We start from the raw sequence: 56169 nt of genomic DNA on the forward strand, positions 1-56169 counted from the left end.
CCGGAACTCTCCTGACGCGGGGAGACCACTGCAAGGAGGTAATCCGGCCGCCGCTGAGGACGTTCACCGGGATCTGCTCCCTGATATCGACAATCCAGAGCTGACTTGCGCTTCCGGTACCTGCACACCCCGATAAATAGGCGATTTTGTCAGCGTCCGGCGACCAGCTAACAGGAGTGGCGAAACAGTCGGAGGCCACCAGCGTTCTTTGGTTCTGACCGGTACGGCTGTCGGTCTGGATGAGAGAATAGTAATTCGGCTCCATATAGGCGGTTGCGCTGTAGGCGATGCTCCGGGAGTCAGGGGACCATGCCGGGAAATAGTTTTTGGCGAGCGGTCCGCCATCCAGCGTATATAGGGTGCCTGTAGCCAAATCCACCGTCGAAATAATAGAGATGCTGGCACCGGGGAACGTATAAAGTGCGAAGGTTCCGTCCGGGGAAATCCGAACGTTATGGAGTGGACCGTCCGTATTATGTGTGATCTGTCTCCGGTCTGTGTTATCGGCCCGAATGCGGAAGAGCTGAGTATTGCCGGTGGAATCCGGAGCCGCATATAGAAGCTCCGTACCCGAAGGGAACCACTGGACATCGCTGGCACCCGGCTCCGGAATGGCATAACTGTGATGGGAGAGCGTATCATAGGCGATGATTCGCGCGTTTTTGACATACGTGAGGGAGCGACTGTCCGGGGACCAGTCCAGCAGTGTGTAGAGCTCGATTTGGTCGATCCTGGCTACGGAGAGTGTGATTGTATCCAGAAGGTGGACCACGTTGCCAATGCCGATGAATGCGATTCTTCTACTGTCTGGCGACCAATAGGGAACCGTAAATTCCGCACCAAGCCCCTTGGTAAGTTGATAATGAAGACCATCCTGCGGTCGGTACAGCCAAATGTCGTACGTTCCACCGCGGTCCGAAGTGTAGGCAATCCATCCTTGAATGGGATCATGAGGAACAGCTTGCACGGCCAACATCCTTTCCTGAATCATCTAATACTCCAGATATATTCAGGTGGGGAGGGTTAGGCGACAGCCCAGGCAAGCCTATCTATGCCAGGATAAGTTGAAGCCTTTTACAATTAGCCATACGGCAAGGATCATTTCATTTGCGGCTACTGGCAAAGACAAGAGGGCCCCCCACACAGAGAGTTGAGGAAAAACTCCGAACATTTCTAAGATCCCTGCACTTAACACCAGTATGGATCCGGTAATCCCTAAGATCGAAATGAACCTGGGTACCAGCTTGGTTTGATAAAAAATGTAGCTGTATATCAGCGTATTAATACCCAGCATGACATTTGGCCCCAGCATAAAAGTCCACTCGTGGATTGCTTTTAATAGTGTACCTGAAGCTTCAAAAGAAGATATATCCACAGCTGCAGAAGTTGTGAATTCCCGGCTTAAGGTCAATAAGGACAACACACTGATGATGCCCACAGTGATGATTACAGCCTCAAGAAACCTGAAGCATACATGTCCAAGAGCTAATGTCTCATTGTATTTTCTCAAAAGCGGGAACATAGTAATCGAAGTGCCGACAGCTGAGACGACAAGAATCAACTCCATAACCGCCCCCAGTATCACCTGGTTGGCATGTTCAGAACCTTTTAATAAATAATCGGGGCCGTTCAGGATCGGATCATATAAAAGAAGACCAGCTATCGATGAAACCGCTGCTAGAATAAACAAGACACCCGTTATTTTCGCTGCTGTGTGGTTTGAATTCATTCTGTCATCTCCTCATTCATTATTCCTTCGTGCCGTCTCCATAAAAGAATACCTCTTCCAGAGATAAGTTGAAGGCGAGGGCAATACGGAAGGCCAGTTCCAGGGATGGCGAGTAATTGCCCTTTTCCAGAGCTACGATGGTCTGTCGCGTTACGCCCACCTTGTCAGCCAATTGCTGCTGTGTCATTTCATCGTGGTCGAACCGTAATCTGCGGATGTGATTGCCAACAAGATTCTTACTCATCCTAGACTCCTTTCCGATAATGATAAAGTTTCGTGATAGAGCCGGTAACATCAGAAATGAATCCGCCGGCGATCAGGATCACGAACATCACCTGTGATGACTGATCGTTGACCAGCGCCCCCATTGCAGCAAGAAAGCCAAGGACAAAGACAAAGAAAGAATTCCGTGTGGCCTTCAAGTTAATGAGCTTATCCAGTTCATCTGCAAATGCCGGTTCCTTTTCTCCGGTCGTTATCCTAAAGGCAATATTGAAAATAATGCTGATCAGGATATGCGCTGCGATTGAAACCAAAGTCAAAATGATCACGAACGAACCCCAATAATGAAAGCTTTCCGTTGAGTCAGCCCCCTCCGGTGCCTTTGGAAACATGTAAGCACAATAAGATCCGAAAATAAGTATTGCCGTGATCAGAGATACAATGCTCTTCTTTTCTTGATACGTCATACGCTACACCGCCTACACTTTATTTTGATAACAAGTTAAGTTTGATGTACATAATGTATTATAAACCATTCATGGTGTCAAGTTTATTATACATTACGGGCTAACTCCTTAACTACTGATCACTCTTCCCCTTTTATATCCACCTATAAATAACAATTTCACAAAAAAAACACAAGTTGGCTTCACTTTTTTTCTGCCCAATACAGTTATATAGATATAGAGAGGGGGAGACGAAGTTGGATGAGGGGGAATGGATTCGTCGAATCCAGGAGGGGGATGCCGGGTATCTCACACCGCTGATTGAGCGGTATTACGCTGGAATCCAGAAGTATTGCTACTACCGGGTCCGGAGTGAAGAAGAGTCTAAGGATCTGACTCAGGAAACCTTCTACCGTTTTTGCAGGAACATAGAAGGTTACACGAATACAGGGAAATGCAGTGCATACTTGTACACGATCGCTCGTCACTTGTGCAATGACCACCTCAAGAAATGGTCGCAGTTACCCAGGATGGAAACAGAGGAGGCAGCTGACAGAGGAGTGATTTGGCAGGGCGGATCTGTTGAGGAACAGGTTGAACGGCAGGCGCTCGTAGATGAGCTGCTTCAATGCCTTCCTGAAGAGCAGCGGGAGCTAGTATTCATGCGGTTTTGTCTGGATCTGACCTTTCGCGATATTGCGCGGATCACGGGAGTTAATGTATGTATGGTGCAATATCGGGTGAAGCGCGGGTTGATTCTGTTAAGACGCCACTTGGAGAGGAGGGATTCAGTTGAGCAAGAAGCAGCAGACTATCATCGCAACCCTAAGGAACTACCCCTCGTTCCCCGTTGACCAGATGCAGCTGGAGAAGACCATCAAGGGGGCAGCAGCAGAGCTAAGTCAAGCACAAGCGAAGCGGAAAACAAGTATAGGAGAATTTTATAAGGTCCAGCTTCGCTTCATGAGCTGGAAAGTGTGGGCGTTACAATTACTGATTGTTCTGGGAATGGCGCTCCTTCTGCATAACTCTATTCAAGAGCGAAATGGAAATATTCAGCTTATCATGTTGACTTCTATCGCTGCACCATTACTGGTAATAGCGGGCATACAGACTATGACCCAATCAATAAGCTTCAATATGCAGGAGATTGAACTCAGTACATATCATCGTCTTGAAAAGCTGACACTCGTTCGGATGAGTCTGCTGGGATTGGCGGATCTGATTGGATTAATACTGCTGGGGGGCTTATTAAGTGCGTGGACAGAGACGGGAATCCTGGATTTGGTATTGTATCTGCTGGTGCCCTTCAATCTGGCGTGTTTTGGCTGCCTGTGGTTGCTGAATCGGGTTCGTACCCGGAACTGCGGATATTATTGTCTTTTATATTGCGGTCTGGTGGTGATCGGACAGATGTTTTTGACATGTAATCCTTCTCTCGGGTTGTTTGAATCATCGGCTAAAGTGATATGGTTGGTATTACTGCTGCTGACTACCATTGGTGTAGTCGTGCAGGTAAATGGCTTACGAAAGACTTGCCGTAGTCATGAGGCCGCTTCAAGTATACAGATGTGATATTCGGGGAAAGCCTGCCGAAGATATGGGGATTACAAGGAGGAACACGGGATGCTGGAACTGATTTTGAACCAGGTGCATAAACAATTTTCTGCAAAAAAAGCAGTTAATGGAATCTCAATTCGGTTCAACCATGGTGTATACGGTCTGCTGGGATCTAACGGTGCGGGGAAAACAACACTGATGCGGATGATCTGTGGCATTCTGAACCCGTCATCGGGAACGATTCAAATGAATGGTGAGGAAATCAGCCATATGGGGGAAAGGTATCGCGATATGTTGGGCTATTTGCCCCAGGATTTCGGTTACTATCCGGATTTCAGCGCAGAGGAATTTCTCTGGTATGTGGGGTCATTGAAAGGCTTAAGCCTGCACGCGGCAAAAGGAAAAGCCAGGGAGCTTTTGCAGAGGGTAGCCCTGTCGGAGGTAGCACGAAGCAAAATCCGTACCTTTTCCGGGGGGATGAAACAGCGTCTTGGTATTGCCCAAGCGATGTTAAATAATCCCAGCATGCTGGTGTTGGACGAGCCAACGGCGGGTCTTGATCCCAAAGAGCGGGTGCGCTTTCGCAATCTCATCGCTGATCTTGCCAAAGACAAGATTATTATCCTATCGACTCATATTGTGGCGGATGTAGAATACATAGCGGACCAGATTCTGGTGATGAAGCAAGGGGCCCTATTGATGACAGGTACGGTGGAACAACTAACGGCTGCGATGGAAGGCTTGGTTTGGACATGCCATATTTCTTCGCGGGAGGTTGAGGAGTGGAATGACCGCTATTGTATCAGTAATTTGCGGCACGAAGGGGATCAGGTGGAGCTGCGCATTGTGTCAAAGGTGAAACCGGCAGATCGATCAACAACATCAGTTGTGCCGACGCTGGAGGATTTCTATCTGTACCATTTTCAAGATGAACAGGCTGCAATAGCTGGTGAAGGGAAATAGGGGGAATCGATGGATACTTTAACCCGGTTTGAGTTGCGGAAGATTATGCGAAAGAAGTCTTTTTATGCAGGGGTAGCAATAATAGTAACCATGGCCATATTGATGTCAACTGTTCTGGTTGCAAATGCGCAGATCACAGGCAAGGACGGCAATTTCTTAAATGGTATACCCGCCATCCAGTTGGAAAGAGCGTACAATCGGCAGCTTGCCGGTCCGTTAACTTCGGAAAAACTGGGAAATACAATAAGACGGCATCAGAATCTGCTTCATGACCCAAAGAATCTGGATGAGAAAGGGGAGGTGACTGTTGAAGTTAACGCCAAGTTTGATGTCAAGTATGAACAAATGTATTCATTGATTAACTATGCTTTTTCACCGGTGAATGATTACGATTATTTTATCGATAAATTAAAACCATGTGACGCATCAGTATTTTATCAGAAACGCCTGGAGAGGGTACACGAATATTTGAATGCAGATTATGCGTATGGCAATTATTCGGCGGAAGCGAAAGACTACTTTATCAAGATGAATGAGAGGATCCCCGTTCCTTTTCAAATGGATTATGTTACAGGCTGGGCAAATGTGTTTGAGAATCTGCAGTTTATTTTTTTATTCACTGCTTTTGTTATTGCAGTTTGTCTGGCCCCCGTCTTTGCCGGTGAATATCAGAGCGGAGCTGACGCTATCCTCCGATCTTCCCGCTATGGGCGCAGCAAGGTCATATCCGCGAAAATAAAAGCGAGCCTAATCGTGTCTGTGGGACTGCTTGTCTTGGGGCTGACCACCTACACTCTGCTGCTGCTCGGGATATGCGGATTTGATGGCGGAAATGCCAGTGTGCAGATGATTCGATTTATGGCACCGGTTCCCTATACCGTTTTTCAAACCTATTTATGGGCAGTCCTCATTGGCAGTCTGGCCTGTCTTCTTGTGGGAGCGGTAACGCTGTGGCTATCCAGCCGTATGCGCAGTCCTTTTCCCGTTATCATAGCCATCGGAATTTTACTTTTCGTCCCGATGGCTATTCCGGTAAGCCAAACCAGCCGTCTGTTTAACCATCTGATGGCTCTGCTTCCAAGCAATATGTTTGACAGTTCCAGAAAAATAACCGATTACGAAGTATTCCATATTTTTGGACAGTTGATTCCGGAGTACAAGGTGATTACAGGTTTTGCAATCATCAGTATAGCACTGCTGCTGCCTTTTACTTATCGGGCATATAAAAAGCATCAGGTTGCCTGATTTCGGGCCTCTACCAGGTGGCTGCGATTATTTATGCAGGACATCTCCAAGTTCGGGGCGTTGCTGGAACCTGCCTTTTGCAAAAGGGCATAGGGGTACAATCTTTATTTCGTTCTCCCTTGCGTACTCCACCATGGCTTCGACAAGCAGGTCTCCAAGGCCCTGCCCACGGTAAGTGGTGTCTACGAAGGTATGATCAATAATAAATAGACTGGCTGTTGAGGTTACATATGTCATTTCAGCAGCCATGGAGTCCTGATCTGAGATCCAAAATCGTTTGTTGTCTTTATCGTGAACTACATTATGCATCATGATACCTCTTTCTATTTGTTATTTTTCTTCCTCAAGAAGCTCGTATTTCAGCGCACCGCTCGGGCATTGGTCAATATGCCGGCTGATCGCTTCAGCGGCAGCGGCATCGGGGTCTACCCAGGGGCGTTTGTTTAGATTAAATACGGCGGGGAAACCTTTGACACAAACACCGGAATGAATGCATTTCTCAGGCTGAAACATAACCGTAATATTTTTCCCGTAATAGAGTTTCTGATCCTTCATCATACATTCACACTCCATTTTGATATATTAGCCATAACTTTGATATGACTATACCATATTTATTTGATTGATTTCCCTGAAATTTGATATAAAAATGTAGAACAGTACGGGCTGCAAGCTCGTCATCACCCGCCGTAAAATGGTAAACTAGAAAGTATAGTATTTTACGGGGAGTGAACTTCTTATGAAAAAGCTTGCTGCCGGCTTTCTTGCCGGTGCGGTACTGATGATTAGTACTCAGGCGATTGGAGCCTCTACAAGTCTAGTAGGCAAGACCATTCAAGCAGAATACACCGTAAACGTATACGGCAAGAAGCTGGCCGACAAGGCCATTGTTATTGACGGGAAAAGCTATGCACCAGTGCGGGCCATCGGAGAGCTGGCAGGCTATAAGGTCTCCATGTCCGGCAAGATTATAAGTCTGGACGAGAAAGAGAGTGTATCCTCTCCATTGCTGGACGACAGGACCGAGAGCATCACTATTGGACCGCTGCCCACGCCGACACCGGATTCTGCAACAGCAATGACCAAAAGCAAAATCAAGGCGATTGACAGCCAAATCGATAATGTAGTCGATAACATTTTATCCACCAGTGGCAAGTTGAAACTAGATCCGTCCAATACAGAACTGAAGGACAAGCTGGAGGAGTACAAGGCGGAATATGGCGACCTGCTGAAGCAAAAGGATGCGGAGTTGCAGAAATAGAACATAATATCTCATAAAAGATGCCGCCCCGTCATTTCTTCTTTACGATGACACGAGGCGGCTTTTTTATTGTATAGGAAATTATACTGTGAAAAAACGGTGGATCACACCGATTGAAAAGTAAGAGGGATAAACGTCAAGAAACAGACCGGAGAAACGAAATAAACTAAACGGGCCTAAGAGGAAATACCTCTGATCTCGCCGTAAACGGGTTAGCGGGCAGAATGGGAGGTAGAAATACCTCTGATCTCGCCGTAAACGGGCTAGCTGGTAGAATGAGAGGTAGAAATACCTTTGATCTCACTGTAAACGGGCTAGCGGGCAGAATGAGAGGTAGAAATACCTCTGATCTCACCGTGAACGGGCTAGCGGGCAGAATGAGAGGTAGAAATACCTCTGATCTCACTGTAGACGGGCTAGCTGGTAGAATGAGAGGTAGAAATACCTTTGATTTGGGAGTATTGCCGTTAGCTGCGGCAATGAGCTGCTGGATCCACCCGTTAGGGTGAGTTTGTTCCTTGCGGCAACACCCCTTGTTTTCTCAGAGCAACAACCAGTCCTATAATCAAATGTTTTCAGTAGGTCCCTGCTGTTATCCTGTATATCCGCTGGGATTAGCGTCATAGGCGGCTTCAATCGCCTGCGGTTGCTGCTCCGGCGCTTGCCGCCTCCTGCCGGTATCCGCCGGGGGTTTTGCCAATGATCCGTTTGAAGACCAGGTTGAACGTTTTGGTATCGTGGTAGCCGACCTGCTCGGCAATGAGCGGAATGGGGGAGTGTAGCTGCTGGATCAGCAGAACGCAGCTCTTTTGAATCCGGACATTTTGCAGGAAATGATGGAAGGTCTGGCCGGTGTGCGTTTTGAACAGCCGCTGAAGATGCCGCTCGCTCCAGTCAAACGTCCGGGCAAGATGGGACAAGGTAAGGTCTTGGGCATACTCCTGCTGGATATAGTGGAGAATTTGCAGGAATTGCGTCGGTCTGGTTACCGGAAAGTGCAGCTCATCATGCTGTAACCTGTACAGGGTGACAACCAGCTGAATGAACAGGGTCAGCAGATAACTGCCGGAGCCGGTCTGCGGGAGATTGTACTCCCGGTGCAGCGAGAGGAAGAGGTTCTCGATGGAACCATTTTGGTCGGTAATGGAGAATGCGGGTACCTGCTGATTCCTAATCTGTTCCAGGTACGCTGCAATCGGCGCATCCGGAATCACGGAAGCAAGGTCATCCAGAAGCGCTGTTGTAAATAAACAATTATAGACGACGACCGGTTCTTTAAGCGCATGGGGCGACGAAGGCCGGAAAACATGGGAGACGCCGACAGGAATGAAATATAGCTGCCCCCTGCAGGCTTTCTGAACCTCTTGTTCTGTATAATGAAACCCCTTTCCTTCCGCGACGAAGGCCAGCTCGATGAAATCATGGGAATGAAGCGGAAGCTGGTAAGTCTCCGTAGCACGGTTAACATAGAGCAGCAGATTCTTTTGGAAAAAAGTTTCGCCTTTAAGCATATGCTCTGCAGAATTCATCCGTCCATCCCTTTCTTAACGGAACTAAAAGTCCTTATTACGCAGGTGAAATGTCCATTTCACGGATCATGCGAAGTCATTTAATTTCTATAATTGTAATAGAAAGCGCTTCGAAATTATAGGGTGAATCCAAGAAAAGACGGGGTGGCTGTGGATGTTAAAGGTACAAAAATTACGTGTGGAGTATAAGGAGAATCCGGTCGGGCTTGATGTGCGCCATCCAAGAATCAGCTGGCAGCTTCAAGCGGAGGAGCGGAACGTGATGCAGCAGTCCTATGACATTCAGATTTCCGCGGAGCCGGATTTCGGCACTCTCCTGTGGACCTCCGGCAGAGTGTATTCGGATCAATGTACACATGTGGAGCTGGTGGAACCGGAACTCCGTTCACGGCAGCGGTATTATTACCGCGTGAAGGTGTGGGACCGGGAGAACCGGCATACGGAATGGTCGGAAGCCGCGTTTTGGGAAATGGGGCTGCTGAAAGCGGAGGAATGGCAGGCCGGATGGATCAGCGCACCACTTTCTCTGTTGGGTGCAGAGGCGGAGCAATGTCCGCTTGTACGCCATACTTTTCACATCGATGGCACTCCGCTTCAGGCCAGAATGTACGTGACCGCCCTGGGTCTGTATGAAATGGAATTGAACGGCTCACGGGTGGGCGACGGTTATCTGACTCCGGGCTGGACCAGCTACAATCACCGGCTGCAGGTGCAGACCTATGATATTACGGGGCAGATTGAAGCGGGGGACAATGCGGTGGGTGCCTGGCTCGGGAACGGCTGGTACAAAGGGAACCTGGCCTGGGATAACCGCAAGCATCTGTACGGTGACCGCCCGGCATTGCTGATGCAGATACATCTGACTTTTGAGGATGGGGACGAACAGATCATCTCCACCAGTGAACACTGGACGGCTGCCGCCGGTCCGATTCTAATGTCGGAGCTTTATCACGGTGAGACCTATGACGCCCGTCTGGAGCAGAGCGGATTCAGCAGGGCCGGTTATGATGACAGCGGCTGGTCCCGTGTAGAACTTCTCACCCACCCCAAGGAGATTTTGGTGGCACAGGAGAATGTTCCGGTAAGAAAAATAGAAGAGATTAAGCCAGTTCAGCTACTTAAGACGCCAGCAGGTGAAACCGTACTCGATATGGGGCAGAATATGGTCGGCTGGATGCATTTTACCCTGGAGGCCCCTGGAGGAACTCAGGTACAGCTGCTCCATTTTGAGGTCCTGGATCAAGAAGGAAATGTATATACGGATAACCTGAGACGAGCCAAGCAGACCGTGACGTACATTGCAAAAGGCGGAGGCCCGGAAAGCTACGAGCCGCGTTTTACCTTCCAGGGATTTCGTTATGTGCAGCTGCTCGGATTTGGCGCGAACGTAGCTCTGCAGGATTTCACAGGCATTGTGCTTCATTCGGATATGGAACCTACCGGCTCCTTCACCTGCTCCAATCCGTTGCTGAACCAGCTGCAGCATAATATCCGGTGGGGTCAGAAGGGCAACTTTGTCGATGTGCCGACCGATTGCCCGCAGCGGGATGAACGGCTCGGCTGGACCGGAGATGCGCAAATGTTCATCCGTACTTCCGCATATCTGATGAATGTGGCGCCTTTCTTCACCAAATGGCTTAAGGATCTGGCTGCCGACCAGCTGGACCATGGGGGTGTTCCGTTCGTGATCCCGAATGTGCTGGGTGAAAAGGAGCATTCCTCTGCGGCATGGGGGGATGCTGCGGTCATCTGTCCCTGGACGCTATACCAATGCTACGGAGATAAGCGTATCCTGGAACAGCAATACCCAAGCATGCAGGGCTGGGTAGAATATATCCGACAGCAGGGAAGTGACGAATTTCTGTGGAATACTGGCTTTCATTTCGGCGACTGGCTGGGCCTGGATGCCAAACCGGACAGCTACAGCGGCGCTACGGATACCGATTATATCGCAACGGCGTTCTACGCGTATTCCGTTCAGTTGATGCAGAAGACAGCCCATGTTCTCGGGAAAACAGACGACGCCCAGCGATATTCAGAGCTGTACAGCCGTATTGTGACAGCCTTTAACCGGGAATTCATCACTCCCTCCGGTCGATTATCCGTGTCCACACAAACGGCCTGTGTGCTGGCATTAATGTTCGGGCTGGTGGAAGGAACGGCAAAAGAACGTACCGTTGACAAACTCCTGAAGCTCCTGGAGGAGAGCCACTATCATCTCACTACCGGTTTTGTCGGTACACCGTATCTGAATCTTGTGTTGAGTGAGGTAGGACACACAGATGTGGCTTATCAACTGCTGCTGCAAACGGATTATCCCTCCTGGCTGTATCAGGTGACCAAGGGAGCGACGACCATATGGGAGCACTGGGACGGGATTAAGGAGGACGGCAGCTTTTGGAGCAAGGACATGAATTCCTTCAATCATTATGCGTATGGGGCCATCGGGGACTTTCTGTACCGCCATGTCGCCGGTATTGAGCTGGATGAAGATTTCCCCGGCTACAAAAAATTTGTGATTCAGCCGCAGCCGGGCGGAGATTTAACCTGGGCCGCAGCCGAGCTTGAAACGCTGTACGGGCGTATCCGCTCGGAATGGAGAACGGCAGCGAATCAGCTGGAGGTTTCTGTTTCAGTGCCGCCGAACACTGCCGCTGTGCTGTATCTCCCGAATTCCGTGCTTGCCCAGGTGCGGGAAAGTGATGGATTGCTGGAGCTGGTGGCTGGTGTACATTCGGCAGAACAACTGGGGGATAAAGTGAAGCTAGAGCTGGGCTCGGGCGACTATAGTTTCACTTATGCGGTGGAGCCGCAGCTGTAAGGAGCTGGAACCACAACCGCAATTAGCCTAGTGGGGATAATGTTATGGGAGTACTGGGATTTCTGCAGCGGGAGGCTGTGGAAATCCTTTGTTTGCTTTTTGCTTATATAAGCGCTATTATAGACTAATAAAGTCTTTGATTGAGGTGGTACGATGAAATATTCAAAGGCAACCAATTACGCGCTGCACACCATGCTCTTTCTGGTGGCTGCCGCACCGAATAAGCCCATAGGAGTTCAGCAGCTTGCGGAGCGGCAGGGGGTATCTCCCACGTATCTGTCAAAGATCCTGACCAAGCTGGTGAAGGCAGATCTCATTGAGTCCGCATCCGGCGCGAACGGCGGATACCGGCTGAAGCGCAAGCAGGAAGAGATTTCTTTTCTGGATATCATTCATGCGATTGAAGGCACGGCTTCGTTGTTCGAGTGCACGCTTAATCACTCCAGCATGTGTCCGATTCAGCAGGAGATGATCGCAGCAGAGCAGCAAATGGAGCGGTATCTGCAGAATAAGAAAATGTCCGAGCTTGCCGTGAAAATAACGGTGGACTAATCATCCGCCGTTATTTTGCGGCATGATTATAGATATAGTAAGTCTTTTAAATCTACGAAGTAAAAATGAGCATTTAGAGAGGGATGAGCTGATATGACAACCGATTTATTCAATGCCAGCGTATGGGAGAAGGCCTGGAAAGAGGACCCGGAAGCGATGGGCAATAAATTCAGAATGGCCGGGACGGATCTGGCACGCTCTTTTGACCACAAGGCGAAGACATTTAACGAAGAAGTGTTCAGTGAAGGGGGAAGACGCAGAAGCGAGCGGATTATCGGCTGGCTGGAAGGCCAGGGGGTATCCTTTGAAGGGCAGTCCGTATTGGATGTGGGCGCGGCTTCAGGCGGGTTCACGGTTCCTTTTGCCGATAGAGGGGCGAAGGTCACAGCGGTAGAGCCGAACATTCCATTAGGCGAGCTGTTCATGGAGAATACAGCCAGGTTCCCTCAGGGTCAGGTGGAACTGGTACGTGACTTGTTCGAAAATGTGGATCTTAACGCAAGGGGCTGGAAGGGTGCTTTTGATCTCGTGTTTGTATCCATGTCTCCGGCGGTTGTTGATTGGGAAAGTGTGGAGAGTGTGCTCGGCTGCGCGCGCAAGTATTGCTACATCAGTCTCAATGCAGGGGGCAGGGAGCACAGTCTTCTGAATGATGTTCTTCCTCTGCTGTCCGGACAGGAAGTGCATGCGAAAAGCTCGGATATGGCTTATTTAACCCATTTGCTCTATCTAAAGGGCTATTCGTTCGAGTCACTGATCACGCGGGAGATGAAGAGCATGGAGCTGCCACGCGAAGAGGCAATTGAAGAGACCATGCAGATGCTGAAGCATCATGGGCTACCGGCAGATGGGTCTGCGAGGAGAACCGTTACGGAGTATGTACACCGTACTTATCCAGACGGCAAGGTATCGATTAAGCAGGGAGGACGTTATGGCAAGGTGCTCATCCGGCTGCAGGAGCAGAATATGTATAGCCGGGCTGAAGCTGGCAAGAGCTGAGAGCTGAGAGCTGAGAGCTAAGAGCTGAGAGCTGAGAGCTGAGAGCTGAGAGCTGAGAGCTGAGAGCTGAGAGCTGAGAGCTAAGTGCCAAGTGCCAAGTGCCAAGCGCTAAGTGCTAAGTGCTACACGAGTGGAAGTAAGATGTATGCATGGTGGAAACAGAGTTAATAACCAGTGACCCATGGAGCGGTGAGCATCGCGGCCAGCCGGGCATTGTCTTTCTGACAAAAGATGTTATCCTAATAGATAGATCCCCACCGAGGGATCTATTTTACTATGTGGAAGGATTGATGGAAATGAGAGGGCAAGTACAGATTTTTGAGCAAGAACTGATGAAGAGAGCGGGTGAAATCTACTATGAGCCATAGTTTAGTTACGGATTCACTGCGTGAAGAACTGGTACGGCAGCTAGTATATTTGGATGAGAATACCTTTGGCATCCTGGATCGGGTAGCATTGGAATCACCTGCGGACAGGGCGGAGATCCGTGCATTGATTCAGACGTATCAAGAGCGTGTACAGGGCATATTGACTGGGACGGGTGATGAGCTTAGGTGCTCTGCAGTGCTTATCGGCTCCTGGGTTTCTCTAAAAATCGGTCCGGAAACGCTGAAGGATGCGTATCGCATTGTTATCCCCGGTGAATCGGATCTGGATGAGTACTGTATTTCACTGTGGTCCCCGATGGGTAGAGGGCTGCTCTTGGCAGAACCCGGTCAGACGGTAACGGTCCATACCCCCCTCGGCAGCGACCAGGTGCTTGTACTGAATAACGTCTATGACTATGCATCAGCGGATGAAAAGTTGGGATGATGAGAGTGAACTCTGTAGAGTTTTTTTGCAGGGATATTGTTGAGGTGCTGGGACGGTTGCCGCTGAAAAGCTAAGAGCTGGTTACCGATCGATAATTGCTGGTGAACGTAAGCGAAGTGCTGGTGACCGAAAACGATGTGGAATTTGTACAACTAAATCAGCTGAAAACCGTCCCGATGCGCCGTTAGTGGGATTTTGTCCACTTATTTTATACGGAATGACCAGTTTTGGAGCAAATTGGCCAGATTAGGTTTACTTTTTCCCACTTGCGGTCGTTTGGAAGATGGCAGGCTGGGATTAGGTTTACCTATTCCACTTGGGTTCGCCTTATAGTCCATGCAACTTAAGATTAGCTGACAACCAAGGTCCCCTGGCGGCATGAAAAATGTATTTTACACTAAAACGGCTGCGCTGTCCTTATAGGACGGTGCAGCCGTTGCCGGTTATATGCAAGGAATGTCAGAAAGTCTGCTGTTAAGCGGCTGCCGCCTAGAGTTCTTCCACTTCACGCAGCCAGAGAGCGGCAGAAGCATCGCTTGGCATACGCCAGTCGCCGCGCGGTGAGAGGCTGACCGTTCCCACCTTCGGTCCGTCCGGGAGGCAGGAGCGCTTGAACTGCTGGGTGAAAAAGCGGGTGACGAATACCCGGAGCCAGCTTACCAGCTGCTCCTTGGGATAGGTATCGCCAAAAGCATGCTGGGCAAGATAGAACATTTTGGCGGGGGAAGCGCCGGTCCGCAGCATGTAATACAGGAAGAAGTCATGCACTACATAAGGCCCGAGAATATTCTCCGTGAGCTGGACAATCTCTCCAGTAGCGGATGGCGGCAGAAGCTCAGGGCTGATGCCCGTGTCGATGATGTCGTAGAGCAGCTTGTTCACGGTTTCGTCCGCCTCGTGATCCGCATACCAGGCGACGACATATTGAATGAGCGTCTTCGGAATGCCTGAATTGACGCCGTACATGGACATATGATCTCCGTTATAGGTGCACCATCCGAGGGCAAGCTCTGACAAATCCCCAGTGCCGATCACAATGCCGCCGTTCTTGTTGGCCAGATCCATCAGGATCTGTGTACGTTCCCGGGCCTGAACATTCTCATAGGTCAGGTCGTGAACATCCTTGTCATGGCCGATATCCTCGAAGTGCTGCAGGCAGGCGTCTTTGATATCCACTACTTTGAGCGAAGCTCCGAGCGCCTTAATAAGGCCGACGGCGTTGTCGTAGGTGCGGTTCGTCGTGCCGAAGCCCGGCATCGTAACAGCCAGTACATCGCTGGCCGGACGGCCGAGCAGCTCCATTGCCCGAACGGCGACGAGCAGCGCCAGCGTGGAGTCCAGACCGCCGGAGATGCCGATCACCGCCTGCTTGGTGCCGATGTGGCGGATGCGCTTCATCAGGCCGGAGGTCTGGATCGAGAGAATCTCCCGGCAACGGTCGTCCCGCTGCTGCGGATTGCCGGGTACAAACGGATTGACGGCGATGCTGCGGACCAGCTTTCGTCCCTCATGATGGACGTCCGGTGCGGCATAGAACACCTCGCGGTAATTGCGTCCGCCCTTGCCGGCACGGAAGGTTCCCATCACCGTACGGGAATACTGGATTCTCGGCACGTCGATATCGGCAATGATGATCCGGCTCTCATGGGTAAAGCGCTCGGATTCAGCGAGCATCTGCCCGTTCTCAGCGATCAGCGAGTGGCCGCCGAATACGACATCCGTAGTCGATTCGCCGGTGTTGCAGCCAGCGTAGACGTAGCCTGCGACGCAGGAGGCAGATTGGCTGGTGACCAGCTGGCGGCGGTAGTCGGCTTTGCCCACCAGTTCATTGCTGGCCGAGGGGTTGAACAACAGCGTGGCTCCGGCCTGGGCGAGCAGGCTGCTCGGAGGAACCGGAACCCAGAGATCCTCGCAGATTTCCACGCCGAAGGATATCCCGCCGCTGCCTTCACAGGTGAAGATCAGATCATTGCCGATGGGGACAACCGCTGCACCAACCCGCAGCTCGGAGACCTCGAGATCCTCGGCCCCGGCAAACCAACGGGGCTCATAGAATTCACTGTAGCCGGGGATGCAGGTCTTCACCACAAGTCCCAGGATTTTTCCTTGCTGCAGCACGGCAGCACAGTTGAACAATCTGCTCTTTACAGCAATGGGCAGACCGGCAATGATGATCAGATTCCGCCCCTCAGTAGCTGCGGTGATCTTCTGCAGGGCTTCCAGTGCAGCCTGCTGGAGCATCGGCTGCAGGAATAAATCCGCACAGGTATAGCCGGTAATAGACAGCTCCGGCAGCACCAGATATTCGACCTGATTCTCATCCGCCTGCCGGATGACATCTATAATTTGCGCTGCATTAAACTCGCAGTCGGCAACCCGCAATTCAGGGGAAGCGGCAGCGACTCTTGCGAATCCGAAATTCTGCATTTGTTTCACCTATCCTTTGTATGAATGACACGTACTAATAATTAATTGTACCCATGATGAGGTGCGCATAACAAGTAGGAATGGCCGGATGGGGCGTAATCCTGCTATTTTTCGCTATGGGCAAAGGAGAATCCTTTGCGGAATGGGCAGGAGAAGTCACAGCATTTTATTGCAAATGAGAACGATTATCATCTATAATCACGGTATGAAAGAATGGGAGTTGATAGAGGGCCATGAATCTGAAGGACCACATTTTACTGTGGAATCACTCGTTTATAGAAGTTATAGATATCCGCCGCAGTTCCTTCAGCGGCAGCGCTTCGGATATGAGGTACAAGCTGCCGGCCAGCGCTTTTCTATATGTCATCCGCGGTAGTGGCAAGGTGCTTGTGGACGATTATATCTATGAATTCCAGAGCGCAACAATCATTCATGGCGGCAAGGGCATGGTGATAGAGATATTGCGGATAGCGGAGGCGTTGGAGTACTACTTAGTTCTATATAAATCTGTCCCAATACTTCCTGATCGCAAAAATCTGCTTCCACTTTTGGAGCGCAGCAATCCTTTTAATCACCAGTACACTTTCGTTCCAGGCAATCCACTGACATTATTCGATAAGCTGAACACCATGTACCAGGAGTGGCAAAAGGGCGGAGTGTTTGAGCACTTGCAGGTCAAAGCCCTGTTCTATCAATGGGTACACGAGCTGCTCTGGCAGCTGCATGCCCAGAACCTTGAGCCGCTGAGACCAGATCCGCTGGATCAAGCCATCCGTTATATGCAGAATCACTATAGTGAGCCCTTCACACTGGAAAAGCTGGCTGAATCCGTAGGCAGCAGCCCCAGAACGTTGTCCAGACTGTACAGAATCCGCCTTCAGACCAGTCCAGCACAATACTTAATTCGCATCCGCATGGAAAAAGCGCTGGATTTACTGTTGAACACAGAAGCCAGCCTGCATGATATTGCAATCGCTGTGGGGTATCCGGACGGATACTATTTTGGGCGGATGTTCAAGAAATTTTATGGAGCCTCACCTGTAAAATACAAAAATTCTCTCCAGAGTACGGCGCGTTGGCCGGAAATGTCATCCGAAGTTGCCAGATATGACATTGCCGATGATGTTCACCTTCGTTATATTGATTATGATAATCATTATCAATATAATTCAGAAGGAGTATTATCCATGTTCAGAAATGCAAAACCCTCTCTTTTACTCACACTGTTGTTATGCTTCACGATAGTATTAGGCGCGTGCTCTTCAGGAACCTCCAATACATCTGCTTCCGGTAACAATGCCCCGCCTGCTTCCCCGTCTGCATCTTCAAGTGCCACCGCTGCCCCGGAAAGCCCTGCTGCTGATGTTGCTGAGACCCGCACGATTTCCACTGTAAAAGGAGATATTGAGGTCCCGGCGAATCCGCAGCGTGTAGTCGTGCTCTATCTGCTGGGCGATGTGCTGGCACTGGGCGTGAAACCCATAGGCGTATCCGACGTGTACGAAGGAGCCGCATTCGAGGCGGAGCTGAAGGATGTGCAGAAGCTGGGAAGCTGGTTCGAAGCGAGCCCTGAAGCCATTCTCTCGCTGAATCCTGATCTGATTATCGTTCCATCTGAGGATACTTATGAAGCGCTTCATGACATTGCTCCAACCGTGGTGGTACCTTTTGAGACGATGACCGCTGAAGAACGGGTCTCCTTTATTGGACAAGTGCTTGGTAAAGAGGAAGAGGGCAAGAAGCTGTTCGAAGGGTTCCACGCCAAAGTGGAGGAAAGCAAGCAGAAGCTCAAGGAAGCCGGCATTCTTGAACATACTATTTCGATTATGGAAGGCGGCAATAACCGCAGCATGGCCGTGGTCACACGCAAACAGTTCGGCCGCGGCTCGCAGGTGATCTATGAATACCTGGGAATGAAGGCGCCGGAAATGGTTCAGCAAAAGATCGATTCCGCCGCCGGTGGAGACGGCGAACCCGTATCCTTTGAAGTGCTCGCGAAATACAGCGGGGATTATATTTTCAGATCTTCCTATGAAGGCATGGCAGATTTGACCCAGGATCCGATATGGAATAGCATTCCTGCGGTCAAAGAAGGCCGGCTGATGGAGATTGATTTTGGACTGGCGTACTACAGTGATATTTATTCGCTCAATGCCCAGCTCGATTATATTGTGGGGAGTTTGCTTGCAGCTCCGAGAGTGAAATAATGAACCGGGCTAATATTTAGAATAGGGGACAGCAGAAGCCGTAAAAGGCTGTTGCTGGTCCCTTTTTGCTGCATTCTGATTGTCTGACGTTGTTGAAAGGATACCCGTTCAGCCTTTTTCCATATGGAGGGTATACAATGAATATAACACGTGTTATACTCTTGCCGAGGTGCTGATATGGGCAAAAAAAGAGTGACCAGCCACGACGTTGCGAAGCTGGCCGGAGTATCCCGCAGCGTAGTTTCTGCGGTGCTGAATGATACACCGGGCATCGGCGTCAGCGCGGAGACCCGCGAGAATGTGCTGGCGGCAATCCGCGAATTGAACTATCATGTGGACGCCCAGGCGCGGAGTATGAAGACGGGCCGCAGCATGAGTCTGGCTGCGTTCGGCGATACACGGCATCCGCTGTTCATGCGGCTGCTGGAGGGTATGCAGCAGGAATGTGAGGCGCATGGCTATCACATTCTGCTCTGCTCGCCGGGCCACCGGCCGGACGGAGAAGCGAGAGATGAGCTGGTGGATCTCTACCGCCAGCGGAAGATCGATGGCATCGTGACGCTGGATGATACCAGCTATCACGATGAGGAATGGGCCGCCAAGATTAGCGAAGCGGGCGTTCCGTATGTTTCCGTGGAAGGCTATGCCGAGGCGGAAGGAGTATGCTCTGTGCTGGCCGATTACAAGGGTAGTGTGGAACTGGCTCTGGAGTATTTACTGCGGCCGGGAACTCCACAACTGCTGGCTCCGGTGTATGCCGAGGTGTACCATAACGGCGTCCGCAGCTGGGCGGAGCGGACCCGCAGGGAAGCCTATACAAGCTGGTGTAGCGAACGGGGCATGAGCCCTTTTTGGTTCCGGCTTCCCGAGCTGGAAGGGCGGGTGGATTGGGAGGAATGGCTGCTCAAGCTGTCGGAGATCGGGAAGCCAATGCAGCCGCTGCTGGTGAATTGGTCGAGCGGCATTCCTGATTTGTACCGGGCAGCGAGTAAGCTGGGTCTGCATATCGGTGAAGAGCTGCGGGTGATGGCGGCAGACAACACAATCCAGGGCCACCGTCTAAGCCTGCCGGCCTTAAGCTGTGTGGAAATCCCCTACGTAGGCATGGGGCAAGAAGCGGTCCGCCGTGTGCTCAAGCTTATTGAAGCCGGAGCTGCCCCAGAGAAGGCCGGAAAGATATGGCTGCCAGCGGTGTTAAGGGCAGGCGAAAGTGCGTAAACGGTTAGCTGTCCTTTGACAAGGGCGGCGCAGCCGTTTCCATTAAATATAACACGTGTTATAAGAGGAGGATGGGCAAATGTTTTGGACAGAGGAGAAGCTGGCTGCCCGGCTGCGGGAGCTGGAAGGATACCGTTACCGTGAGATTGCCAAGCTGAATGATTGGCTGGCGGTGGAGGATAAGGATGGGGCGAATGGGATGTACCCTCCGCAGCTCGAAGGAGACAGTAAGCTTCAGCACGGGGATTACTGGACCGGACGGGATGTGTACATCTGGCTCCAGCGGTCAGTGGAAGTGCCTGCCGGGTGGAAGGGGAAACGCGTGGTCGGAATTTTTGACTTCGGCCGGACCGGAGGGGGCAACAATAGCGGCTTCGAGTCGCTGCTATATATTGACGGCAAGCCTTATCAGGGCGTGGATTCCAACCATAAGGAGGTCTTTCTGGAGGAGAATGCCGCAGGGCAGACGCTGGACTTCACTTTCCGCTTATGGTCGGGGCTGGAAGGCGGAGGGCGTCCCGTTCCCCAGGAGCACCGGATCGTGCGCGCAGAGCTGGCTTGGCTGGATGAGGCGGCGGATAATTTGTACTATACAGGCCGGGCGGCTCTCTCCACATACAAGCAGCTTGCGGATAATCAGCCGGAGAAGCAGGATCTGCTGATGGTACTTAACCGGGCATTCAACAAGCTGGACTGGTCCAAACCGGGCAGCGAAGACTTTTATATTTCCGTCCAGGAGGCAGAGTCGCTTCTTCTGGAGCAGCTGGCACTGATTGAGCATAAGCATCCTGTAACCGTAACCGCAATCGGCCACACCCATATCGACGTGGCGTGGTTATGGCGGCTAACCCATACCCGGGAAAAGGCGGCACGTTCCTTCTCCACCGTACTCCGGCTGATGAAGGAGTACCCGGAATATATATTTTTGCAGACCCAGCCTCAGCTATACGCCTACATCAAGGAGGATTACCCGGAGATTTATGCCGAAATCCGCAAGCGGGTTGAAGAAGGGCGCTGGGAAGCCGGCGGCGCAATGTGGCTGGAGGCGGATTGCAACCTAACCAGCGGAGAGTCACTGGTGCGCCAGATTCTGTACGGGACGAAGTTTTTCCGGGAGGAATTCGGTGTAGACTGCAAATATTTGTGGCTGCCGGATGTCTTTGGGTACAGTTGGGCCTTGCCGCAGATTTTACGGAAATCGGGAATAGATACATTCATGACCACCAAAATTAGCTGGAGCCAATATAACCGGATGCCCCATGATACGTTTCACTGGAGAGGGATTGACGGCAGTGAAGTGCTCACTCATTTCATTACCACACCTGAAGGGCCAGACTCCGGCGCCTGGTATTACACTTATAACGGGCTGATTGAACCTTTTTCCGTTCAGGGGATCTGGGATCAGTACCGGGACAAGAATCTGAACCGCGAATTGCTGCTCTCTTATGGTTACGGCGATGGGGGCGGAGGGGTTAACCGGGAAATGCTTGAAATGCGCCGTCGGCTTGATAAAATGCCGGGGATTCCCGCAGTCCAGACGGGCCGGGCAGATGAGTATTTTGAACGCCTGAATGAAACGGTCCGCAGTACCGACCAGTATGTTCATACCTGGGACGGGGAGCTGTACCTGGAATATCACCGGGGAACCTATACGAGCCAGGCCTATAACAAACGGATGAACCGGAAGCTGGAGCTGCTGTACCGCGAAGCGGAATGGCTGCAGGTACTGCTTGCTGCGGAAAAGGGCAGCTTCGGCAGCTATCCTGCGAAGCCGCTGCTGGAAGGCTGGCATACCATCCTTCGCAATCAGTTCCACGATATTATTCCCGGCTCCTCCATCCGTGAGGTGTACGAGGACTCCAGGCTGGAATATGCAGAAGCGGAGCAGATTGGCCGCGCGGCGGCTGATGCTGCAGCAGAAGGGCTGACCGGGTTATCCGGTTCACGGCAGGCAGCGCAGTACACGGTATTTAATGGAGCCTTCTTCGAGCGGACAGAGCTGGCTGCCATTCCTTATGAAGCAGCAGCAGGGGAGCTGGTGTGGAGCACTGCGGACGGTCAGCAGCTTGCTTCCCAGCGCGCAGGGGATGAATGGCTGGTGGAGGTTCCATCCGTTCCGATGCTGGGCAGCACGGTGATCACTTCACGGTCTGTGGCAGACCCCGCGCAACTGCCTTATGCAGCAGATTCTGCTATTACTGCTGGAGGAAAGATTGGCGCTCCGGAAGGTGCAGCCTTAATGCCAGACCGTCCGGTTCCGTTCGAATGGGAGGATTCGCAGCTTACAACGCCGTTTTATGTGTTGGAGTGGAACGAAGCCGGGCAGTTGAGCCGGATCTATGACCGGCGGGAACAGCGGGAGGTGCTGGCTCCAGGTGAGAACGGCAATGTGCTTCAGGTCTTTGAGGATAAGCCGAAGATGTTCGATGCCTGGGATATTGACCTGTTTTATCAGGAGAAAATGCGCGTAATCACCGACCTCCGCTCCGTAGAACTGATGGAATGCGGCATGCTTGCCGCGGTACTGGAATTCACGTGGAAGTATATGGACTCCACCATCATTCAGAGGGTTAAAGTGTACAGCAGAAGCGCACGGATAGATTTCGAGACCAGTGTTGACTGGCATGAGCAGCATCAGCTGTTGAAGACTGCTTTTCCGGTTGCGGTGCGGGCTACGGAAGCTACCTACGACATCCAGTTCGGCAATGTCAAGCGGCCGACACACTGGAATACCAGCTGGGATTATGCGCGGTTTGAAAGTGTGGGCCATCAGTGGGCCGATTTGTCGGAGCGGGGTTATGGTGTCAGTCTGCTGAACGACTGCAAATATGGCTATGACATCAAGGATCATGTAATGCGGCTGTCATTGATCAAGTCGGCAACCGAGCCCGACTGGCAGGCGGATCAGGGGGAGCACCACTTCACGTATGCTTTGCTGCCGCATAAGGGGGACTGGGCAGCGGCAACCACAGTGCAGGAGGCCTGGTCACTGAACAATCCGCTGCATGTGGTTAAGGGCGGTTATTCTTCCGGGGCCGGCAAATCGCTGATTAAGACAGACACCGCCGGCATTGCCGTCGATGCCGTCAAAATGGCGGAGAATGGCGATGGCTTCATCGTCCGCCTGCATGAGTATACAGGCACCCGAATCACCGTAACACTTAACAGTGATTATTCGCTTCATTCCTGGCAGGAATGCGACTTGATGGAGCGGCCGCTCGGCGAAGCTAACATTGGCCAAGCGGTTACCCATGAAATGAAGCCGTATGAGATCAGTACTTTTATCGTAAGATTCTTAGGTTAGACTTCATCATACAGCTTCCGTAGATAATCTGCGCTTTCCTGCACATACTCTTCGGGCGTACTCTCCAGAATGCCTTGAATATGTGGCCGCTTATATTTCATGTAATGGAGCAGTGGAGCAAAGTTCAGCAGGCCTTGGCCTACAGGAACAATCACGATCTGACCGTCTCTGATTGTGAAATCCTTCAGGTGTATGATGGCAATACGGTCGCCGAGCAGCTCCAGCGCTTCCGCAATCACGGCATCCTGCTGCCGGTAATTATCCACGGTCATCAGATTGGCACAATCGAGAATGATCTGCAGATTATTGGAGGGAACCTGTGTGAGCAGACGCCGCGCATGCTGTGCGGTATGGATCGGGTGATTGATCCCCGCTTCAATGCCTACGTTACGCCGAAGCGTTCGGCTTCCGCAACCATAGCCTGCACGGAAACGACTGCCTGCTGGAAGGCTTCCTCTGTAAAATTAGCGGTTGTGTATCCTTTACCCACACTGCCTGTTTCTGTACCTACCAGGCTGGCACCGAAATCCCGGGCCAAACGGAGGTGGGTGCTAAATGCATCCAGGGCCAGTATTCTTCGGGCGGGATCAGAATCGACGATATTCACATAGCAGCCGAGCACGGCAATTCGGATTCCGGCTTGCCGGAAGGATTCGCCATAAAAAGCAGCGGTACCGGGACTTAGACTGGATATCGCGGGGACACTCTCCGGAAAAGACTTATGTACAGCGAACTGAATGTGTGTTAAATGGTACCGGCAGAGCTTGGCGGTCAGCTCCGTCAGAGGGTTCTGGCCAAAATCATGGGCGCGTATACCCAGGTGAAGCGGTGCAGTCATGATATACCCTCCAGTTTATTAAAAATAGAATCTATATTGAAGCACACAAGCCGCAAGCGGGTCCGCTTGCGGCTTGTGGTCTATGGTCCCATGCGATCAGATCCATCTATTTCCCGGTCAGCGGCAAGTCTTACGGCTTGGAGACGACCTCTTCTGCCCTAAGCCCTGGCTGCCGCAAATATGCACTCAAGGCAATCAGCTCTGTGGACTGCCGGATCGCCTCGGCGACCAGGTTAGCCACACGGGCAGCGCCTTCCTTGGAGAAGTGCGTATCATCCGTGACACCCTCCGGATAGTTGGGGTGCCCGTTTGCGGGCAGATGCATGAACAGCTGCCGCGAGCCTTCTTCTCCCAGCACGCGATATAGCTGCTGGGAGGAAGCAAAGATATCGAGCAGCGGCGTACCGGTCTGTGCCGCGACCTCGCGCACCGCTGCCGGATACGGCCCGATGGCGAGTGGATCGGGTTCGCCGCCTGCAGTAAACCGGCGGCGGCTGACCGAAGTCAGCAGAACAGGATATCCGCCGCAGCTGCGGGCGAAATCAATGAACGTGAGCAGATTCCGGCGGTACTCTGTAGCGGGATCGGTATAACGGGCAGGGTCCTCTACCTTCTGGTCATTGTGTCCGAACTGGATCAGCAGGTAGTCGCCGGACCGGAAATCTTTGCCGATATCCTCAAGCCGGCCTTCTGTCAGATAAGAGCGGGTACTGCGCCCGTTAACTGCCCGGTTGTCTACGGTAATCTCAGGGCCAAAATGCTCCTGAAAGAATTCACCCCAGCCGGTCATCGGCTTCTCGCCCCCGCCTTTCTGAGCGGCAGTAGAGTCACCGGCAATATATAGCGTAGGCATAATAGGCTTCCTTTCCCGATTCAAGAGTGTACAGCGCTGCGGGCTTCGAAGCCGAAGTATCCTGCGGCATTCCTGTAGGATATTCCTTCCACCAGTTGTCCCAGCAGTGTCTGGTCGTCCGGTGCTTCACCGCGTTCTGCCAGCTCACCCAGGAGTTCGCAGAGCACACGCCGGAAATACTCGTGGCGTGTGTAGGACAGAAAGCTGCGCGAATCGGTCAGCATGCCGACGAAATTACCCAAGAGGCTGTTGTCGGCAAGTAAGGTCAATTGGCGGCGCATGCCGTCGCGGGTATCGTTGTACCACCAGCCGGAGCCAAGCTGAAGCTTGCCTGCGGTATCTTTTTGATAACAGCCCATCAGAGCCAGCAGGGCAGGATAGTCTCCCGGGTTCAGCGAATAGAGGATGGTCTTCGGCAATCCCTTGCCGCATTCGGCCCGGTCCAGCAACCGCGAGAGTGCCTCAGCCAAAGACAGATCGTTAATTCCATCGTAACCCGTATCCGGTCCAAGGCGCTGGAACATCGGTGTATTATTGTTGCGGAAGGCATGCAGGTGCAGCTGCATGGTCCAATTGTGATCATGGTACATTCCGATCAGCGCCGACAGTAGCTCTGTCCGGTAGACAGTGATCTCTTCCGGTGTCAGCACCTCACCTTCCAGCCTTTTGGCGAAAATCCGCTCCACCTGTGAGATATCACCAGCCGCCTGATAACGCAGTACGTCGAGTGCATGGTCAGACAGCCGACAGCCGTTCGCGTGGAAAAATTCCACACGGCTCCGCAAGACTTCGACCAACGATTCATAATTGGCTACAGGTACTCCTGCTGCTTCCTCCAGCCGGGCCAGCCAAGCCGGGAATCCTTCGGCGTCGATATTCAGCGCTTTGTCGGGACGGAAAGTCGGGAAGACCTGAAAGTCATGCTCCGACTCCTTCAGCAGCCGGTGATATTCCAGCGAATCTGCCGGGTCATCCGTGGTGCAGATGATTTTGACATTCGAATTCCGGATCAGGCTCCGCCGGGTATAGGCAGGTTCAGCCAGCTTGCGGTTCACTTCCTCCCAGATGGCAGGAGCGGAGGTTTCGTTCAGCAGTTCATGAATTCCGAAGAATCGGCGCAATTCCAGATGGGTCCAGCTGTACAGCGGGTTGCCGATTGCCTTTGGAAGCGTACGGGCCCAGGCCAGAAACTTGTCATAATCGGAAGCATCACCGGTAATATGGGATTCAGGAATGCCATTGGCCCGCATAAGCCGCCATTTGTAATGGTCTCCGGCCAGCCAGGCTTCGGTCAGGTTGCGGAATGCCTTGTCTTCATAGATTTCCTTCGGGTCGAGATGGCAGTGATAATCGATAATCGGCATGGTTTTGGCATGATCATGGAAAAGCTTGCGCGCCGTTTCGCTGGTCAGCAGAAAATCGTCATTTAAAAACATCGTGATTCTCCCTTTACTTGGATTAGATAAGGATTAGAGCGTAACTCCGGTTTTGAAAATCGCCAGCTCGCGCACTTCATTCTGCTCGTTGCGCGTTTTTTGTCCGCTCGCTACATCGATGATATAGGTGATGAATTCCTCCAGCACATCGGCCATCGGGCGCTCCAGCAGCGGTCCGGCATTGAAGTCCATCCAATGGCCTTTTTTGGCAAAAAGATCATTGTTAGTCGCCACCTTGACCGTTGGCACAAAGCTGCCGAACGGTGTTCCCCGGCCGGTTGTAAAGAGCACGAGCTGGCAGTCCGATGCGGCAAGGGCGGAGGCCGCCACCAGATCGTTGCCCGGGGCCTGCAGGAGACTTAAGCCTTTGCGGCGCAGCTTTACGCCATAATCCAGCACGTCCACAACGGGCGAGCTGCCAGCCTTCTGGGTGCAGCCCAGTGATTTGTCTTCCAGCGTGCTGATCCCGCCAGCCTTGTTGCCGGGAGAGGGATTCTCATAGACCGGTTCCCCATAGGAGAGAAAATACTGCTTGAAATTATTTATCAGAGAGACGATGTCTTCATAGACCTCACGGTTCTCCGCACGTGCCATAAGCATTTTCTCGGCACCGAACATCTCGGGGACCTCAGTCAGCACAGAGGTTCCGCCCTGGGAAATAATGAAATCCGAGAAGGCACCCAGCAGCGGATTGGCGGTAATGCCGGAGAATCCGTCGGAGCCGCCGCATTTCAGTCCGACGTTCAGCTCGCTGAGCGGAACCGGCTCGCGGGCATCATTTTTCGCTGCCTCGTATAGTTCTTCGAGCAGAGTGAGGCCCGCCTCTACCTCGTTACCTACCTCTTGGGCAACGAGGAATTTGACCCGGCTCTCGTCATAGTCACCCAGCATGCTGCGGAACTCGGAGACGATATTATTCTCGCACCCGAGGCCGAAGACCAGCACGCCGCCAGCGTTCGGATGATTCACGGCATCCAGCAGAATGCTGCGGGTCATGCGGTGATCATCGCCAAGCTGCGAGCAGCCGTAAGGATGCTTGAGCACGGTAAAGTTATCGAAGCCGCCCAGATCCGGGTGTTCTGCCTTGAATTCCTGCAGCATCTGCTCGGCAATGCCGTTCACACAGCCAACCGTGGGAATGATGAACAGATCGTTGCGGATACCCACCTTACCGCTTGCGCGGCGGTAGCCCTGAAAAGTCAAATCACGTTTCGGATAAATGACCGGATGAAGCTCGGGAAGATATTCATATTCTTCTTCTCCTGCCAGATTGGTCTTGATGTTATGCGTATGAATCCAGTCACCTGCCCGGATCGCTTCGACCGCATGCCCGATGGGGTATCCGTATTTAGTAATAACGTCGTTCACAGCGAAGTCGGTTAAGGCGATTTTGTGGCCCTGCGGAATATCCTGGGCAGCCTCCAGAGTGAGTCCTTCAAAAGAGATCTTTTCACCAGAAGCAATCGGGCGCAGCGCAACAGCTACCGTATCGCGGGGATTCATTTTCATTAATCGTTTCATGCTGTCCCTCCTAATAGGAAATGATGGATTAGGCTTCCGAACTGACTAGCTGCTGCAGCGCCGCACGGGTGTCTGAGCTTTGAAGCTGGTGCAACTGGGCGTCAAGCGCTTCGGTCAGACCCGGCACTCTGGTTAGATCCTGGCCCCACAGGCTATCTTCCTTCAGGATCGCTGCAGCGAATGTGGAGGGATTACTCCAGGCTTGATCGAAGACCGCCAGGACTTCAGCGCTGTCCTGACGCTTCACGCGGTCTCCCCGGTAGCTGAGCAGCAGTGCGGCGAAGGCCAGCGTAATCAGCGGCGGCAGCTGGCTGCGTTCCTGCTGATACCGGAGTAGCACAGGGAGGAGGCGGGTTTTGAATTTGGAGATGCTGTTCAGGGAAATCGACGCCAGCTCATGGCGGATGAACGGGTTTTTGAACCGCTCAAGCACAGCGTCTGCGTAAGAGAGCAGCTCCTCCTGGGGAAGATCCAGCATCGGAATGAGCTCTTCATCCAAAAGCTCGCGCACATAGCGGTAGAATGTTTCATCATTCATCACATCCTCCACCGTTTCGAGCCCTGCCATCATGGCTAGGGGAACCATGGCCGTATGCGGGCCGTTCAACAGATGAACCTTCCGCTCACGGTAATGGGTCATGTCATCTGTGACGACAACGTTCAGCCCGGCTTTGGCCAATGGCAGCCGTTCAGACAGCCAGGACGGGCCTTCAATGACCCAGAACAGAAACGGCTCTGCGGTTACCATCAGCTTGTCGAGGTAGCCCAGCTCGCTTTCCAGTTCAGCGGCCTTGTCACGCGGATATCCCGGAACGATCCGGTCAACCAGGCTGCAGCAGAAGGTGTTCTCATCACTGAGCCACTGCAGGAAGCCTTCACCCAGATTCCACTCATTAGCGTACTGCCGCACAATTTCCTCCAGCTTCTCACCATTGCGGTCAATCAGCTCGCAGGGGATGATCACGAAGCCTTTTTTGCCCAGCTCAAACCGTCTGTGTAGAAGGGCAGTCAGCTTGGCGGGGAAGCTTGCAGGAGGCGCATCCTCCAGCTTGTCTCCGGGGTGATAGGCGATGCCTGCCTCTGTCGTATTGGAGGTGATGAACTCCAGTTCGTCATTCTCGGCCAAAGCCAGATAAGTCTCATAATCGCTGTAGGGATTGATCACCCGGCTAACGCTGGTGATGATCTCGCGCGAATTGACAGGCTGCTGCTGCATGATTCCGTTCAACAGCACCGTGTAAAGATTATCCTGCTCGGCCATCAGTCCGCAGAGTCCCTGGCCGATAGGTACAACAACTGCCGCGCTTCCGTTAAACAGGCCTTTCTGGTTCATCTGCTGCAGCTGCCAGTCAACAAAAGCACGCATGAAATTCCCTTCCCCAAATTGGATCATCCGTTCCGGATATTGCGGCAGGCCGGGCTGAGTGGTTCTGGATAAACGCTGTGTCATAAGTGTTCAATAATCTCCTTTATAAGGTATTGTAAAAATGCACACGTGAACATTTTATATAAAAAAAGAGAGGCTCTTTTTTTAACCGGATGGAGCTGGAAATTGCCCGCTTTTCACAATTGCCCATAACAGCGATTTGTGAAGTCAGATCATGCTGACCCGCAAGTTTATATGGAAAAAGGAGAACTAATCCGCAGGAAAACACTCGATTTCAGAGATTAGTGGGAATATGTACATCTAAATCGCTCAAAATCCTCATAAATGAGCAGATTTGACCGAAATATGTTTACTTTTTCCACTATTACATCCCGGATCCTCTGCCATAGCTGATTTTGTTTTACTTTTTCCACTTTAATAGAGTAACTTATGCTTTCAGAGTGGGGTCCGGGGAGAACTGCGTCCCAAACTGCGTCCCGAACTGTTGCTGCTCCGCACCTTCAGCCGTTCCTGATCTACTCTGCGGATTGCTTCAGATCTGCTCGCGAGCACTCTTTACCCGCTCGTCATTCACTTTTGCTCCGCTCGCCAGCACTCTTTACTCACAAGTCAATCACTCTTGATCCGCTTTGGCAGCCGGCTGCACATGGGGTTCTGTTTGCTTCAGCCCCCGCATACCGGCTCATTACTTCTGTAGCTCGGCAACAGTCTGGCGGGTGATTAACGCAGTATTCACGAACAACTGCTGGGGTTTGGTCTCCGGCTGCTGAAGCAGCTGTACCAGCATTTTGGTGCCGAGCTCACTGATCTCTGTAATGGGCTTGCGGACTGTGGTCAGGGCTGGATTCGTGTACCGGGCAAACATAATATCATCGAATCCAATCAGGGAAATCTGCCCCGGAACATCGGCCTTGTGAGCGTAGCAGGCGTTCATCGCGCCAATCGCCATATCGTCATTGGAGCAGAACACCGCTGTCGGCGGATCTTCCAGCAGGAGGAGGGCAGCCATTGCCGTGTATCCGCTCTCAATGCTGTAGTCTCCGGCCGCAAAGTAATCGGAGTTCAGCGGAAGACGATGGGCGATCAAGCTGTCCATGAAGCCTTGTTTGCGCTCGCTCGATGACTTGAAGCCAGGCTTGCCCTCGATCATAGCGAATTTCTGGTGTCCCAGCCGGACAGCATAATCAATGGCTGCTTTCACGCCTTCACGGTCATTTGCCACCACGTTCATAATGCCGGGATCTTCAAGCTGGCGGTTCAGCACCACCAGGGGAATCCCCATCTTCTTCACATGATAGATGAAGGCATTATCCTCGTCGCTCTGGCTCATGACCAGAATGCCGTCAAAACGCTGCGGCTGAATATTGCCGAAGTTGTGAACACCGTCAATACCATTGACCGTCAGGTTGAAGTTCTCATCCAGGATGTGGCTGATTCCTTTGATCGCATCGACCAGGAAGCTGGCCGAGGTCCCCTGTTCAATACTGGAGAAGAACAGACCGATGGTGAAGGATCTTTTGGTCACCAGGCTCTTGGCGCTGTAATTGGGCACATAGTTCATTTCAGCGGCGATTTTTTCGATTTTGTCCCGGGTTACTTTTTTGATCAGCGGGCTGCCGTTCAGCGCTCGGGAAACGGTCGTATGGGAGACGCCGGCGACACGTGCAATATCTTTGATGGTGATCATAATATCTCTCCGGGAAAATAGAATTGTTAACGATTTCAGTTTACGGTCTCTACACTGTCAAGTCAAGGAATTATTAAAATGCACACGTTAAAATTCTTATGGCAGAATAACATCTCTGGCGCTATAATTTATTTGCTTGCCTAAGACAAATGAGGGCCTGCTGCAACTGAACAAAACGTGTCAGGTAGCCGATTCGGGACGTCCGGACCGAAGTGACGGAAGTTTTGCTTAATATATCAACCCGTAATCACCAATGACCTAAAAAGCTTAGGCGCATTCCTGCAGGCCTGCGGAGAATATAAGAACATGCCTACCTGATACGCCGGGCCTGTACGTGAAGCCGATTGATGATAAGGAGGAAGAACCGATGCTGGTGGGAAAAGAAGCCTTCTGCGATTTTCATACCATACAGGAGGCTGTAAATGCGCTGGAATCTCAGCCGGAGGATGAGGAACGCACGCTGTATATTTTGTCAGGCGTATACGAGGAAACGGTAAGGATATACCGTTCCCATCTGCGGATTATCGGCATTGGCCACGTGGAGATTACCATGAACCGGTATGCCAGGGAGCTGGACGCCACAGGTGAAGAGATCACCACCTGTGCTACCCCAACGCTCTTCCTCGGGGGACACCGTCTGGTTGTGGAGAATCTGACGGTTGCCAATACGGCCGGACAGGGAACAGATATCGGGCAGGCCGTGGCAGTATATGCTCATTGTGACGAGACGGTCTTCTTCAACTGTACCTTCAAGGGATATCAGGATACCCTGTTGACGGGACCGCTGCCTCCTGCGACTAAGGAGGGTAAGCCCTTCGGCGGCATCCCGCTCAAAAAGCGGCATGACCGCTGCCGCCAGCTCTATACCCATTGTTATATTGAGGGAACAGTGGACTTTATTTTTGGAGGGGCGGCAGCCTATTTCGAGCATTGTGAAATCCGCAGTCTGCCGCATTACAGCCAGGGTGAGGGATACATAACAGCAGCGTCCACGCCTGAGGGTCAGGAATACGGGTATATGTTCAGCGGGTGCTTCTTAACGGCTGATCCAGGCGTAACCGGTGTCTATCTGGGACGGCCCTGGCGCAGATTCGCCCGGACCGAACTGGTGAATTGCCGCTACGGCAGACATATTGCCCCCCGGGGCTGGGATCATTGGGATGATCCGCACAATGAGCTGACCGTGAGATACTGCGAATACGGTGTGATGGGCGATGATCCCTTGCGGGGACAGCGTGCGGCTTGGGCGCTGTTGCCTGATGTGTCTGAGGAGGCACCAGGCAAAGCACAGATTTTTGCTGGTACGGATTTTTGGAAGAGGGAGGGTACCCAAGGCTAGGCAGCAGAGACCATACCCGACTTCGAGTTCCTGTTCATGGGCGGCAGCATACAGGAGGAGCGGCCTTACCATATGCTGCTGAAGCTGTGCAGGGGGATGCGGCTGAATCTGCTGGTCTCCTTGCTGTTCTATCTTCTCAATCATGCAATAATCCGGCTTGCCGCCGCCGTGGCAAACCCCAAAAAAGCGGGCACATAATCCTCTCATGTGTCCGCTTTTTCATAAGATTTACTTGTCCGTGGCTTGGTCCTTCTTGCCGGAATCCTCAGGAGAATCTCCTGTAAGAGTTTCCTGTACATTGTCCATAATGCCTCCGACGATATCATCCAGCTTGTCTGTAGATGCCGTCTGTCCAGGTCTGCTCGCATCAGGAATCTGATTAAAACCCGGGCTCCGTTTGTCTTGGAATTTCTCTTTGTCACTCATGCTTCTCATTCCTTTCCATGCTGCCGAAGTTAGAATATGTCCAAAACGCCTATCTTATGTAACGAGTACACCATATAGACGGATCTGAACCAGTGTGCATCGGGAAGCTGCATTTGGCAAAGGCGAAAGCTATAGGCTGGAGGTCCTTCAATTGGAGAAAGCAGGGAATTCATGCTTAAGGCGGAATGTATTAAAATGGAGGTTAGGCTTTGTTATGCTGAAATTTCGTGATTTCCCGGTCATAGTGGGATATACTGCCGTCGAATCTTTTGAGGCGCACGTAGTCTTCGGCAAACTTCTCCACGATTCCGATCCCCACCTGGGAATACATTCCGTCAGGATCAAGCTGCAACGCGGACACAAAGGTCTGCGACAGTGCGGCGACAAAAAAATCAACATTTTTAACAAGGGTCTGCGGCATGGCTGATAATCCTCCGTTCATTCGCTTTAGCGCGTTTAGCTACAAAAGCTTTTTATCTATAATACGACAGCCTTTGCATTTTGAAAATAGGATATAATTTGCAGGATTTGTGAAAATAACGCTTTGTATTTCAAATAGGGGAGGAATAAATGCTATGAGCGCTGCAAAAAAGGCGCTTGTTATTACACTGACGGTCCTCGGACTGCTCATCGTGCTGACTCCCATCGTTTATGCAAGGGTTGGCACCATAGTCTATGCTCACAGGGTCAAAGTCTACCTGATAGAAGAAATGGGCTATACCCGGGCGGAAATTGCTTCGGTTAAAGGGAAATGGACCATTAAGGCCCCTCCGTTTGTTGTACATGTCAAGTTTAGAGACGAACCCGAGGTGGAGTATACTTATTTTGCACACGCCGGAGTGATACAATTCAGCCACGAGATTTCCCGGAAAGGCTTGGACCAGGGGGTCACGGAGAAGAACTTGAAGCATTACGTTCCTCTGGATTAAATACAAGATTAAGGCGGTCGGCAGCATGGAAAATAACACTGAGCAAGCCAGGGAACTGTTCACCCGCTATCTGGGCAACCCCATACAGATGCACCGTGAAGGTGTGCTGCAGCAGTATAAGCAGTACGAGATCGACAAAGAAACAGAAAAACAGTGGGCAGAGGATATGATTGCGGAATATCTGAAGCAGCTGTCGATCCGTGACTGGGAGGCTGTGGACACGCTAGAGACGCTTTCCAGGCAATATCCGAATCCTGAAATGGCGGAAAAGATAGTTTCGTTTGCTTCACGCAACCTCATGAGCGCCGACAGCATCGTCAGACTGAGGTTCTCCGAAAGTCTGGTAGGCATCATTCGCTCACATAAAAAAGTGTTGCCCCGCGAGCAGTTATTCAGTGCCTGCCGGGCCGCCGCAGAGCTGCTGCAATCTGTCGCCGGCCAGCCTCTTGTGGTCGATCCGGGCCATGAGCTGGAGCAGCTGGGCCTCAAAGACAAACGGGGGTTGAACAGCAGGGCCAAGAAGAGCATGGATGAAGTCGAAGCGTTATTGAACTGAAGAAGATTTGAACGCTAAAAGTAAAATTGATGGAGGAATCCTGATGAGATTACTGGTCTCCCAGCCGTACCACGAAGCTGGTTTGTTGAAGCTGCAAGAAGAGCTGCGGCAGTGGTCCAATCTATGCGATGCGGTACTCTATCCTGAAGGATATGTGACGGATCCGGGCAGTGTGCAGACCCTTCGCGGCCTTGCCAGGCAGCACCGAAAGCTGGTGATTACCAGCTATAGAGATGAGAACCACAAGGACCGGGCATTAATGATTGGCTCCGGCGGAGAAATTCTCCTTGAACGGGCGAAGTCTCCCATGCAAGGAGAGCTGTATGCTCCATCAGTGGCTGACGCCTTAGGTATGCAGATCGGTTATCTGCTGTGTGTGGAGATCTTACAGGGACTGCACGGGCTCGAGGGGCAAGCCGAATCTCTGGATTTCATAGCCCATCCGATTGGCGTGGGCATGTTCAGTGAAGAACAGTTTACTATGTGGACAGAGGAAGCTGCACAGATTGCTGTGAAGTATAAATGCCCTGTTATCGGAACCAGTCATGCTGACGGCTCCTACCGGAATTGCGGAGTGTCCATCCCCATCTCCTACTGTATAGATGCAAATGGTCAGCCGCTGTACATTTCCAAGGCCGACACAAGAAGCCGTATTGTGGATTTGAAGAGCGGCCGTGTAGTGGTTGCGGGACCGGAAGGAAACCACGAGACAGGAACAGGGCTGGCTGGAACTGCAAAAGCACATGAATAGTGAATGGCTTCACACTATGAGTGAATTGCAATAATGATGCTCTAAAAAAGGTCTGTAAAGCGAATATGACATAAAGCTGTCCTGTTAGTTGTGCTACGATTTTCTGGATACACTGAAAGGAATAAATGAGACAGAGAACCGGCAGGAGGAGACAACAATGGCAGAACCGTTAAAAGCAATGTACAACGAGGGATTTCTGCGCGGCTTCGGTGTGAAGGTGAAGTGTGTATATGGCGGTTTCAACCTTGAGGGTTTTGTCGCTGCAGCGATGAGTGACCCTTGGGAGGCGCTGGAGCTTAAAGGACGGATGCGGCGGATCACGGAGACGCTGGGAACATTTTTGCCCCGGCGGTATGAGGATGCTCTGGAGATTCTGTTTGCGATAGTTGAAGAATGTGTAGGCTTCCCTTATCTGTTCTTCCCCGATTTCGTCGAGGTGTATGGTGCCGGCGATGAACACTTTGAGCTGTCCATGACAGCACTGGAGCGCTTCACGCCCAGATCGTCGGCGGAATTCGCTGTCCGCCCCTTTCTGCTGCGTGACCCGCAGCGGATGATGGCACAGATGCTGCAATGGTCGAAGCATCCCAGTGAGCATGTACGGCGGCTCTCCAGTGAGGGAAGCCGGCCCCGCTTGCCTTGGGGGCAGGCGCTGCCCATGTTCAAGCATGACCCGTCACCGGTGCTGCCGGTGCTGGAACAATTGAAGGCAGACCCTTCGCTGTATGTCCGCAAGAGTGTGGCGAACAATTTGAACGACATTGCCAAGGACCATCCCGAAGTTGTGATTGATACCGTACGGCGCTGGAAGGGCGTGAGTGCGCACACGGACTGGATTGTGCGTCATGGATGCCGTACTCTGATCCGCAAAGCGGACCCTGAGGTGATGGCCCTCTTTGGTTATGCCAGCCAGGAGGACGAGACACCTCTTGCCGTCAGTGCCGTCCTTTCTGTAGAGCCTACGGAACTGCACATAGGCGACAGCTGCGAGCTGGCTTATGCCCTTGCCATTCGTGAGGGGGAAGCGGTTCGTATACGTGTTGAATACGGTATTGATTTCGTTAAGGCGGGGGGCAAGACCTCGCGTAAGCTATTCCTGCTCTCGGATAAAACAGTTCCCGGCGGCACCCGGCTGACCGGAAAACGGACTCACCGTTGGGCGGATCTGACCACCCGCCGCCACTATGCGGGAGAGCATACCCTCACGCTGCTGGTGAACGGGCGTGAAGCCGCATCTGCAGTACTTGTGTTGAAGCCGCAGCACTTTGGAGACCTGAAGCTATGATTAGGTATATTTTTATGTGAGGGAGGCTGGGTATGAACGGAAGACTGGTATATCCGGTTATGCTGCTGTCCCTGCTGGTGACTCTGCTTGCGGGTTGCGGAGACACTAAGGGCTCTGCTCCAGAAGAGTCGGCTGAGTCGCCTCCGGCAGCTGTCACCATGCCGGAGAAGAAGCCCGGGGATTTCGCTTTTTCTGTCCGTTATGGTATCACAGCCCGGAATGAGATTAATACCTTCAACGGTACGGTAACGAAGGATTTGATCTCCAACGGTACAGCGACAATAAACCTCCGACTGACAGACGCTGAAATGAATGATATTTATCAGCAGCTGCGCGGGATGAATGCGCTGGGCGGCCTGGAGCTGGAGATAGCGGACAAGACCTGTGGGCGTGAACCCTATAACGAAGAGCACTGGACGATTCAGGTGAATGGTCAGCAGCAAACACTCGATTGGAGTGAGGCGTATTGCGAAATCACTCCCGATGCCAAGAGACTCGAAGCATTGCGGAATATGATCGTGAAGCTGGTCCAGAGCAGACCCGAGTACCAGGCGCTTCCTGAAGCGGTTGGGGGGTATGATTAACTATGGAAGCTTGATGTGAAGCTGCTGATTGTCTTTGGGAACCAGTCTGGACATTCCCATCACGTAGCTTTTGAGTCCGCTTGAGGGTGCGTTCTGCCACAGCCGGAAGCCGTCTAACCCGATCACCCCCGGAAGGTCAGCCTTGGCTGTTCCGGCAAAATAAATTTCGTTGAGCCGTCCCACCAGATCCGCCATGACCTGAAGCTCAGCGTCTGAATACTTGTCATAAGCCGCATCCTCCGACAGCCGGGCATAGCTTCGGGTAGAGGAACGCTTTCTGAAGTTCTGCTCGCTATAGGTGCCGAAGTGCAGCAGATTACTATCCTTGCTGCCGGAAGAAGCTGCCCACAGCTCTATATTCAGCTTTGAGGTGCTGTAGTCAAGTGTATGATTCGCAGAAGAATACTTCAGCATTCCGTATTGATGCGGATACACGGATAAGGCGCTGTCCGCGATATCGTAAATACTGGTGCCATCCCCGCTATTTTCGCTTATGTCCTGAATATGGATATGGCCGCTGAGTGCAGTGGCAATTCCGTTCCGCTTTAAGGCATCGACCACCTGTGCATTGTCATTAACTGTGAAGCCCTCTTGAATGAACTCACTATGATCCAGCAGGCTGTGGTGCATGACCGCTATCATATGCGCTCCACTGCTTGAGGCCAGCTTTCCGCATTCATCGATCCACTGCAATGTGGAGGGGGGAACTCTTCCATCCAGCTGGGGATGACCAAGCGCTATATTGTTGGCGTATTGACTGGTGTCCAACATGAGAAGCCATAGATCATCTGAAGGGGCTGCGAGATAACTCAGGGTATCAGTATCCTCAAGCAAGGCTTCGTCATATCCGAAGGTGCGGTAAAGGCTGCGGAATTCTTTTGGAGTGATGTTGTCCGCCTTATATTGCCGCTTGTCCTTGAATTCGCGCGCCCAAGGGTTCAGAATATCGTGATTGCCAGGAATAACATATACCCTTGTTCCGGTATTCTGTTCAATGATTTTTAGTCGCTTGGCCAGATCCTTATGACTTCGCTTCTCCCCATTGTTGGTGAGATCCCCGCTGATGATGAGCGCATCCGGCTTTTGGATTTCGATATCATGGCCGAGTGCGCTAATGATTTCTTCACTGTACCCCAGTTGCTTGCCGTCTCCGGCGGCGAGAAATTGATTGAAGGCCGGGCCGTAGTCAGTCAGGCTTTTGGATAGGTAGTGTGTGTCTGTCGTGGTCATGATCGTCAGATTATGACCGGATTGAATCCGGTACTGCTGCGGCGTAGTCTCATGCCCGCTGCATGAAGCCAAGGTGAGCAGAACAGGGATAAACACGAGCCCGCGGAATGAAATATGCATGATTGCCTCTTTTCTCCATAACCCGCAAAGAGGTGCTTCCCCGGGCAAACATGCCTTTAGAGAAACACCAAGTGCGGAAACCTATAAATTATTTTTGTACTTCTGTTACACCCGTTACTTTTCCCTGATCCGAAGCACTGTAGGTGGCCTGGTACTTTTCATCGGAGAAATAGACATTGCCCTCGATGGTTGCATTCACAACGCTGAAGCCATTCGCCTCCACATATACGTCACCCACAAAGGTGCCGCCCTGAATCCGGGCATTTTCGCTTTTGATAGTGATTTTGGGTGCGGTCAGAGTAAAAGAGTTGGTGATGTTGTGATCCGCATCCTGCGTGTACAGTGCAATCTTGCGCGCCGGTTCATCCTTGTGGATGAATTGACCGTCGACGACGAGATCCTCTGTGAAGGTCAGATCCTTAAGGGTAGCAGCAATCCAGGTACCTTCCTTGCTGATCGCTTTTTTGAAATCCTCTCCGTTGTCAACCACGGAAGCTGAGGTTACAGCGTCAGGTGCAGCAGTGGCATTGCTGGCGGTTCCGTTTCCCGCAGGCGTATTGGTGCCCGCCGTATTATTGTTCGCAGAGTTTCCGCATCCGACAAGCAATGTCAGAACGAATACTGCTGCTAAGGCTGCTAGCTTTTTCATGTGAATATCCTCCTTGGGGTATGGGACTATGCGATATCCATTAAAATTAATATAGAATGATTAGTGCGGAATTAATGTGAGATTACTCATAGGTTAGGGTATAATATTTACCGAACGTTCTATAAATGGTAAAATAGATGCAGAAAGGGGCTTGATTATGGCAAGAAGCAAAGAGTTTGATGTAGACAACGTGCTGGGCAAGGCGATGAACGTGTTTTGGCAGCAGGGCTATGAAAAAACCTCTATGCAGGATCTGGTTACCGGTATGGGTATTCATAAGCGGAGCATGTATGATACTTTTGGAGACAAGCACACCTTATATATAAAAGCTATGGAACGATTTGCAGATATGACCGTCAGCAAGATGGAGGGTCGTGTGGAAGGTACGGACTCCGCCAAGGAAGCCATCCGTCTATTGTTTGATACAATCATCTACAAGCAGGAGTCAGAGCCAACAGGCTGTCTGCTGGTGAATACGGCGGTTGAACTGGCTAATCATGATCCGGTGGCAACCTCCAAGGTAAATGAGGCTTTTCTGCACACGGAACAGCTCTTTGAACGATTGGTAGTGCAAGGGCAGGCAAGCGGTGAAATCTCCAGCCGTCACCAGGCGGCTAATCTGGCTGTATTCCTGCATAATGCGCTGGTGGGTCTTCGGGTCATGGTCAAAACCACACCGGATAAGGGCAAGCTGCAGACTATAGCCGATACCACACTTGCGATGCTGGATTAATGACCATGGGGATATTATGAACCTGCGGCCGATATATTATCCGCTGATATTGCCTGACGTCCAACATTCGCTGGAGTCATGGCCAATTCCAAAATAAAACATGTTAGGGTTATAAAGTTATTGCGGCAGAAAGGGGCTAGGTTCAATGGCCAAGCAGAAATATTATGTAGTATGGGAAGGCAAGAACCCGGGAGTGTACGGGACATGGGCGGAATGCCAGGCGCAGACGGATCATTTTACAGGGGCGAAGTATAAATCCTACGAATCCAGAGCGGAGGCGGACGCCGCTTACAAGGCAGGGTGGAAGGGGAACTGGGGAACCGGAGCCGCAGCCTCGGGTGTAGGGAAGAGCAAATCTGCAAGCACATTTAAGCGCAGTACAACGGCTGCTGAGTCTTCGGCGGAGATTGATTACGACAGCATTTCCGTAGACGTGGGGACCCGTGGTAACCCCGGACCTGTAGAATATAAGGGAGTTGATACGCAGACCGGGGAACTCATTTTTTCATGCGGACCGATCAAGAAAGGCACCAACAATCTTGGCGAGTTCCTGGCGATCGTCCACGCGTTGGCTCTGCTGAATAAAGAAGGAAGCAGCCGCACGATTTACAGTGATTCCGTGAATGCCATGAAATGGGTTAAGCAAAAGAAGGTTGCCACCACGTTGCCGCGCGATGCTTCAACAGAGGAAATCTGGACACTGATTGACCGCGCGGAACGCTGGCTGCAGACAAATACATACAAGAACAAAGTACTCAAGTGGCAGACCAAAGAGTGGGGCGAGATCAAAGCTGATTACGGGCGGAAATAAACTGCCGGGAGCCAGCTATAATTTGGGTAATATCAGGTAAAGAATGAATAACACGCATGGGAGCGGGAGGAAACATATATGTTTGGCAACGATTGGGATGAGATCCTGCAGGAAGAGACACAGAAGACTTATTTTCAGGAGCTGCGTTATGGGCTGGCGCGGGAATACAAAGAGTACACGGTATATCCGCCCAAGGACGAATTGTTCTCGGCGCTGAAGCTGACGCCTTACTGCAGGACAAGAGTAGTCATTCTGGGGCAAGACCCCTATCATGGAGCGGGACAGGCACATGGACTCAGCTTCTCGGTCAAACCCGGGGTGCGGATACCACCTTCCCTGCGCAATATCTACACAGAGCTGCATACGGACATGGATGTGCCAGTTCCGAACCACGGCTCGCTGCTGCACTGGGCGGAGGAAGGAGTTCTGATGCTGAATGCTGTGCTGACGGTCCGTGAAGGACAGCCTAATTCCCATAAAGGGCTCGGCTGGGAGACTTTCACCGATGCGGTGATGGAGAAGCTAAACGAACGGCAGGAACCAATGGTCTTCATCCTCTGGGGCAGTCATGCCCAGCAAAAAGGAGCCTATATCGACTCCAGCCGCCACCTTGTGATGAAGTCCCCGCATCCGAGCCCATTCTCAGCGCATCGGGGGTTTCTGGGCAGCCGTCCCTTTTCCCAGGCGAACAAGTATCTGGAATCGAAAGGCTTACAGGGAATCAATTGGTCCATACCGAATATATAGATAACTTTGATTTGGATACAGCTAAGGGGGTGGAGCCATGAAGCATTGGGTAGGCAGACCGGTTATTATGTATTGTGGCGATGAACCCTACACGATTATGAAAGGTGTTTTGCGTAAATGGGACCCGGCTGCTGCTGTGGCCGTCATTGGTCATCAGGAAATTGCGGTGCCTTTTCGCGACATTGTGTACATCAAGGCTCTAGCCCCCAAAGAGAGAGCCTTAGCCCCAACACTGCATGTTGTCGGATATGTCATGAGAGAACGCCAGCAGTTCGACAATGCAATCTACTTCAAATCGGCGGTCACTGTCTGGAAAGGCGATCAGCTGATTGCTTACAATACAACAATTGTTTCCCATACCAAGGGCTCCGTGACGCTCATGGATGGACAGAATCTGCCAAAAGGCAGCCATATTTTTGTTGTGCGCTCTCTCCGGGGCTGAACGGTTCGGACTAGATTTATATGACTGTGGCAGCTTTCTTCATTCTTAAAAGGACAAAAAGTGAGCAAAGCAGCGATTCTCCCGTTCCTGGAGAATCGCTGCTTTGCGTTTTTGGTCCCCAGCGGCTTGTTTCAGCATGTACCTGTCTGTCATGTTCATTTTAGATAACGGGCAGAGGGTTTCAAATATATGGTAATATTGCATTGAGAATAAGTTGCATAAGGATATCACATTCATGAATATTTCCAGTGGAGAAACCACAACGGAGACCAGAGGAATACAAGCCTTCAGGGAGTTGGCAGAACAGTCGGCAGCGATGTTCTCCAGCCGTCGCCAGACCATTACCGGTTACAGTATTATTAATGACAAAGTAGAGGTCGGTATCGATTATGAAGGTGTTCTTGCCGTGGATATTTTTTAATGGGACACGATAGCTACAAAATAGGATGGAGCAGTTATGCCGGTGGGCATTTGCTCCATTTTTCGTTAAGCAAACGGGCAGGTTAGTTGAATGATTTCGCGAATAACTGAAGTCATGACGAATTTACGAAGTTCGCAAAAAACACTTTAGCCGAAAGAAGTTCTTAGTTTAGGAGGAGTCTATATGATATTAGAAAAAGTTATAAATAGAATTGTAATAAAAAGTGAATATAAGGATTTTGTTGATAAGTATATAGATAATATACTTACCGAATTTAAAGGTAAGATTCATAGCATTTATATGTGTGGCTCGATTCCAAAAGGAACTGCTAAACCTTTTAAGTCAGATGCAGACTTTACTATTGTATGTGTAAATCCCAAAGATATTGATTACGAAAGATTGTCAAATATTAAAGACAGGCTTTTGGAAGAATATCCAGTAGTAACTAAGATTGATACGATAATTTGCTCGATTGACGATGTATTAAGTAAACCAAATGAGTGGGGTTTTTGGGTAAAGATAATTTGTGTTTGCATATATGGTCATGACGTTGGTGAAAAGGTACCACCGATAATTATTTCTCCAGAGTTCATTTTAGACTTAAATACAGAGACCAAGGAGGAAGTAGATCGTATACATAGTTTACTTTCTAATGCTAGTGATAACACAATGAAAACTAGATATATTAAAGGTTACTCTAAGAGATTAATTCGTGCATTATACTCTTTGGTTTTAGAAGATACAGGTGTATGGCAAGACGACATTATTAAGATGAAGAATGCCATATTAAACTATTGTGAGATTGACTCCGCTTTAGTTGATTATCTGTATGCTTGTTACTTGGATAGTAATGTACTTGTTGAAGAGTTTCTGGGAATTGCAGATGAAGTATATAGCTATTTTGAGAACGCCTTAAATGCAGTGGCTGCTTCCAGAACTTCCTTCGGCTAACACCATATTGACGCTCCGGGGCACTCTGAGAAGCAGTGACCACATCCAGCCCCCTAAGCCCGTCGGGACGACACTGCATTAGGTGTTCGGCAAGCCTCCTAAGCAGCGACTCTAATTAAAACATAAGACTATTGAGCTAACTGAAAACGGTAGCGTAAAGATCGGTATAGCTTAATTATAAATGTTCTTTACATCTAAATCAGGGAAATCATCAGTATTTTCTGCAATAAAGAGATTCCATAGCCAACACAGTGGTGAAAAAACGATAGTTGCAATAAGTGAACGCTATTCGCAAGTTTTGCAAAAGAACACAGTGATCTGTGCCCCTGACACGTATATTAGTTGGTATTTCGGGAAAATTGATTAAACTATCTGGAAACGATAGCGGAAATGAGCAGATTGCATTGGCAGTCTGCTTTTTTGGCTTGATATGAACACACAGGCTTTATTAGATCAAGTAGTTGCACCTTTTAAAGAAGAGCTTAAAGGGAACTTGTTAGGAATTTATTTGCATGGATCTTTAGCAATGGGGTGTTTTAATCCCTTAAAAAGTGATGTGGATTTTTTAGTTGTTGTAAAAAAAGCTTAGACCAGTAAATAATTCTAGGATTGCAAAAATAGCTTTATCTTTGCATTATGAAATGTCTGGGGTTCCTAATAAGCCTGGAATAGAGTGAGCTTTATGAACCGATTAATAGTCAATACACATGAAATAAAGCAAAACGTATCATTAAGTTCTAACGTAAAGACAGAAGGCTGCCGGTAGATCGGTAGCTATTTTAGCTATTGGGCAGTGTAACGAGGAAACATACTTCACATACTTAAATTCCAGGTTATGGTAATATAGAGTTAAATTTATGAAAAGTATACAAGAGGTACAAGCGAAATGGCTGAAGAACCGTTCATCTTTCTAGCGTGTATAATATGTTTTCGTTAAGAATGGATGAATGTAAATAATACATATGGAGGTAATTAAGTTTGAGTACTCACTACTATTTCAGTTGGTTTAATCATTTTTTCCCAGAGAAGCTGGTCCATTGTTTGCATGAGGATATACAAGACAGAAAATCGCTTGTTATGATTAGCGCTGATCCATCTGGTTATACAGGTGAGCAAATTAACTTTGATGATGTTTCTGAATGGACATGGTTGAATCAGGCTAATATTATTTTTGATGAATATCATTTCATTGATTACCGCATGCGGAAGGAAGATGCCCAGCGATTTATTCAGGGCGCTTCTGTCATTTTTTTATGCGGTGGAGATCCTGTTTTGCAAAACGATTTTTTGGCGCATTATGAATTATCAAATGTTATTAAGAACAGCAATGTCATTATAATGGGTGCCAGCGCCGGTGCGTTAAACATGGCTGCAAAATGGTTATGCTTGAAAAACACTGGCAATGATGTTGAAACAAGTACTATTTATGATGGTATTGGCTTTGATCATTTTGCCTATGAATCTCATGCTAAACGCAACTACGCTACGTTTGTTCAAGGCTACCTGTTCCCCTTGTCTGAAGAGATTGATGTATATGCGGCAGAACAGGAGAGTGCAATACGTGTAAAGGACGGCAAAATAGAAATAATGGGTCCTGTATATTTAATTTCCCACTCAAAGATTCAGAAATTGGTTGAGACGCTCTAATTAGGCTTACAGCGAATCATCTCAGGTTTTTAATATCCCCAGGACTAATTGTTGGGCAGAAATGATAAATTTTTTAGACCGCCTTCAATGGCGGTCTTTCTATGTCCGGCAAATGCTAGCTGCTCATTTTCAATATATGGTTATTATCAATATGATGGAGGAGTTCTGACGCGGATGGAAGCGAAGGATGGCAGCATGGGCTTTGATTTTGGCGGCGTCTACGATGTCGTGAATCGGCATGAGGCGATCGGCTACACCATGGAAGACGGAAGAAGAGTGGATATTGCTTTCGTCGATCAAGGGAATGAGACGAAGGTCATTGAAACGTTCGACGCGGAAAGCTCCAATCCCGTCGAGTTCCAGCAAGCAGGCTGGCAAGCAATCATGGACAATTTCAAAGCCTATACCGAACAAAACTAATCATCGAAGAAGACGCCAGGGAAGATGCCCGGCGTCTTTCTTTTTGATCCCTAGTACGAGCGTGCTCTTGCTTAACCTCAACCTTGTGCCGCATCCATGTTCATGTAGTTAATTGCCCACAGATGGCCGTCCAAGTCCACGAAGCCCCAATGATACATGAACCCATGATCTTCAGGTTCAGCATGCAATTTCCCGCCCAAGGAGACCGCGGTATTCACGATTTCATCGACCTTATCCCGGCTCTCGAAGGCCAATGCGATCGTCATCTGCGCATACTTGCTCGTATCGACGGATTCCTTCTCTGTGAGCGTATTAAAGAATGCTTGATTGATCAGCATGACCTGCAGGTTGCCGCCGATCACGATGGCTACCGAATTCTCATTCTCGGGGAATTGCGGGTTGAGCTCGAAACCGAGTCCGGTGAAGAACGCTTTCGATTGTTCTACTTTTTTTACAGGCAGGTTGACGCTCGTGAATGCGGACGTTAATGCCATTTTCAAAACACCTCTTCGTCAAATTAGTTTGTGTTCATGTATGCCTTCGTTTATATAGACGACAGCCGATCCGGGAATTCATCGGTCTTATGGATTTGGAAGCCTAAATTTTGAAAAATAACTTAGAGCCTTTAATAATATAACCGAAGCTGTTGCTCAGGGTCACAGCTGCTCTTCTTTGGTAACGACAACATCTTCGACCCGTTCGGCAATGATAATCTCGTAGATCCGCAGGAAAATGATTTTGAGGATCATATAGACTGGAAGTGCGATCAACACACCGATGATGCCAAAGAAATCGCCACCGATCAGAACAAGAACGACGGTGGTCAACGGATGCACGTCCAGTGATTTGCCGTAAATAATCGGAGACAGCACATTATCCTGGATTTGCTGGGCAACTACAATGATTACCAGTGACCAGATGGCCATCGTCGGTGATTCAATGAAGCCTACGATGACGACAGGAATTGCAGCGAGCAGCGAACCGACATACGGAATGAAGTTTAGCGGAATGGAAATGATGGCGAGCAGCAGGGAGTAAGGCAGGCCAATGATCAGGAAACCTACATAGAGCATGGCCCCCAGGACCACGTTCAGCAGCACTCGTGTAACGATGAACCCGCTCAGTGCGCTGTCAATATCCACCAGCATGTCTTGCCCTTCCTTACGGTATTTTCTGGGTACCAGACTAAGCAGGATCGGCGAGAGCTTATGCCCGTCCTTTAGCATGTAATAGAGAATAATGGGCAGGGTGGCAATCACAACAACGATACTGGACACAACACTGATCAGATTGGTCATCGAATTGCTAACCCAGGTGATGGCATCGTTCAAATATCCCGAGAGCCTTGCTGACAGATCAGCATCCCCTTTGAAGAAGCGGGAGAAGGTGGGGTCGTTCTGCAACTTGGTGAATTGATCCTGAAGTCCCTGCACCAGAAAAGGTGTATTGTCGATGAAATTCTGGATCTGCTCACGCAGCGTTGGCCAAACCAGCGCCCAGAAGAGCACAAACAGACCTGCGAATGCGACATAGATGAGGAGTATTGAGAGCATACGGTTCAGCTTTTTGCTCTCCAGGAAATTGACGAGCGGGCGTAGCAGATAATACATGAAACCGGACAGCATCATCGGCACAAGCAGAAGATTGAAGATCGCTACCAGCGGTGAGATGAGAAAAATGACTTTGGAGCCCAGATACAGTATCGTCAAAAAAGCGATAATGGCCAGGCATGTTCTGAAATATTTACTTTGTAGCACTGTAGCACCCCCTAATTCTCTCGATTATAGCATTTATGTATCGATTCTATCTTTATAACCGAATTAAGAGGGATTGATTCAATACCTTTAGGTGCAAATCTGAACCGGGTTTAGGTACCTGATACGGCGGTTAATATCGCATGAACAGGAGGGATGACAGTGACGAAACTGGTTCTGGGGATATTTGAACATCGGAGTGATGCCATCCTTGCAATAGAGGACGTTTGTGCGCACGGAATCAAACCGAAACAGGTCTCGGCTGTAACGAAACAGAAGAATACGCTTGAGATCATCAGCCATGATACGGGGATTGGCCGGACAGAAGCCGGCGAAGGGAATGGAGGTTTGTTCGGAACCGCCAAAGGTCTCGGTGTAGGGCTGGATATGCTGCTTGATACTGCTGTAGCAGCGGGTCCTGCAGCCCGTAAACTGGCGGGGGCGGATCTGGATGGGGATGGTCTTGACGTCAGTCTGATCGGCATCGGAATTCCCATGGAAGATGCAAAGCTCTATGCAAGACATGCCGACAAGGAACATGTTATTGTCATCGTAGCTCTGGAGGAAGAGCAGAGCCAGCAGGAGGTAGTCTCCTTGTTCGAGCTGCATCATACCATTCCGCTAGACGCTCCGTAAGGCCCTCAAAGTATAGATACTCAACGCGGTGAACGGTTTTTCCGTTTCGCCGCTTTTTTTTTCCTGGATTGCACGAACAGAATCGGATCTACGCTGACCTTACCACCGGTTTCTTTGGATACCTGTTTGGCTTTTACGAGCGATAAAAAGGCGAAAATTTCACCTAGTGCCGCCAGGCCCGCCGCAATAATGGCATAGTCTTCCGCATCCAGCTCTTCAGCTTCGACGGGGGTTGCATTATTGTTTTTAGTGGTATTGCCGTTATTCCCACCAGTCCCGTTATTCCCGTTTCCCAAGTAGTTATTATGAGCCATCGCCTCTTCACCTGCTTTTTCCCATATGTAATATAAAATATGTAAAAGTGTGCCGGGTTGAAATAGGCAATTGAGAGGATATTTCGAAGGCCTATTTCTCATGCGGATTTCATCCTCCAAATGAGCTGACCCGAGCAACTGATATGTTCAAATGGTATTCCAAATCCCCTGTATATCTTTGCGGTCTAAAGACGAAAATAAACCAAATAAAAATTGCTTTACTACGTATGAAAACGCTGTTATAATCACAAGTGAGCAGAAACAATCACAAACAATCAATAATAATCACCGAAGATCATAATTTCTGCTCATTTCGATCATGTTTCTCTAAAGTCACGAAATACAAGGTTTCATATTTTGCCGCTGTTCACAAGGAGTGAGCGCTATGTTTGAAGAGGAACGAAAAAGGAGCATTGTCCAGTTTGTAGAGAGGCATACCCGGGCGTCCGTCCAGGAGCTCAGCCAGGAACTGGGAGTGTCAGAGTCCACGGTACGCCGGGATTTGAAGGAACTTGAAGAATCGCGGCTGCTGAAACGCACGCATGGCGGAGCGGTTTCACTGCAGAGTGTCAATTTTGAAGCGGCGATTCCCGATAAGGCGGACCGGTATCTTGATGAGAAGCAGCGAATCGCACACAAGGCTGTAGAGATGATTCAAGATGGTGACGCTATTCTTTTGGACGGTGGAACAACAACACTGCAAATCGCCAAGGCACTGAGAGCATTCTCAAATCTTAAGGTAATCACCAATTCGATGATTGCCCTGAATGAGCTGAAGGATTGCCATAATATCGAGGTTTCGATTACAGGAGGACTGCTCCGGCAGGATACCTTGGCTTTTGTAGGGCCGATGACGGAGCGTTCGCTGGAAATGGTGCGTGTGGACAAAGCGTTTCTGGGTACGAACGGATTGGATTTACGCGAAGGCATCACCACTCCGAACATGCTGGAAGCTGCGACCAAGCGCAAAATGATTTCCGTAGCTAAGCAGGTCATTCTGCTGGCCGACCATAGCAAAATAGGGCAGGTTTCCTTCTGTAAGGTGGCTGACCTGCGGGAGATGGATCACTGCATTCTGGATAGAGAGACACCTGAAGGCTTCATTCGCGGGCTGAAAGGCTTGGACCTCGGCTACACCTTGGTGTGAGGACAAGAAAACCATAATAAAGAGGGATAACCATGATCTATACTGTGACGCTTAATCCTTCCATTGACTATATCGTGGAAGTTGAAGATTTGAAGCTTGGCAGTCTGAACCGGATGACACGCGACCTCAAGCTCCCTGGTGGCAAAGGTATTAACGTTTCCCGTGTACTGAACACGCTAGAGGTACCCAATACGGCCACCGGTTTTCTGGGGGGGTTTACCGGGAGATACATCGAGCAGTGGCTGAGTGAAGAGAACATCTCCAGTGACTTCGTAACGGTAAACGATGATACCCGGATTAACATCAAGCTAAAGGCCGGTGAAGAGACGGAGATTAACGGAACCGGACCGGTGATCCGGGATACAGAAGCGGAAGCTCTGGTGCTTAAGCTGGAGGCACTACAGGCAGGCGATAACCTCGTTTTGTCGGGCAGTGTGCCACCTTCGCTGGGAGGAGCCTTCTATAGCAGACTGATTGACATATGCAAGCGTAAAAAGGCCGAATTTGTCATCGATACCACAGGCCAGGCACTGAAAGATGCGCTTGCGCTGGAACCGCTTCTTGTAAAGCCTAACCATCATGAACTGGCAGAACTGTTCGGGGTCAGAATCAACACAAGAGACGAAATTATCACTTACGGTCGCAGATTGATGGAATTGGGAGCACGTTATGTTTTGGTTTCCATGGCTGGTGAGGGAGCACTCTTCATCTCAGATCAAGGCGTATATTATGCCAATGCACCGAAGGGCAAGGTGAAGAACTCCGTAGGAGCAGGAGATTCAATGATCGCCGGATTTGTGGGTACGCTATCTATGACTGGAGATGTACTGGAGGCTTTCCGGACAGGCGTGGCTTCTGGCAGTGCGACAGCATTCTCAGATGACCTTGCAGAGAAAGCACTTATCGGGCAGCTTCGGTCACAGATTGAAATTGAACAGATTTAACCAAGCAGTACACATGTGATTAAGGGAGTGGATTGTAATGAAAATTACAGATCTGATGATAAAAGAAACAATGATCATGAACCTTAAGGCGGTGTCCAAGGAAGCGGCGATTGATGAATTGATTGCCAGCCTTGCGTCCAGCGGACGGATTAATGATCCCGTATTGTTCAAGGAAAAGATTCTGGCACGCGAAGCGCAGTCCAGCACGGGAATTGGCGGGGGAATCGCCATGCCGCATGCTAAGACCAAAGCGGTCAATGAAGCCACAGTTGTGTTCGCCAAAAGCGCTGCGGGTGTGGATTATGCCTCTTTGGATGAAGAGCCTGCAAAGCTGTTTTTCATGATTGCCGCTCCAGAGGGAGCTGGAAATATGCACCTGCGCACACTGGCTGCATTGTCCAGGCTGCTCATTGAAAGCGAATTCATTGAAGCATTAATGAATGCCCGGACGCCTGACGAAGTCGCTGCTCTATTCGATGCCAAACAAGCCGAAGCAGAAGCTGAGGCCAAGGCGAATGAAGCAGCCGGCACTGGTGAAACCAAACCGAAGACTCCCGAACGTGTAATTGTGGGCAACCCGGATTCGCAAAGCTTTGTCGTTGCTGTAACCGCTTGTCCGACAGGGATTGCCCATACCTATATGGCGGAAGACGCACTGAAGAAAAAAGCCAAGGAAATGGGCGTAAATATCCGCGTGGAGACGAATGGGTCGGAAGGCGCTCAGAATGTACTGACTCCGGACGAAATCGCCCGGGCCACCGGTGTAATTATTGCCGCCGACAAAAAAGTCGAGATGGCGCGTTTCGCCGGTAAGCCGGTGCTGCAAAGACCGGTAAGTGACGGTATTCGTAAGCCTGAAGAGCTGATCACCAAAGCCATTAAGGGAGAGGCTCCAATCTACCGGAGCGAGGGACGCGGCGGAGATGAGGCTCCGGCAGAGAAATCCGGCAGCGTCGGAAGCAGAATCTATAAGGATCTGATGAATGGTATCTCGCATATGCTGCCGTTCGTGGTCGGCGGGGGGATTCTGCTGGCTATCTCGTTCCTGTTCGAGCAGATGGCGAGTGTTGATAATCCGATCGTCAAGCTGCTACAGACGATTGGCGGCGGAGATGGAGCCTTCCATTTCCTGATTCCAATCCTGGCCGGCTTCATCGCGCTCAGCATCGGTGACCGTCCTGCCTTGATGCCAGGTATGGTCGGCGGGTATATGGCCCTCAATTCCAATGCCGGTTTCCTTGGCGGCCTGGCTGCCGGTTTCCTGGCAGGTTATGTGGTCATTATGCTCCGCAAAGCCTTTGCCGGCCTGCCTAAGACGCTTGATGGATTGAAGCCGATTCTGCTCTACCCGGTGTTCAGCCTGCTGATTACCGGCGGGATTATGTTCTACCTGTTCGATCCGGTGTTCAGCTGGTTAAATGAAGGCCTGATCAGCGCACTCAACAATCTGGGAACAGGCAACGCAGTTCTGCTGGGTCTGGTTCTCGGGGGCATGATGGCGATTGATATGGGTGGACCGTTCAACAAAGCCGCTTACACGTTTGCCATTGGCGTATTTACCTCCAGCGGCAACACCAACGGATTGATGATGGCGGCAGTTATGGCCGGAGGGATGGTGCCTCCACTGGCTATCGCCCTTGCCACTACCTTCTTTAAGAATAAATTCACCGAAACAGAACGTAAATCCGGTCTCACGAACTATGTGCTCGGTCTGTCGTTCATTACGGAAGGGGCAATTCCATTTGCCGCAGCCGACCCGATGCGTGTACTGACCTCCTGTATCGCAGGTTCAGCCGTTGCCGGTGGTCTGACCCAGTTGTGGAAAATCAACGTGCCTGCACCGCATGGCGGTATCTTCGTAGCCGCACTGTCCAGCAATGCCTTGCTGTTCATCCTCGCCGTCCTGATCGGTTCTGTGATCTCCGGATTGACGCTTGGTCTGTGGAAAAAGCCGCTGAAGAACGGCTGAGCATAGCATAATCCAATGAGGTTGCCCGAAGTCATTCGTTGACGGGGCAGCCTCTTTGCTATGCAGCCGGGTAAGGCTTGGTACTTTTTACCTAAAGCCTCTGGATTGATTTGACCAACCCTCATGCAAGATGTTAGGGTAATTTGAAGAGCCAAAATTTGCCGGGAGGGATTATTCATGTCGGAAGTAAAGCTTGCGATTGGGTACGATGAATTTGAAGCTGGCCAGCGGATAGCGGAAGCGATTGAACGTTTAAGCGTGAGTCCTGAAGCAGCCTCACTAAGCAGCCTTATTATTGGAGACTGGGGCCAGGCCTATGAGAACAGCTCGGAGGAGGTTGTTGAGGAGCTCGTGAAGTACAGTGGAAGCTTTCCGGCTCTGCGTAAGCTGTTTATCGGCGAGATGGGCTATGAGGAATGTGAGATCTCATGGATTACTCAAAGTGATCTTTCTCCGCTCTTACCAGCTTTCCCGGGGCTTCAATCGCTCACGATTCAGGGCGGGAATGACTTGAGCCTGAAGAACCTGGAGCATGACAAGCTGGAAGAACTGATTATTATTACCGGGGGCCTGGGGAAAGGTGTTCTGGCTGAGATCGCGGCTTCTAAGCTGCCGAATCTGCGCAAGCTGGAGCTGTATCTTGGAGTGGATAATTATGGCTTTGATGGTAGTCTTGCGGATCTGACTCCGCTTATTGAGCCGGGCAAGTTCCCCCAGCTTACTTACCTCGGCCTGAAAAACAGCGAAATTCAGGATGAAATCGCCAAAGCAGTTGCTGATGCCCCTATTCTGGACCAGCTCGATACACTTGACCTATCACTTGGGACTCTTAGTGATGAAGGAGCGGAAGCGCTTCTGGCCAGCGAGCGGATAAAGGGCTTGAAGGCGCTCAACCTCAGTCATCATTTCATGTCAGAAGAAATGGTTGCACGCTGGCAGAAGAGCGGTCTGCCTGTTGATGTCAGCGACCGGCAGACCAGCGATGATGATGAAGACTGGCGGTACCCTTCCATTACCGAGTGATGAAGGAGACACGGCCGCTGGTCGTCATCGGGATTCCCGGTGACAAACGGACTGGCGGAATTCAGCAGGCAATAAGCCGTCTCGGACTGCCGCCGGCGATCATCGTGCCTTATACCGGACTGCTGGCAGGGCAAACGCTGGCCGGGCTGCTCGAAGCGGAGGGAATCCTGGATAGGCAAAACAGGTTAACCTCCGGCATGCGCGCTCCGCTGCTCCGGCTGGATTCGCCAGGGGGCAGCTTTGAGGTGGAACGGGCCCTGATTGCGCTGGGAGCGCCCGATGCCGGGGATTACAGTGATGCTCTGCATCCCTTCGGGCAGGAGCTTGATCCCTTTCCGCTGAGTTACAAAACGGCCGGCAAGCTCCGGGAAATGCCTGGTGTTCTGCACCATCCTTCTCAATGGTTTCGCGGGTATTGCCGCCTGCTGGCCAGGCTGCGGGAGGAAGCAGCCCTCATTTTTCCAGAGGCTTGGTGGCTGAATGATCCACAGGATATTGCGGCGATGACCGACAAACGGCGCACCCAGCAGCTACTGGCATCCGCCGGTGTCAGGATTCCCCGGCCGCTTGGTGGAGAAGGGATACTGGCAGATTATGCCTCCGTCCGTGAACAGATGATCCGGCAGCGGATGCACCGGATTTTTATTAAGCTGGCCTGCGGGTCTGCTGCTTCCGGTGTTATCGCCTACCAGATGAACCCGTCTACAGGTGCGGAGATTGCTGTGACCACCGTGGGAGTAGAACATTATATTACCCGCCCGCCTGTCTATTATAATTCCGGCAAGCTTCGGCGTTATACCGACAGCCGCACGATTGCCGGATTGATCAACTGGCTCTGCCGCCACGGCGTATATGCCGAGCAGTGGATCCCAAAATCAGCCGCAGGAGGAGCTTCGCTCGACATCCGTCAGCTGGTGGTGTTGGGCGGGGCCTGCCACTCCATTGCCCGGGTAAGCTCTACGCCTATCACGAATCTTCATCTGCGCAGCCGGCGGATGACTCCGGCAGAGGCCGGTCTTTCCGGGGACGTTCAGGAGGAAGTGCGGGATACAGCGGTACGGGCGCTGGCGGCTTTTCCCAAGTCTGCAGTCGCAGGAATAGACGTCCTGGTATCCGCCGGCTCCAATAAAACCTATGCCGCTGATGTGAATCCTTTTGGTGACTTGCTCTATAACGTAGAATATCAGGGCTTCGGCACTTATGAGTGGGAGCTGAAGCAGTTAATAAAGGAAGGACACTTATGACAGACATGAATGCCATTGTCGGCAGCCACGATCTGCTGATGATCACTCTCGATACCCTTCGCTATGATGCGGCGGTCCTGGAGGAAGCGAACTGCCCCAATCTGTGTGGCAGCGGCTCCTGGGAGAAAAGACATACGCCGGGGAGCTTCACCTATGCGGCTCATCATGCTTTTTTTGGCGGATTTCTGCCTACCCCGGTTACTACGGATAAATCACAGCATGTAAGGTTGTTCCATTCGCGGAATACCGGAATGAAGACCCATCCGGACACCTGGCTGTTTGATACGCCGGATGTGGTGTCTGGGCTGGCCGCCGAAGGCTACCGGACCGTTTGTATCGGGGGAGTCATTTTTTTTAGCAAAAAAGTGCCGCTCGCCCGTGTCCTGCCCGGTTATTTCCAGCACAGCTACTGGCGGATGACCTTCGGTGTCACGAATCCCCGCTCCACAGAGCATCAGGTGAACCATGCCCTTAAACTGTTGAAGGATACGCCGCAGGATCAAAGGCTGTTTATGTTTCTCAATGTTTCGGCGATCCACGGCCCGAGTCATATCTTTGTGCCGGGTGCCCGGAAGGATTCCGTCGACACCCAGCGCGCTGCACTGCGATATGTAGACGGAGAGCTGGGCCGGTTGTTTGATGCATTTCGTCAACGCGGCAACCCGGTGTTCTGCCTGGCTTTTTCAGATCATGGCGAGGCTTTCGGCGAAGAAGGCTACCATGGACACCGGCTGGCGCATGAGACCGTATGGAATGTTCCGTACCGGGAGTTTTTTCTCTAGCCAGTAACCGATTGTACCCGAAAGGATGGTGAAAGTATGACGTCGACACAGCATCCCCTGCACCTCCGCCATGACGAAAGAACCCCATTCCCTTCGGAGGAGGTCATGCAGTGGAAAGAACACATTACCGCTTATCCTTACCGCAATTATCTCTATTCTTATCCGCACAAAACCGCTTACCGCGACCTGGAGCCACCGATTCCGCTGGAGCCGCTCTGGCAGGAGGAGCCTGCAGAGACTTTTTTCCTGTACATGCACATTCCTTTCTGTGGGGCACGCTGCGGCTTCTGCAACCTGTTCACTTTGCCTGACAAGCGGGCGGAGGTGCACACGGTGTACGTGGATGCATTGGAACGGCAGGCACGGCAGTGGGCAGCATTCACCGGCGGCAAGCCGTTTGCCAGATTCGCCATCGGGGGCGGGACACCCAGCCTGCTTGAGCCAGTTCAGCTGCGCCGGCTATTCAGTATTGCTGAGGATATCATGGGCCTGGACTTAAGCGCGGCTTCCCTCTCGGTTGAAACCTCTCCCGAGACGCTCTCAGAGGAGAAACTGGATATATTAAAGGAACATAAGGTAGACCGGGTCAGTATGGGCATCCAGAGTTTTGTTGCTGCCGAGTCAGCCGCCATATTCCGTCCGCAAAATCCGGATACGGTATACCGTGCACTGGAGCTGCTGAAAAAGTATGATTTTCCGATCCTGAATCTGGATCTGATCTATGGGCTTCCAGGCCAAACTGTGGAATCCTGGCTGTTTTCCCTGCAGCAGGCGGTGCAGCATGAGCCGGAGGAAATTTTTATTTATCCGTTGTATACGCGTGATCATACGATTGTGAAGCCGGAGGATATGCGGCGCCAGACGGACATCCGCCTTGAGTGCTACAAGACGGCTCAAAGGGTCCTGGCTGACCATGGCTACACGCAATACTCCATGCGGCGCTTTGCCAAGGATACAGCCAGATCAGGCAAAACCATCCTGGATTACAGCTGTCAGGAGGAAGGAATGGTCGGACTGGGCTGCGGGGCCAGATCCTATACCCGGAATGTGCATTATGCTTCCCGTTACGGGGTCAGCCGCAAGGCTACAGAGAGCATCATCGCGGATTACGTCGCGGCTGAGCGCTATGATACCGCAGATTACGGCATTGTGCTGAGCCTTGAAGAGCAGAAGCGGCGTTACATTCTGAAGGCGGTGCTGCACAGTGAAGGACTGAAGCTTGCCGATTATAACGGGCGCTTTGCGTCCTCCTTGTGGAGCGATTACCCTGAGCTGAACCTCCTGCTGCAGAGCGGCC

Annotated in this window: 57 protein-coding genes and 1 pseudogene (2 of these 58 cut by a window edge); 36 read left to right on the top strand and 22 right to left on the bottom strand. The window is 51.0% G+C overall.

What is annotated here, in order from left to right; all coding sequences use genetic code 11:
• The 4 genes in view from ACTJKB_RS08505 to ACTJKB_RS08520 are tightly spaced (at most 54 nt apart) and all read right to left on the bottom strand, a layout consistent with a single transcriptional unit that may run on beyond the window.
• Nucleotides 1–991 carry the 5' portion of a hypothetical protein gene (locus tag ACTJKB_RS08505; RefSeq protein WP_440833227.1) on the bottom strand. Its footprint begins 23 nt before the window's first position, so only the first 991 of its 1014 coding nucleotides appear in the window; its start codon is at nt 989–991; its stop codon lies beyond the left edge, outside the window.
• Nucleotides 992–1045: 54 nt separating this feature from the next.
• On the bottom strand, nt 1046–1729 hold the full coding sequence (locus tag ACTJKB_RS08510; protein WP_440833228.1) for a DUF4386 domain-containing protein: 684 nt from the start codon (nt 1727–1729) through the stop codon (nt 1046–1048).
• 19 nt (nt 1730–1748) lie between these two features.
• Nucleotides 1749–1973 (bottom strand): helix-turn-helix transcriptional regulator, encoded by a 225-nt coding sequence (locus tag ACTJKB_RS08515; protein ID WP_074085436.1) that lies wholly within the window; start codon nt 1971–1973, stop codon nt 1749–1751.
• 1 nt (nt 1974) lies between these two features.
• Complete coding sequence (locus ACTJKB_RS08520; RefSeq protein WP_074085435.1) at nt 1975–2418, bottom strand: hypothetical protein; 444 nt, start codon at nt 2416–2418, stop codon at nt 1975–1977.
• Nucleotides 2419–2654: 236 nt separating this feature from the next.
• Between ACTJKB_RS08520 and ACTJKB_RS08525 the strand changes: the two genes are divergently transcribed.
• From ACTJKB_RS08525 to ACTJKB_RS08540, 4 genes are read left to right on the top strand one after another with little or no spacing between them, the layout of a single operon-like run.
• Complete coding sequence (locus ACTJKB_RS08525; RefSeq protein WP_440833230.1) at nt 2655–3251, top strand: RNA polymerase sigma factor; 597 nt, start codon at nt 2655–2657, stop codon at nt 3249–3251.
• Nucleotides 3190–3972, top strand: a complete 783-nt coding sequence (locus tag ACTJKB_RS08530; protein ID WP_440833231.1) for a hypothetical protein — start codon at nt 3190–3192, stop codon at nt 3970–3972. Before ACTJKB_RS08525 ends, ACTJKB_RS08530 begins: the two co-directional genes overlap by 62 nt.
• Before the next feature lie 51 nt (nt 3973–4023).
• Nucleotides 4024–4920: an ABC transporter ATP-binding protein gene (locus tag ACTJKB_RS08535; RefSeq protein WP_440833232.1), complete on the top strand. Its 897-nt coding sequence runs from the start codon at nt 4024–4026 to the stop codon at nt 4918–4920.
• A 9-nt stretch (nt 4921–4929) separates the two neighbouring features.
• A complete protein-coding gene (locus ACTJKB_RS08540) occupies nt 4930–6165 on the top strand; it encodes an ABC transporter permease subunit (protein WP_440833233.1) in 1236 nt (411 codons plus the stop codon).
• A gap of 27 nt (nt 6166–6192) precedes the next feature.
• On the opposite strand, the gene ACTJKB_RS08545 is transcribed toward ACTJKB_RS08540, so the two are convergent.
• Both ACTJKB_RS08545 and ACTJKB_RS08550 read right to left on the bottom strand, forming a co-directional pair.
• Entirely contained in the window at nt 6193–6474 is a 282-nt protein-coding gene (locus ACTJKB_RS08545) for a GNAT family N-acetyltransferase (protein WP_440833234.1), read from the bottom strand.
• A 21-nt stretch (nt 6475–6495) separates the two neighbouring features.
• Complete coding sequence (locus ACTJKB_RS08550; protein ID WP_440833235.1) at nt 6496–6720, bottom strand: (4Fe-4S)-binding protein; 225 nt, start codon at nt 6718–6720, stop codon at nt 6496–6498.
• A gap of 184 nt (nt 6721–6904) precedes the next feature.
• Here ACTJKB_RS08550 and ACTJKB_RS08555 point away from each other — a divergent pair, with 184 nt between their 5' ends.
• Nucleotides 6905–7426: a hypothetical protein gene (locus ACTJKB_RS08555; protein WP_440833236.1), complete on the top strand. Its 522-nt coding sequence runs from the start codon at nt 6905–6907 to the stop codon at nt 7424–7426.
• A gap of 632 nt (nt 7427–8058) precedes the next feature.
• Here ACTJKB_RS08555 and ACTJKB_RS08560 read toward each other — a convergent pair.
• Complete coding sequence (locus tag ACTJKB_RS08560) at nt 8059–8955, bottom strand: helix-turn-helix domain-containing protein (RefSeq protein WP_440833238.1); 897 nt, start codon at nt 8953–8955, stop codon at nt 8059–8061.
• A 154-nt stretch (nt 8956–9109) separates the two neighbouring features.
• Here ACTJKB_RS08560 and ACTJKB_RS08565 point away from each other — a divergent pair, with 154 nt between their 5' ends.
• The 4 genes from ACTJKB_RS08565 to ACTJKB_RS08580 all read left to right on the top strand — a co-directional run bounded on the left by ACTJKB_RS08565 (nt 9110) and on the right by ACTJKB_RS08580 (nt 14140).
• Nucleotides 9110–11776, top strand: coding sequence for a family 78 glycoside hydrolase catalytic domain (locus ACTJKB_RS08565; RefSeq protein ID WP_440833239.1), 2667 nt, complete (start codon nt 9110–9112; stop codon nt 11774–11776).
• A gap of 153 nt (nt 11777–11929) precedes the next feature.
• The gene (locus ACTJKB_RS08570) at nt 11930–12328 is read left to right on the top strand and encodes an RrF2 family transcriptional regulator (RefSeq protein WP_440833241.1); all 399 of its coding nucleotides are present in this window, start codon (nt 11930–11932) and stop codon (nt 12326–12328) included.
• A 93-nt stretch (nt 12329–12421) separates the two neighbouring features.
• On the top strand, nt 12422–13327 hold the full coding sequence (locus ACTJKB_RS08575; protein WP_440833242.1) for a class I SAM-dependent methyltransferase: 906 nt from the start codon (nt 12422–12424) through the stop codon (nt 13325–13327).
• A gap of 357 nt (nt 13328–13684) precedes the next feature.
• A complete protein-coding gene (locus ACTJKB_RS08580) occupies nt 13685–14140 on the top strand; it encodes a GreA/GreB family elongation factor (protein ID WP_440833244.1) in 456 nt (151 codons plus the stop codon).
• 489 nt (nt 14141–14629) lie between these two features.
• On the opposite strand, the gene ACTJKB_RS08585 is transcribed toward ACTJKB_RS08580, so the two are convergent.
• The gene (locus ACTJKB_RS08585) at nt 14630–16567 is read right to left on the bottom strand and encodes an NAD(+) synthase (RefSeq protein WP_440833245.1); all 1938 of its coding nucleotides are present in this window, start codon (nt 16565–16567) and stop codon (nt 14630–14632) included.
• A 233-nt stretch (nt 16568–16800) separates the two neighbouring features.
• Between ACTJKB_RS08585 and ACTJKB_RS08590 the strand changes: the two genes are divergently transcribed.
• From ACTJKB_RS08590 to ACTJKB_RS08600, 3 genes are all read left to right on the top strand, one after another.
• On the top strand, nt 16801–18774 hold the full coding sequence (locus ACTJKB_RS08590; RefSeq protein WP_440833247.1) for an ABC transporter substrate-binding protein: 1974 nt from the start codon (nt 16801–16803) through the stop codon (nt 18772–18774).
• A gap of 177 nt (nt 18775–18951) precedes the next feature.
• On the top strand, nt 18952–19992 hold the full coding sequence (locus ACTJKB_RS08595) for a LacI family DNA-binding transcriptional regulator (RefSeq protein ID WP_440833248.1): 1041 nt from the start codon (nt 18952–18954) through the stop codon (nt 19990–19992).
• 79 nt (nt 19993–20071) lie between these two features.
• Nucleotides 20072–23296, top strand: coding sequence for an alpha-mannosidase (locus ACTJKB_RS08600; protein ID WP_440833249.1), 3225 nt, complete (start codon nt 20072–20074; stop codon nt 23294–23296).
• Here the strand turns inward: ACTJKB_RS08600 and ACTJKB_RS08605 are convergent.
• The 7 genes from ACTJKB_RS08605 to ACTJKB_RS08635 all read right to left on the bottom strand — a co-directional run bounded on the left by ACTJKB_RS08605 (nt 23293) and on the right by ACTJKB_RS08635 (nt 31018).
• The gene (locus tag ACTJKB_RS08605) at nt 23293–23676 is read right to left on the bottom strand and encodes a sugar phosphate isomerase/epimerase family protein (RefSeq protein ID WP_440833872.1); all 384 of its coding nucleotides are present in this window, start codon (nt 23674–23676) and stop codon (nt 23293–23295) included. The two genes, ACTJKB_RS08600 and ACTJKB_RS08605, sit on opposite strands and share 4 nt — an antisense overlap.
• Nucleotides 23677–23678: 2 nt before the next feature.
• Nucleotides 23679–24134, bottom strand: a complete 456-nt coding sequence (locus ACTJKB_RS08610; RefSeq protein ID WP_440833250.1) for a sugar phosphate isomerase/epimerase family protein — start codon at nt 24132–24134, stop codon at nt 23679–23681.
• A 130-nt stretch (nt 24135–24264) separates the two neighbouring features.
• Complete coding sequence (locus ACTJKB_RS08615; protein WP_440833251.1) at nt 24265–24987, bottom strand: rhamnogalacturonan acetylesterase; 723 nt, start codon at nt 24985–24987, stop codon at nt 24265–24267.
• Nucleotides 24988–25007: 20 nt separating this feature from the next.
• Entirely contained in the window at nt 25008–26423 is a 1416-nt protein-coding gene (gene uxaC, locus ACTJKB_RS08620; RefSeq protein ID WP_440833252.1) for a glucuronate isomerase, read from the bottom strand.
• Nucleotides 26424–26456: 33 nt separating this feature from the next.
• Nucleotides 26457–27944: a UxaA family hydrolase gene (locus ACTJKB_RS08625; RefSeq protein WP_440833253.1), complete on the bottom strand. Its 1488-nt coding sequence runs from the start codon at nt 27942–27944 to the stop codon at nt 26457–26459.
• 28 nt (nt 27945–27972) lie between these two features.
• On the bottom strand, nt 27973–29394 hold the full coding sequence (locus ACTJKB_RS08630; RefSeq protein ID WP_440833254.1) for a tagaturonate reductase: 1422 nt from the start codon (nt 29392–29394) through the stop codon (nt 27973–27975).
• 622 nt (nt 29395–30016) lie between these two features.
• Complete coding sequence (locus tag ACTJKB_RS08635; RefSeq protein WP_440833256.1) at nt 30017–31018, bottom strand: LacI family DNA-binding transcriptional regulator; 1002 nt, start codon at nt 31016–31018, stop codon at nt 30017–30019.
• 367 nt (nt 31019–31385) lie between these two features.
• On the opposite strand from ACTJKB_RS08635, the gene ACTJKB_RS08640 reads away from it, so the two are divergent.
• A complete protein-coding gene (locus tag ACTJKB_RS08640; RefSeq protein ID WP_440833873.1) occupies nt 31386–32357 on the top strand; it encodes a pectinesterase family protein in 972 nt (323 codons plus the stop codon).
• Nucleotides 32358–32393: 36 nt separating this feature from the next.
• Nucleotides 32394–32555, top strand: coding sequence for a hypothetical protein (locus ACTJKB_RS08645; RefSeq protein ID WP_440833258.1), 162 nt, complete (start codon nt 32394–32396; stop codon nt 32553–32555).
• 30 nt (nt 32556–32585) lie between these two features.
• Here ACTJKB_RS08645 and ACTJKB_RS08650 read toward each other — a convergent pair whose 3' ends face one another.
• Together ACTJKB_RS08650 and ACTJKB_RS08655 are read right to left on the bottom strand one after the other, a co-directional pair.
• Complete coding sequence (locus ACTJKB_RS08650; RefSeq protein WP_440833259.1) at nt 32586–32783, bottom strand: hypothetical protein; 198 nt, start codon at nt 32781–32783, stop codon at nt 32586–32588.
• Nucleotides 32784–32985: 202 nt separating this feature from the next.
• Nucleotides 32986–33225, bottom strand: a complete 240-nt coding sequence (locus tag ACTJKB_RS08655; protein WP_440833260.1) for a hypothetical protein — start codon at nt 33223–33225, stop codon at nt 32986–32988.
• A gap of 133 nt (nt 33226–33358) precedes the next feature.
• Here ACTJKB_RS08655 and ACTJKB_RS08660 point away from each other — a divergent pair, with 133 nt between their 5' ends.
• From ACTJKB_RS08660 to ACTJKB_RS08680, 5 genes are all read left to right on the top strand, one after another.
• A complete protein-coding gene (locus ACTJKB_RS08660) occupies nt 33359–33712 on the top strand; it encodes a DUF3139 domain-containing protein (RefSeq protein WP_440833261.1) in 354 nt (117 codons plus the stop codon).
• Nucleotides 33713–33737: 25 nt separating this feature from the next.
• The gene (locus tag ACTJKB_RS08665) at nt 33738–34268 is read left to right on the top strand and encodes a hypothetical protein (protein ID WP_440833263.1); all 531 of its coding nucleotides are present in this window, start codon (nt 33738–33740) and stop codon (nt 34266–34268) included.
• A 43-nt stretch (nt 34269–34311) separates the two neighbouring features.
• A complete protein-coding gene (locus tag ACTJKB_RS08670) occupies nt 34312–35019 on the top strand; it encodes a hypothetical protein (RefSeq protein WP_440833264.1) in 708 nt (235 codons plus the stop codon).
• Between the two features lie 157 nt (nt 35020–35176).
• Nucleotides 35177–36304 carry a hypothetical protein gene (locus tag ACTJKB_RS08675; protein ID WP_440833266.1) on the top strand — a complete coding sequence of 376 codons (1128 nt, stop codon included), beginning with the start codon at nt 35177–35179 and terminating at the stop codon, nt 36302–36304.
• A 32-nt stretch (nt 36305–36336) separates the two neighbouring features.
• Nucleotides 36337–36888: a hypothetical protein gene (locus ACTJKB_RS08680; RefSeq protein WP_440833268.1), complete on the top strand. Its 552-nt coding sequence runs from the start codon at nt 36337–36339 to the stop codon at nt 36886–36888.
• On the opposite strand, the gene ACTJKB_RS08685 is transcribed toward ACTJKB_RS08680, so the two are convergent.
• On the bottom strand, nt 36889–38238 hold the full coding sequence (locus ACTJKB_RS08685; protein WP_440833270.1) for a metallophosphoesterase: 1350 nt from the start codon (nt 38236–38238) through the stop codon (nt 36889–36891). It abuts the gene before it with no gap.
• Between the two features lie 88 nt (nt 38239–38326).
• Nucleotides 38327–38887, bottom strand: a complete 561-nt coding sequence (locus ACTJKB_RS08690; protein WP_440833271.1) for a hypothetical protein — start codon at nt 38885–38887, stop codon at nt 38327–38329.
• Between the two features lie 157 nt (nt 38888–39044).
• Here ACTJKB_RS08690 and ACTJKB_RS08695 point away from each other — a divergent pair, with 157 nt between their 5' ends.
• The 9 genes and pseudogenes from ACTJKB_RS08695 to ACTJKB_RS08735 form a co-directional block, all read left to right on the top strand.
• A complete protein-coding gene (locus tag ACTJKB_RS08695) occupies nt 39045–39620 on the top strand; it encodes a TetR/AcrR family transcriptional regulator (protein ID WP_440833273.1) in 576 nt (191 codons plus the stop codon).
• A 145-nt stretch (nt 39621–39765) separates the two neighbouring features.
• Nucleotides 39766–40431, top strand: a complete 666-nt coding sequence (gene rnhA / locus ACTJKB_RS08700; protein ID WP_440833275.1) for a ribonuclease H — start codon at nt 39766–39768, stop codon at nt 40429–40431.
• A 78-nt stretch (nt 40432–40509) separates the two neighbouring features.
• A complete protein-coding gene (gene ung / locus ACTJKB_RS08705; protein ID WP_440833277.1) occupies nt 40510–41178 on the top strand; it encodes a uracil-DNA glycosylase in 669 nt (222 codons plus the stop codon).
• Nucleotides 41179–41215: 37 nt separating this feature from the next.
• Nucleotides 41216–41620, top strand: coding sequence for a hypothetical protein (locus tag ACTJKB_RS08710; protein WP_440833278.1), 405 nt, complete (start codon nt 41216–41218; stop codon nt 41618–41620).
• Nucleotides 41621–41855: 235 nt separating this feature from the next.
• Entirely contained in the window at nt 41856–42041 is a 186-nt protein-coding gene (locus ACTJKB_RS08715; RefSeq protein WP_440833280.1) for a hypothetical protein, read from the top strand.
• Between the two features lie 183 nt (nt 42042–42224).
• Nucleotides 42225–42992, top strand: coding sequence for a nucleotidyltransferase domain-containing protein (locus ACTJKB_RS08720; RefSeq protein WP_440833281.1), 768 nt, complete (start codon nt 42225–42227; stop codon nt 42990–42992).
• 430 nt (nt 42993–43422) lie between these two features.
• Nucleotides 43423–43581: a nucleotidyltransferase domain-containing protein gene (locus ACTJKB_RS08725; protein ID WP_440833283.1), complete on the top strand. Its 159-nt coding sequence runs from the start codon at nt 43423–43425 to the stop codon at nt 43579–43581.
• A 389-nt stretch (nt 43582–43970) separates the two neighbouring features.
• Nucleotides 43971–44639: a Type 1 glutamine amidotransferase-like domain-containing protein gene (locus tag ACTJKB_RS08730; protein ID WP_440833284.1), complete on the top strand. Its 669-nt coding sequence runs from the start codon at nt 43971–43973 to the stop codon at nt 44637–44639.
• 156 nt (nt 44640–44795) lie between these two features.
• Nucleotides 44796–45059, top strand: a pseudogene (locus ACTJKB_RS08735) (SRPBCC domain-containing protein); the annotation flags it as partial.
• A gap of 77 nt (nt 45060–45136) precedes the next feature.
• Here ACTJKB_RS08735 and ACTJKB_RS08740 read toward each other — a convergent pair.
• Both ACTJKB_RS08740 and ACTJKB_RS08745 read right to left on the bottom strand, forming a co-directional pair.
• On the bottom strand, nt 45137–45553 hold the full coding sequence (locus tag ACTJKB_RS08740; RefSeq protein ID WP_440833286.1) for a VOC family protein: 417 nt from the start codon (nt 45551–45553) through the stop codon (nt 45137–45139).
• Nucleotides 45554–45715: 162 nt separating this feature from the next.
• Entirely contained in the window at nt 45716–46816 is a 1101-nt protein-coding gene (locus ACTJKB_RS08745) for an AI-2E family transporter (RefSeq protein WP_440833288.1), read from the bottom strand.
• Between the two features lie 159 nt (nt 46817–46975).
• Between ACTJKB_RS08745 and ACTJKB_RS08750 the strand changes: the two genes are divergently transcribed.
• Nucleotides 46976–47449 carry a hypothetical protein gene (locus tag ACTJKB_RS08750; protein ID WP_440833289.1) on the top strand — a complete coding sequence of 158 codons (474 nt, stop codon included), beginning with the start codon at nt 46976–46978 and terminating at the stop codon, nt 47447–47449.
• Between the two features lie 20 nt (nt 47450–47469).
• Here the strand turns inward: ACTJKB_RS08750 and ACTJKB_RS08755 are convergent, their stop codons facing one another.
• Nucleotides 47470–47763, bottom strand: coding sequence for a hypothetical protein (locus ACTJKB_RS08755; RefSeq protein WP_440833290.1), 294 nt, complete (start codon nt 47761–47763; stop codon nt 47470–47472).
• 385 nt (nt 47764–48148) lie between these two features.
• On the opposite strand from ACTJKB_RS08755, the gene ACTJKB_RS08760 reads away from it, so the two are divergent.
• The 7 genes from ACTJKB_RS08760 to ACTJKB_RS08790 form a co-directional block, all read left to right on the top strand.
• Nucleotides 48149–48910 (top strand): DeoR/GlpR family DNA-binding transcription regulator, encoded by a 762-nt coding sequence (locus ACTJKB_RS08760; protein ID WP_440833292.1) that lies wholly within the window; start codon nt 48149–48151, stop codon nt 48908–48910.
• 32 nt (nt 48911–48942) lie between these two features.
• Nucleotides 48943–49854 carry a 1-phosphofructokinase gene (gene pfkB / locus ACTJKB_RS08765; RefSeq protein WP_440833293.1) on the top strand — a complete coding sequence of 304 codons (912 nt, stop codon included), beginning with the start codon at nt 48943–48945 and terminating at the stop codon, nt 49852–49854.
• A gap of 37 nt (nt 49855–49891) precedes the next feature.
• A complete protein-coding gene (locus ACTJKB_RS08770) occupies nt 49892–51823 on the top strand; it encodes a PTS fructose transporter subunit IIABC (RefSeq protein ID WP_440833295.1) in 1932 nt (643 codons plus the stop codon).
• 177 nt (nt 51824–52000) lie between these two features.
• Nucleotides 52001–52846, top strand: coding sequence for an STM4015 family protein (locus tag ACTJKB_RS08775; protein WP_440833297.1), 846 nt, complete (start codon nt 52001–52003; stop codon nt 52844–52846).
• Nucleotides 52846–54090, top strand: coding sequence for an STM4014 family protein (locus tag ACTJKB_RS08780; protein WP_440833874.1), 1245 nt, complete (start codon nt 52846–52848; stop codon nt 54088–54090). The genes ACTJKB_RS08775 and ACTJKB_RS08780 overlap by 1 nt, the downstream gene beginning before the upstream one ends.
• Nucleotides 54087–54872 carry an STM4013/SEN3800 family hydrolase gene (locus tag ACTJKB_RS08785; protein ID WP_440833298.1) on the top strand — a complete coding sequence of 262 codons (786 nt, stop codon included), beginning with the start codon at nt 54087–54089 and terminating at the stop codon, nt 54870–54872. The genes ACTJKB_RS08780 and ACTJKB_RS08785 overlap by 4 nt, the downstream gene beginning before the upstream one ends.
• A gap of 36 nt (nt 54873–54908) precedes the next feature.
• Nucleotides 54909–56169, top strand: partial view of an STM4012 family radical SAM protein gene (locus ACTJKB_RS08790; protein WP_440833300.1) — the 5' portion only. It continues 125 nt past the right edge of the window; the window shows 1261 of its 1386 coding nt (coding positions 1–1261); the start codon lies at nt 54909–54911; the stop codon falls past the right edge of the window.

This window comes from Paenibacillus sp. 22594 (assembly GCF_052044425.1).
GTDB lineage: Bacteria > Bacillota > Bacilli > Paenibacillales > Paenibacillaceae > Paenibacillus_AQ.

Excerpts from the sequence above, each read along its gene's own strand:
- ACTJKB_RS08510 (WP_440833228.1), bottom strand. The coding sequence starts at position 1,729 with ATGAATTCAAACCACACAGCAGCGAAAATAACGGGTGTCTTGTTTATT.
- ACTJKB_RS08515 (WP_074085436.1), bottom strand. The coding sequence starts at position 1,973 with ATGAGTAAGAATCTTGTTGGCAATCACATCCGCAGATTACGGTTCGAC.
- ACTJKB_RS08520 (WP_074085435.1), bottom strand. The coding sequence starts at position 2,418 with ATGACGTATCAAGAAAAGAAGAGCATTGTATCTCTGATCACGGCAATA.
- ACTJKB_RS08535 (WP_440833232.1), top strand. The coding sequence starts at position 4,024 with ATGCTGGAACTGATTTTGAACCAGGTGCATAAACAATTTTCTGCAAAA.
- ACTJKB_RS08540 (WP_440833233.1), top strand. The coding sequence starts at position 4,930 with ATGGATACTTTAACCCGGTTTGAGTTGCGGAAGATTATGCGAAAGAAG.
- ACTJKB_RS08545 (WP_440833234.1), bottom strand. The coding sequence starts at position 6,474 with ATGCATAATGTAGTTCACGATAAAGACAACAAACGATTTTGGATCTCA.
- ACTJKB_RS08550 (WP_440833235.1), bottom strand. The coding sequence starts at position 6,720 with ATGAAGGATCAGAAACTCTATTACGGGAAAAATATTACGGTTATGTTT.
- ACTJKB_RS08555 (WP_440833236.1), top strand. The coding sequence starts at position 6,905 with ATGAAAAAGCTTGCTGCCGGCTTTCTTGCCGGTGCGGTACTGATGATT.
- ACTJKB_RS08560 (WP_440833238.1), bottom strand. The coding sequence starts at position 8,955 with ATGAATTCTGCAGAGCATATGCTTAAAGGCGAAACTTTTTTCCAAAAG.
- ACTJKB_RS08565 (WP_440833239.1), top strand. The coding sequence starts at position 9,110 with ATGTTAAAGGTACAAAAATTACGTGTGGAGTATAAGGAGAATCCGGTC.
- ACTJKB_RS08570 (WP_440833241.1), top strand. The coding sequence starts at position 11,930 with ATGAAATATTCAAAGGCAACCAATTACGCGCTGCACACCATGCTCTTT.
- ACTJKB_RS08575 (WP_440833242.1), top strand. The coding sequence starts at position 12,422 with ATGACAACCGATTTATTCAATGCCAGCGTATGGGAGAAGGCCTGGAAA.
- ACTJKB_RS08580 (WP_440833244.1), top strand. The coding sequence starts at position 13,685 with ATGAGCCATAGTTTAGTTACGGATTCACTGCGTGAAGAACTGGTACGG.
- ACTJKB_RS08585 (WP_440833245.1), bottom strand. The coding sequence starts at position 16,567 with ATGCAGAATTTCGGATTCGCAAGAGTCGCTGCCGCTTCCCCTGAATTG.
- ACTJKB_RS08590 (WP_440833247.1), top strand. The coding sequence starts at position 16,801 with ATGAATCTGAAGGACCACATTTTACTGTGGAATCACTCGTTTATAGAA.
- ACTJKB_RS08595 (WP_440833248.1), top strand. The coding sequence starts at position 18,952 with ATGGGCAAAAAAAGAGTGACCAGCCACGACGTTGCGAAGCTGGCCGGA.
- ACTJKB_RS08600 (WP_440833249.1), top strand. The coding sequence starts at position 20,072 with ATGTTTTGGACAGAGGAGAAGCTGGCTGCCCGGCTGCGGGAGCTGGAA.
- ACTJKB_RS08610 (WP_440833250.1), bottom strand. The coding sequence starts at position 24,134 with ATGACTGCACCGCTTCACCTGGGTATACGCGCCCATGATTTTGGCCAG.
- ACTJKB_RS08615 (WP_440833251.1), bottom strand. The coding sequence starts at position 24,987 with ATGCCTACGCTATATATTGCCGGTGACTCTACTGCCGCTCAGAAAGGC.
- uxaC (WP_440833252.1), bottom strand. The coding sequence starts at position 26,423 with ATGTTTTTAAATGACGATTTTCTGCTGACCAGCGAAACGGCGCGCAAG.
- ACTJKB_RS08625 (WP_440833253.1), bottom strand. The coding sequence starts at position 27,944 with ATGAAACGATTAATGAAAATGAATCCCCGCGATACGGTAGCTGTTGCG.
- ACTJKB_RS08630 (WP_440833254.1), bottom strand. The coding sequence starts at position 29,394 with ATGACACAGCGTTTATCCAGAACCACTCAGCCCGGCCTGCCGCAATAT.
- ACTJKB_RS08635 (WP_440833256.1), bottom strand. The coding sequence starts at position 31,018 with ATGATCACCATCAAAGATATTGCACGTGTCGCCGGCGTCTCCCATACG.
- ACTJKB_RS08640 (WP_440833873.1), top strand. The coding sequence starts at position 31,386 with ATGCTGGTGGGAAAAGAAGCCTTCTGCGATTTTCATACCATACAGGAG.
- ACTJKB_RS08645 (WP_440833258.1), top strand. The coding sequence starts at position 32,394 with ATGGGCGGCAGCATACAGGAGGAGCGGCCTTACCATATGCTGCTGAAG.
- ACTJKB_RS08650 (WP_440833259.1), bottom strand. The coding sequence starts at position 32,783 with ATGAGTGACAAAGAGAAATTCCAAGACAAACGGAGCCCGGGTTTTAAT.
- ACTJKB_RS08655 (WP_440833260.1), bottom strand. The coding sequence starts at position 33,225 with ATGAACGGAGGATTATCAGCCATGCCGCAGACCCTTGTTAAAAATGTT.
- ACTJKB_RS08660 (WP_440833261.1), top strand. The coding sequence starts at position 33,359 with ATGAGCGCTGCAAAAAAGGCGCTTGTTATTACACTGACGGTCCTCGGA.
- ACTJKB_RS08665 (WP_440833263.1), top strand. The coding sequence starts at position 33,738 with ATGGAAAATAACACTGAGCAAGCCAGGGAACTGTTCACCCGCTATCTG.
- ACTJKB_RS08670 (WP_440833264.1), top strand. The coding sequence starts at position 34,312 with ATGAGATTACTGGTCTCCCAGCCGTACCACGAAGCTGGTTTGTTGAAG.
- ACTJKB_RS08675 (WP_440833266.1), top strand. The coding sequence starts at position 35,177 with ATGGCAGAACCGTTAAAAGCAATGTACAACGAGGGATTTCTGCGCGGC.
- ACTJKB_RS08680 (WP_440833268.1), top strand. The coding sequence starts at position 36,337 with ATGAACGGAAGACTGGTATATCCGGTTATGCTGCTGTCCCTGCTGGTG.
- ACTJKB_RS08685 (WP_440833270.1), bottom strand. The coding sequence starts at position 38,238 with ATGCATATTTCATTCCGCGGGCTCGTGTTTATCCCTGTTCTGCTCACC.
- ACTJKB_RS08690 (WP_440833271.1), bottom strand. The coding sequence starts at position 38,887 with ATGAAAAAGCTAGCAGCCTTAGCAGCAGTATTCGTTCTGACATTGCTT.
- ACTJKB_RS08695 (WP_440833273.1), top strand. The coding sequence starts at position 39,045 with ATGGCAAGAAGCAAAGAGTTTGATGTAGACAACGTGCTGGGCAAGGCG.
- rnhA (WP_440833275.1), top strand. The coding sequence starts at position 39,766 with ATGGCCAAGCAGAAATATTATGTAGTATGGGAAGGCAAGAACCCGGGA.
- ung (WP_440833277.1), top strand. The coding sequence starts at position 40,510 with ATGTTTGGCAACGATTGGGATGAGATCCTGCAGGAAGAGACACAGAAG.
- ACTJKB_RS08710 (WP_440833278.1), top strand. The coding sequence starts at position 41,216 with ATGAAGCATTGGGTAGGCAGACCGGTTATTATGTATTGTGGCGATGAA.
- ACTJKB_RS08715 (WP_440833280.1), top strand. The coding sequence starts at position 41,856 with ATGAATATTTCCAGTGGAGAAACCACAACGGAGACCAGAGGAATACAA.
- ACTJKB_RS08720 (WP_440833281.1), top strand. The coding sequence starts at position 42,225 with ATGATATTAGAAAAAGTTATAAATAGAATTGTAATAAAAAGTGAATAT.
- ACTJKB_RS08725 (WP_440833283.1), top strand. The coding sequence starts at position 43,423 with ATGAACACACAGGCTTTATTAGATCAAGTAGTTGCACCTTTTAAAGAA.
- ACTJKB_RS08740 (WP_440833286.1), bottom strand. The coding sequence starts at position 45,553 with ATGGCATTAACGTCCGCATTCACGAGCGTCAACCTGCCTGTAAAAAAA.
- ACTJKB_RS08755 (WP_440833290.1), bottom strand. The coding sequence starts at position 47,763 with ATGGCTCATAATAACTACTTGGGAAACGGGAATAACGGGACTGGTGGG.
- ACTJKB_RS08760 (WP_440833292.1), top strand. The coding sequence starts at position 48,149 with ATGTTTGAAGAGGAACGAAAAAGGAGCATTGTCCAGTTTGTAGAGAGG.
- pfkB (WP_440833293.1), top strand. The coding sequence starts at position 48,943 with ATGATCTATACTGTGACGCTTAATCCTTCCATTGACTATATCGTGGAA.
- ACTJKB_RS08770 (WP_440833295.1), top strand. The coding sequence starts at position 49,892 with ATGAAAATTACAGATCTGATGATAAAAGAAACAATGATCATGAACCTT.
- ACTJKB_RS08775 (WP_440833297.1), top strand. The coding sequence starts at position 52,001 with ATGTCGGAAGTAAAGCTTGCGATTGGGTACGATGAATTTGAAGCTGGC.
- ACTJKB_RS08780 (WP_440833874.1), top strand. The coding sequence starts at position 52,846 with ATGAAGGAGACACGGCCGCTGGTCGTCATCGGGATTCCCGGTGACAAA.
- ACTJKB_RS08785 (WP_440833298.1), top strand. The coding sequence starts at position 54,087 with ATGACAGACATGAATGCCATTGTCGGCAGCCACGATCTGCTGATGATC.